The organism is Collinsella sp. AF28-5AC (genome assembly GCF_003457875.1).
Lineage (GTDB): Bacteria > Actinomycetota > Coriobacteriia > Coriobacteriales > Coriobacteriaceae > Collinsella.
Genome location: NZ_QRTA01000008.1, coordinates 1 through 57,671 on the forward strand (window position 1 = coordinate 1; position 57,671 = coordinate 57,671).

The following is a 57,671-nucleotide window of genomic DNA, read 5'->3' on the forward strand; positions in this document are numbered from 1 at the left end:
CAGACGCTCAAGCAGGAATACCTCGATACATACGAGCGAGGTGAATGACATGAAACTATTTGAACAGCTGAAGTCCAATGCGTCGCGCATGGCTGTCTACGCCATCCTCGTGGCAACGGCTTTATGCGGAATCGCGGCACCCGTCTATGCGCTCAACGGGGAGAAAGGCGATGTCGAACCCGCGTACATGGCTTCGACGGTTAAGGACCGGTACAAAGCCTTCTCTGGAGACACGTTTTACGTAGCAGAGTACGACACGACCTACCGTCAGCTTCGCTACAACAAGGGCTACGACTATCTAGGCGCAGAGGCAATCAGCTATACGTCGGGTTGGTACCGCTCCAACTATGGACACATAACCCAGTTCAAGTGTAACTACCGTGTGTACAACTAAAGCAACCGGCCGGGACGAGGGGTGACGCAAAAGCGTCGCCCCTCGTTTTTAACCATGTCAACTGAACCTAGTTCAGTTTGGTTGATTTCCGATCTCAGCCGAACACATTGAGCGGAAAGGCCGTTCCCGCAGTCAGTCGAACGTCCCCGGGGCCCTTCTCAGGCCCCGGGGACGGCATTTTCCCAGTTGAAGGAACGGTGGAGATGTGTTTCGATGGGTCAGATTCGTGTCGTTCCGAAAAGACCGTGAACCTTTTGTGTGACACGCGGCGCCGTGGTACCATAGCCGAGTTTGTTGTCTTGGTCGGAAACCAAGACGCCTTATGCGCTGATCGGTAACCAGCGCCTGACCAATAAGGAGTCCTACCATGAAGCAGGGTATCCATCCCCAGTATGTCGAGTGCACGGTGACGTGCTCCTGCGGCAACACCTTCAAGACGCACGCTACCGTGTCCGAGATGAAGGTCGAGCTTTGCAACGAGTGCCACCCGTTCTACACCGGCCAGCAGAAGTTCGTCGACACCGGTGGACGCGTCCAGCGCTTCGCCGACAAGTTCGGTGGCGCCGCTGCCGCTCAGCTCAAGAAGGCCGAGGAGGCCAAGGCCGCCAAGGCCGCCAAGGCTGCTGAGGCCGAGGCTGCTCGCAAGGCCGCCGCTGAGGCTAAGGCTGCCGAGAAGGCTAAGCGTGCCGCTAAGTTCGCCGAGGAGGCTGCTAAGCAGGCCGCCGAGGCTCCCGCAGAGGCTCCCGTCGAGGAGGCCGCTGCTGAGGCCGAGACCACCGAGGCTGCTGAGTAAATAGCTCGCCGCGGAATTGCTCGCATTCATGGCATAAGGGCCGCGCATCCGTTTGGGTGCGTGGCCCTTTTCTTTTTATTGGTGCAAGCTAACCCGTCCCCATTGCACCGGGTTGGTGCGAAGGGGCAGATTGGTTTGCGCCAAATGGCAAAGAGACAGCGTTTTCCCAGATAAAAGCTGACAAAATAAACCGGTCCCTTTTTGGCAGGCTGTCGTAGTTATTACGTGGTCGAGTGTGTCGACCGCATAGGCGGCGCCTTGTTTGGCTAAAGTACATTTATCTGTGTTTAACTCGTCCAAGGTTTCATGCCGCGGGCGATGGCCAAAAAGGAAAACCACATGGGATTCATGTCAAAGCTGCTGTCCTTTGGATCCGATAAGGACCTGAAGCGCTACTACAAGATCGTCGACAAGATCAACGGTCTTGAGCCCCAGTTTGAGAAGATGACCGAGGAGGAGCTCCGCGCCCAGACCGATAAGTTCCGTGAGCGCTACGCCAACGGTGAGTCGCTCGACGACATGCTCCCCGAGGCCTTTGCCACCGTGCGCGAAGCTTCCAAGCGCACTATGGGCATGCGTCACTTTGATGTACAGCTCATCGGCGCCATGGCGCTGCACGAGGGCCACATTGCCGAGATGAAGACCGGCGAAGGCAAGACCCTCGTCTCCACGCTGGCCGGCTATCTCAACGCTATCGCCGGTAAGGGCGTGCACGTCGTCACCGTCAACGACTACCTGGCCAAGCGTGACTCCGAGTGGATGGGTCGTATCTATAAGTACTTGGGTATGACCGTCGGTCTGCTGCAGAACAACATGCCGCTCGAGCTTAAGCGCCCGGCCTACCAGGCCGATGTCACGTACGGCACCAACTCCGAGTTCGGTTTCGATTACCTGCGCGATAACATGGTCACCCGCCCCGAGCAGCGTGTGCAGCGCGGTCACAACTACGCCATCGTCGACGAGGTTGACTCCATCCTGATCGACGAGGCCAGAACGCCGCTCATCATCTCGGGCGCCGGCACCAAGTCCGCCAGCACCTACAAGGACTTCGCGCGCGCCGTGCGCGGCCTCGAGCGCGGCGAGGACGTCTCGCACGACATGCTCACCGCCACCGAGGACGTGGAGCCCACGGGCGACTATGTCATGGACGAGGCCAAGCACACCATCGCCGCCACCGAACGCGGCCTTAAGAAGATTGAGCGCCGCCTGGGTATCGATGACATCTATGCCGATCTCTCCGGCCAGCTGGTCAACCACCTGCAGCAGGCGCTGAAGGCCCAGTACATGTTCCACCGCGATAAGCAGTACGTGGTCACCAACGGCGAAGTCAAGATCGTCGACGAGTTCACCGGCCGCATCATGGAAGGCCGTCGCTATTCCGAGGGCCTGCACCAGGCCATCGAAGCCAAAGAGGGCGTGCTCGTGCGCGAGGAGAACCAGACGCTGGCAACCATCACCCTGCAGAACTACTTCCGTCTGTATGACAAGCTCTCCGGCATGACCGGTACGGCGCTCACCGAGGACGCCGAGTTCCGCGAGATCTACAAGCTGCCCGTCGAGGTCATTCCCCCCAACAGGCCCGTGCAGCGTGTTGACCACGAAGACCTGGTGTACCGCACCATCCAGGCCAAGTACAACGCCGTCGCCGACGATGTTGAGCAGCGTCACGCCAAGGGCCAGCCGGTCCTGGTGGGCACCGTCTCTATCGAGAGCTCCGAGAAGCTGTCCGCCGCCCTCACTAAGCGCGGTATCGCGCATGAGGTCCTTAACGCCAAGCACCACGAGCGCGAGGCCCATATCGTTGCCCAGGCCGGCCGCTACGGCGCCGTGACCATCGCCACCAACATGGCCGGTCGTGGTACCGACATCTTGCTGGGCGGCAACCCCGACGAGCTGGTGCGCGAGCGCCTGGAGTACGAGGGCCTGACCATGGAGGACGTGACGCCCGAGCAGCTCGAGCAGTTTAACGCCGAGGCCAAGGAGACCTGCAAGGCCGAGCGCGAGCGCGTGCTTGCCGCCGGCGGCTTGACCGTTATCGGCACCGAGCGCCATGAGTCCCGTCGTATCGACAACCAGTTGCGTGGCCGTTCCGGCCGTCAGGGCGATCCGGGCGAGACCCAGTTCTACCTGTCGCTCGAGGACGATCTGATGCGCCTGTTTGGCGGCGACAAGATGGACCGTGTCTCCAAGATGATGGTCACGGCCGATATGGGCGACGACATGCCCATCCAGCACAAGATCATCTCCAAGGCCGTCGAGAGCGCCCAGCACAAGGTCGAGAGCATCAACTTCTCCATGCGTAAGAGCGTCCTTGAGTACGACGACGTCATGAACAAGCAGCGCCAGGTCATTTACGCCGAGCGCAACATGATTCTGGACGGCAAGGACCTGACCGACCACATCACCGAGGTCATGCACGACACTGTGTACCGCTGTGTTCAGGAGTTCTGCACCAAGGACAGCCACGAGGGCGAGCGCGATCTTGAGGGCCTGCGTAAGTGGGTCGTCGAGCTGACCGGGCATATCGATACCCCTCAGTTCCCCGACGAGGACTTTGAGGCCCTGGCCGCCGATGTCCTGGCCTATGTTGAGAAGTGCTACAACATGAAGGCCGAGCGCCTGGGCGAGGACCTGATGCGCGAGCTCAATACCCAGGTTATGCTGCGCGTCATCGATACGCGTTGGATGAACTACCTGCAGGAAATGGACTACCTCAAGACCGGTATCGGCCTGCGCGGCTTTGGCCAGCGCGACCCGCTGGTTGAGTATAAGACCGAGGCCTACGGCGCGTTCCAGATGCTCGTCGATACCATGTACGAGGATTACCTGCGCACTGTTCTGCGCATTGAGCTCAAAGCTGCCCCGCAGGCTGTGGAGCACAAGGAGGACCCCGCCCTTAAGGGTGCGCACTTCTCTGGTCCCGCCGAGGTCGATGGCGACAACAGCGATTCGGTACTGCGCAAGCAGGCTCAGGTGCAGGCCCGCACCGCCGTCCAGGGTGGTCCGGCTGCCGTTAACAACGGTGGCAAGGTGACGACCTACCGCAAGTCCGAGAGCGATGACCCTTATGTCAACGTGGGCCGCAACGACCTGTGCCCTTGCGGTAGCGGTAAGAAGTTCAAGTACTGCCACGGCAGGAATCGTTAATGGCCGAGACTCTAGAGGTAACGCCTGCCGAGTTGGACGCATTTGCGGACCGACTCGGCGAGGTCGAGTCGTACCTCCATTTGGACGAGAAGCGCACCCGCGTAACGGAGCTCGAGGCCAAAAGCGTCGCCCCGGGCTTTTGGGACGATGCCGATGCCGCTCGCGCCACGATGGAGGAGATTGCGCGCGCCAAGGAGGACATCGCCGCCGTGGATACCGCGCGTGGTGAGCTTTCCGATGCTCGCGCCGCGTTGGAGCTTGCCGAGGAAATGGGCGATGACCCCGATGCCGCTGCGCTGCGTGAGGAGGCTGCCGCTACGGCGGAGCGCCTATCCCGCGCTATCGACGAGCTTGAGCTTGCGAGCTGGTTTACCGGGGAGTTCGACCATGGCGACGCGATTGTGACCATCAAACCCGGACAGGGTGGCTTGGAGGCCCAGGACTGGACCTTCATGCTCTTTAAGATGTACATGAAGTACTGCCAGCGCCGCGGTTGGAAGGTCACCATCAACGATTGCCCCGCGGCCGAGGTCATCGGCATCGATCGTGCGACCTTTACCGTCGAAGGCAAGGATGCCTTTGGCATGCTTCGTGCCGAGGCCGGTGTTCACCGCCTGGTGCGCATTAGCCCCACCGACGACAAGAAGCGCCGCCAGACTACGTTTGCCGGCGTCGAGGTCATTCCGGTACTACCCGACGATATCGATATCGAGATTAGTCCCGATGACATTCGCGTCGACGTGTACCATGCAAGCGGCCCGGGCGGTCAGGGCGTCAACACCACCGACTCCGCCGTGCGCGTGACGCATTTCCCCAGCGGTATCGTGGTCACGTGTCAAAACGAGCGCAGCCAGATTCAAAACAAGGCCGCTTGCATGCAGATCCTCAAGGCTCGTCTGTACGAGATTGAGCTCGAAAAGCGCGCTGAGGCCCTGGATGAGATTCGCGGGCCCAAGACCACTATCGGCTTTGGCAACCAGATCCGCAGCTATGTGCTCTACCCGTACCAGATGGTTAAGGACCTGCGCACGGGCGTGGAGACCAGCAACGTCGAGGCCGTTCTTGACGACGGCGATCTGGATCCGTTTGTGATTGGCTATCACCGTTGGGCTACCGGCAACGCTGATGCAGAAGGCTCGGAGGTCTAAAACATCGGGCGGCTTCAAGCCGATGCCAAGCCTAACGGTTGGACGGGTTTGTATCCAGAACAAACCCTGCGCAGGGGTGGTTTTTGTTCGGCGAATCGGTAGAATCGAATACAGCAAGAAGTTCAAAGCGCATCCGTTTGGGTGCGCTTTTTTGAGGGAGGCAGCATGGCATATCGTCTGGACATCAAGCGCATTCTTTCGATGAACTTCTTTCACGACCTGCCCCAGATCATGTTGGGGTGTGCCTTGGCCGCCATCGCGACCGACTTGTTTTTGATTCCCAACGGTCTTGCCGCCGGTGGCGTTACGGGCCTTGCGACTATTATCCAGGCTGTCGGCGCGGCGCGAGGCGTGTCGCTTCCCGTCGGTATCCAGACCATCGTGATGAACGCCTTGCTGTTGTTGGTCGTTATGCGCGAGGGTGGCATGTTCTACGTGGTGCAGACCGCGACGGGCTTTGTGCTGCTGGGCTTCTTTACCGATCTGTTCGCCCCGTTTGTAGCACCTCTGGCGGATGCGGACCTGATGCTCCCTGCCATGTGGGGCGGCATTATTACGGGCATCGGTTACGGCATGGTGTTGCGCGCCGGCGCCAACACCGGCGGCTCGGACACGATTGGCCAAATCATCTCGCGTAACACCTCGCTGCCGGTGGGCTCGACCGTCATGGCGATCGATGTTGCCGTATGCGCGCTGTCGGCTCCGGTCTTTTCAATCGAAAACGCACTATATGCAGGCCTTTCGATGGTCATTAGCGGCTACGTGATCGATGCCGTGGTCGATGGTGGCAACAAACGCCGTATGGTACTCATCATCTCGGACAAGTTCCCTGATATCGCTGCCGATATCATGTATGGCCTGGGTCGTGGTTGTACCAAGTTTAAGGCGACTGGCATGTATTCGGGTGCCGAGAAGCCGGTGATTATGGTCATCGTGAGCCGTCGAGAGCTCAATACCCTCAAGACGATCGTGCGCGAGCGCGATCCTCACGCCATTGTGACGGTCGCTGACGTTACGGAAGCCTTCGGCGAGGGATTCAAGGACATTAGCGCGTAGGGTCGACTGCGTTCCATCCAAAAGACGTTCACATTGATAAACCGTTTCATCAGCGGTTCTGCCTGCTCAATTGTTCAAATAATGATAAATACTCTGGTAAAGCTTCCAGTTTCCAGCATAATGAATGACGTACGTGCATTGCGGCTGTGTTGGGATTACCTTCGGTGCCGTGCGCATCTTGTCTTAAGAGGATGAAAGGAAGGCACAATGAGCGACGAAGAGCTCAAAAAGGTTGCCAACGAGGTAAGGAAGGGCATCGTCACCGGCGTGCACGCTGCCAAGTCCGGCCATCCGGGCGGTTCGCTCGGCGCCGCCGACATCATGACCTATCTGTACTTTGAGGAAATGAACGTCGACCCAGCTAATCCCCGCAAGGCCGATCGCGACCGCTTTGTGCTCTCCAAGGGCCATTGCGCTCCGGGCCTGTACGCCGTGCTCGCCGAGCGTGGGTTCTTCCCCAAGGAGGACCTCGAGACGCTGCGCCATATCGGCAGCCACCTGCAGGGTCACCCCAACATGAACGACACCCCGGGCGTCGACATGTCCACCGGCTCGCTCGGCCAGGGCATCTCCACCGCTGTGGGCATGGCCGTTGCCGCCAAGCACTGGGGCGATACTTACCGCACGTACGCCCTGCTGGGCGATGGCGAGAGCGAGGAGGGCCAGGTCTGGGAGGCCGCCATGTTTGCCGGCAACCAGCAGCTCGACAACCTCTGCGTGATCGTCGACCACAACGGCCTGCAGATCGACGGCCCCGTCGAGGAGGTCAACGACCCCATGCCGCTGGCAGACAAGTTCCGCGCCTTCAAGTTCCATGTGGTGGAGCTCGCCGACGGCAACGACTTTGACCAGATCCGCGCCGCCTTTGCCGAGGCCCGCGCCACCAAGGGTCAGCCTACCGCCATTATCGCCGAGACCACAAAGGGCAAGGGCGTCTCCTTTATGGAGAACCAGGTGGGTTGGCACGGTAAGGCCCCCAACGATGAACAGTTTGAGCAGGCCATGGCAGAGCTCACGGCCGCCGGAGAGGAGCTCTAGGATGGCAGATGTCAAGAAAATCGCCACGCGCGTAAGCTACGGCGAGGCCCTCGTCGAGCTCGCCAACGAGCACGATGACTTTGTGGTCCTCGACGCCGACCTGGCTGCCGCCACGCAGACCGGCAAGTTCAAGGCAGCCTGCCCCGACCGCTTCTTCGATGTGGGCATTGCCGAGAGCAACCTGATGGGCGTCGCCGCCGGTATCGCGACCACCGGCCGCGTTGCCTTCGCGAGCACCTTTGCCATGTTCGCTGCCGGTCGCGCCTTTGAGCAGGTCCGCAACTCCATCGGCTACCCGCACCTCAACGTTAAGATCGGTGCCACGCATGCCGGTATCTCGGTGGGCGAGGATGGCGCCACGCACCAGTGCTGCGAGGATATTGCCCTCATGCGCGTCATCCCCGGCATGACTGTGATCGTTCCTGCCGACGACGTCGAGGCCCGCGCCGTAACGCGCGCCGCCTACGAGTGCGACGGTCCGGTGTACATGCGCTTCGCTCGTTTGGCCTCGCCGGTTATCAACGACCCCGAGACCTACAACTTCGAGTTGGGTAAGGGCATTGTCATGCGCGAGGGCGCCGACGTCACCATCATCGCCTGCGGCCTGATGGTCGGCGAGGCTCTCGAGGCCGCCGAGCAGCTCGCTGCCGAGGGCATCGACGCCGAGGTCATCAACATGCACACCATCAAGCCCATCGATGCCGACCTGATCGTCAAGAGCGCCACCAAGACCGGCCACGTCGTGACCGTCGAGGAGCATTCTGTAATCGGTGGCCTGGGCAGCGCCGTTGCCGACGTCCTGTGCGAGCAGTGCCCGACGCCCCTCAAGAAGATCGGCGTCAACGACACCTTTGGCGAGTCCGGCCCGGGTGCCGAGCTCTTGCACAAGTATGGCCTGGACGCCGCCAACATCGTGGCGACCACCAAGGAGTTCTTGGCATAAGGCAAGACGAGGCAAAGTATCGTCTCAACAACCACATCCAAGCCAGAACAGGGGTATCCCCAAAGAGGGCGCCCCTGTTTTTGTTGAATTTAAATTAGAGTCCTGCCAAGCAAAGGTCCCATGGGGAAACGGGCCCATCCCAACAAAGTGCAATTCAGACCCTTCCAACTTTGTATGCGCAGCATCTCAAGTTGGTGCGTCGGCCCCATAGTAGCCGCAGGCCGGGCGCAGGGTTACCTCCCAAATCTTTCCGCAGCGCATGGCCGGCGTTTGTCCGCAGCTCCGCAGGAGCAGGACAAATGCCGGCCATGCGCGAGGACGATTTGGGAGGTAACCCTGCGCCCGGTCGGTGAGACCCAAACCCCGCCATGCTTCTTATGTGCAGCAAAGCTAATGCTGCTAAAATACAAAGCGCTCATGTAGTTTAAACGCACGACGATAAGGAGCACCAGTGGGTAACCACTTCCGTACCTCCGGTGCGGGCGATGATGCCCCCAAGACGCAGGCAGGCGTCCAGGGCAGTCGTTTCGCCACTCCGGATTCAGAGGGCCAGCCTGTTGCTCAGGCCCCCGCTCAGCCGGCAGATCAGGCACAGCCGGCATCCGATCCCTTTGCCTACAATCCAACCAGCGATGTCGCGCTTTCCGGCACGGCGGGTTTTGAGCCCGTTCAGGCCGTGACCGCTCGCGTGGAGCAGCCTCAGGCTGGTGCCGCCACGCCGCAGCCTACCATGGCCGGCATTCCCGACCCCTTGGCCCCTGCGACGCCGGCTCCTCAGCCTGCGCAGTCCGGTCTCTTTGCCGCTATTCCCGACCCCACGCAGCCTGCTGCCCCGGTGGTCGAGAGCGATCAGGCAGCCGAGGTCGCAAGCCTCGATAACGCGCTCAACAACCCCGATTTTACGTCGGTGTTTGCGCCCATCGATCCGCAGGCCAGCCGCAAGAAGATGGCCAAGCAGGCCGGTGTCGAGCCCGTCATCCTTATGGAGCATGTCACCAAGATCTATCCGGCACAGCCTAACAAGCCTGCACTCGACGACATCAACATCGAGATCTATCCGGGCGAGTTCGTCTTCCTGGTCGGTCACTCCGGCTCGGGTAAGACCACGCTGCTGTCGACGCTCAACCGCGACGTCAAGCCGACGAGCGGCCGCATCCTGGTTGCCGGTCAGGACCTCATGAAGATCAAGAACCGTAAGGTTCCGTTCCTGCGCCGCCAGATTGGCGCCGTGTTCCAGGACTTTAAGCTTCTGCCGCAAAAGACCGCCTACGAAAACGTGGCGTTTGCCCTGCAGTGCATCGGCAAGCCCAAGGGCGTCATTCGCAGCCAGGTGCCCGAGGTGCTGCGTCTGGTCGGTCTGGCCGATCAGATGGACTCGCTGCCCGACCAGCTTTCCGGTGGCGAGCAGCAGCGCGTTGCCGTCGCCCGTGCTATGGTCAACCGTCCGCCGCTGCTGATCTGCGACGAGCCCACGGGCAACCTCGACCCGGCGATCTCGCTGGGCATCATGAAGCTGCTTGAGCGTATTAACCGCACCGGCACCACCGTGATCGTCGCCACGCACGACCGCGAGATGGTCGATAGCATGCACCGTCGCGTGATCGCCCTCGAGGGCGGCCACGTCATCCGCGACCAGGAGAGGGGAGGTTACGGCAACTATGGCACCAACTAACGTGGGCTACTCCTTCAAAGAGGCAATCAGCCACTTCTTCCGTAACTGGACTACCTCGCTCGGCGCCGTCATCACGATCTTCCTTTCGCTGTTTATCATCGGCCTGTTCATCATGGGCTCTGCGATGCTGAACTCCGTGATCGGCACCGTCGAGGATCAGGTTGTCATCAACGCGTTCATTAGTGATGACGCCGATCAGGCCGATGTTCAGGCTTTTGAGGCCGAGCTTAAGACGTGGAATAACGTCAAGTCCGTGACCTATAAGGACAAGGACGACGCGCTGGCCGAGTATACGAGCAAGATGTCGGGCAACGCCGACGCCACCATGAGCGCGCTCGATGGCCAGAACCCGCTGCCGGCTTCCTTCGCTATTGAGATGGACGATCCGTCCAAGGTCGAGAGCACGGCAAAGAAGCTCAAGAAGGATGCCGATTTCCAGAAGATCGCGGATGACGGCGACGTCAACGCGAGCGTGCTGTACGGCCAGGAGGAAGTGAGCCGCCTGTTCCAGGTGACCAACTACATCCGCATCGCCGCCGTGGTGCTCGTTGGTCTTCTGACCTTTATCGCATTCATCTTCATCAACAACACGATTCGCCTGTCCATCACGGCGCGTCGTCGTGAGATTGCGATTATGCGTCTGGTCGGCGCCAGCAACGGCTTCATTCGTGGCCCGTTTATCACCGAGGGCGTGCTGCAGGCCATTTTGGGCTCGCTGCTTTCCATCGGCGTTCTGGAGCTGCTGCGCAATCTGATGATCCCGCGTCTGCAGGAGAGCATCGGCTGGATGTCGTTTGCCCTGCCGATGCAGTACTACCTGGTGACCTATGCTGCGCTGATTCTGGTCGGCGTGATTATCGGTCTCTTTGGTTCTGCCATCGCCATGCGCCGCTACCTGCGCGTGTAGGCATGCTTGGAATTCATCCCTTCCAACGGGTCGTCTCTTATGGGGCGGCCCGTTTTTTGATCCCTAGGGGACGGCAGGAAAGCGAATCATTTGGGTAGACTCTTTGGAGTTCGCAATCGATAGTTAGGAGGCGCCATGGGGCGCAATAACAAGCATAAGCGTGGAGCTCGCAATCAGCGCGGGCCGGTGCGCAGCGAACGCCGTCCGAGCCTGACCGGGCGCGTGCAGCTCCATGAGCATAGCGCCTACGTTGTAACCGAAAACGGCGACTACAAGGTCATGGGCCGCGGTAAGCGCGAGATCATGGATGGCGATACCGTTGCCGTGAGCATTAAGAACAGCCCGCACGGTGAGCGGCGCGCCGTGATCGAAAGCGTGGTTGAGCGTGCAGCCATAAGCGTGGTGGGCACGTACCAGACCGCCGGTCCGCTCGGTGTGATCGAGCCGCTCGATTCGCGTCTGAAGGCCGACTTCTTCATTCTGCCCGAGGATACCTCGGCGGATCGTCTGGGTGTCCACCCGGGTGATGCTGTTGTCGCGCGCATTTTGACCTACCCGACGCGCCTGGAATCGGGTACCGTGACGATCGAACGCCGCATTGGCGGAGATGACGCGCCCGATTTGGGCGTTCAATATGTGATGGCGCGTTACGGCTATACCGATAGCTATCCCGAGGCCGCGCTGGACGAGGCCGAGGGGCTTTCGCTCGATGTGTCCGCGGCGCTTAAGGACCCGCTCCGCCGCGATCTGCGCGACCGCTTTGTCATCACGATCGACCCAGTCGACGCGCGCGACTTTGACGACGCCATTTCGCTGGAGCGAACGCCCGAGGGTGGCTACAAGCTGGGTGTGCATATCGCCGACGTTTCACACTATGTGGCTTGGGACGGGCATATCGATCTTGAGGCTCGCCATCGTACGACATCGGTGTATCTGGCCGATCGCGTGCTTCCCATGCTGCCCGAACGCCTGTCCTGTGACCTGTGCTCGCTTCGCCCTGACGAGGACCGTCTTGCGTTTACCGTTGACATTGAGCTCGATGCACAGGGTCGCGTGCGGCATTACGATCCGTACCCCAGCGTGATTCGCTCGCGTGTGCGTATGGACTATGACGGCGCCGAGGCGCTGCTGGTGCGTGCCGGCGCGGTTGAGTATTCGGTGCTGGAGGGTGCAGCCGAGGATGTTGCGGCTGCCGAGACCTCGCGCGAGGAAGCGCTTGAGCGCGGTCTTGCGTGCGAGGAGGCCGCCCGCGGCTACAACGTCGACCTCGGCGATTTCCTTGTCGCCGCTAACGAACTCGCCGAACTCCGCCGTCGTATCCGTCGCGCCCGCGGCTCGGTCGATTTTGACACGGCCGAGATTCGTGCTCTGTTGGATGAGGACGGAGTGCCCGTGCAGATTGTGGCGCGTGAGCGTTCGTGTGCCACGTCGCTTATCGAGGAAGCTATGCTGCTCGCCAACGAGTGCGTTGCAGAGTGGCTGGCAGACCGTGATATCGAGGCCTGCTATCGCGTGCATGAGGATCCGAGCCCCGATAGCCTGCACGGTGCCGCCGTTGCGCTGGCGCAGCTAGGCATCATCGACGATCGCCGTGCTGCCGGTATTGCCCTGGGGAGCCCCGATGAGCTGCAGGCTGCAGTCGATGCTGCCGCCGGTACGGCCAACGCACCGCTCGTTAACACGCTGCTTCTGCGCAGCATGCAGCGCGCGCTGTACAAGCCGCGCAACGAGGGCCACTTTGCGCTCGCCGCGCCGTGCTACTGTCACTTTACGAGTCCCATCCGTCGCTACCCCGATCTGGTGGTGCACCGCGTGCTCAAACTGCAGTTGGCCTATGAGCGGCTCGGCGGCAAGGACGCCTTGGTCCGTACGCCGCGGCTGATCGGCAAGGGGCGCGAGTCGCTGCCGCGCATTCTGCCGCAGATCTGCCGCGCATGCAGCGATGCCGAGCGCGCGGCAGATGCCGCCAGCCATGCGACGCAAAAGATCAAGATTGCCCAGTACTATGAGGACCGTCTGGGCGAGCGCTATGCCGGAACCGTCTCGTGGGTTAGCAGTATGGGCCTCTTTGTGCGCTTGGACCTGACGCAGGTCGAAGGCTTGGTTTCGATCAAGAGCCTGGGCAACGAGTGGTTTGAGTTCGACGAGGACGCGCTAACGCTCACAGGTGCCGACACGGGCACCCGTTACGAGCTGGGGCAGCGCGTAATTATCGAGGTCTCGCGCGTCAATACCACGCGTGGGCACTTGGACTTTAAGCTTATCCATTAGCCAAATCCCGGCTCATGGTGGGGGAGCGGAGGGCGGCCTTTCGGGACCGCCCTTTGCATTTGAATCGTGGCTACCTTGCCGTCTGCTCGGCCGCCCGCTTACCTGCTATTTGAGAGGTAGAACCTACCAAAATAAACCTGTCCCTTTTTGGCAGGTTTACAAGAAAGCGGGGATGAGATGGCGACGGTGTACGGTTATGCGCGGGTGAGTTCGCGCGATCAGAATCTTAATCGGCAGCTGGATGCGCTGGGCGCCTATGGCGTGGGCTCAGCGAATATTTATGCCGACCATGCGAGCGGCAAGGACTTCGATCGACCGCGTTATCGCGAGCTGCTGCACGTTCTGGGAGACGGGGACGTGCTGGTGGTGCTTTCTATCGACCGACTTGGTCGTAATTACTCCGAGATTCTTGAGGAATGGCGGCGCATTACCAAGGAGCTCGGGGTTGCCATTGTGGTGTTGGACATGCCATTGCTTGACACGCGTGTCAGGGCCAGCGGCGCGCCGGATGTGACCAACACCCTGATTGTCGATATTGTGCTGCAACTGCTGAGCTACGTGGCGCAGGTGGAACGCGAGAATATCCATCGGCGCCAGGCGGAGGGAATTGCAGCGGCGCGGGCGCGAGGGGTCCGTTTCGGTCGACCTCGCAAGCCGTGCCCTCCTCAGTTTGAGCTAGTGCGCGATAGCTATGAGGCAGGCGATATTACCCGCAGCCAGGCAGCAAAGTGCCTGGGCGTGTGCGTGGGGACGTTTGATCGCTGGATGCGCGAGGCGGGGTAGGGGTTTGCGTCGCCTTGTCGCTTCCTGTTGCGATTCAAATTTTGATACGGTGACGATGTCATTTGGGGCTACACTCGCTGATATTCAAAAAAAGGAGGTTGGCCCTTGGCGCGCGTAAAACAAATAATCGGATGGACCGCGATCGTTCTGTTCGCTGCAACGCTGGCGGGCATCTGGGTGCTGACGGAGCAAAATGCGGTGGAGACGTCGTTGCTGAGCGAGTCCACCGCGCGTGTGGTGGAGGGTCAGGCTACGGGCGTTCAGGCCGCCGATGCCACGGGTGAAGCCCAGACGGAGAACGGAATGACCGGGGGCACCGATTCGGCTGCCTCGAATGTCCGGTCTGGCCGACTTGCTTCCATTCGCATGTGGGTGGGCGCAAACGTCCGTCGCGTTGCCCATACCGTAGAGTTTTTCTTCGTCGGATTGTTCGCCTCGGTGATCGTGGCTTGCTTTTCCAGGCGTCCGTGGAGCGTGTGCTCCCGTTGCGTGCCCGTATTGCTCTTTTGCGCCGCCTGCTCCGTTGGCGATCAGGTACATAAGATCTTTGTTCCCGGCAGGCATTTCGACGTTATCGATTTAGGATTCGATGCTGCGGGCTATATCACCGCCATGCTGTTGGTATTGCTGGCAGCGGCGTTGGTGCGCCATGCGACTCGGCCGATCGGCGCCCATGCAAGGCGCTAGCCTTAAGACGAGACATCGCGACTGCCTATGCTTCGACATTGACTACAATAACGGCTGCAATCGCGAGCGGTCGTCGATGTGCAGTTTTCCATACACCTGTTTTCTCTAAGAAAGGAAATCCCATGGCGGTATTGTTTGTTGAATATCCCAAGTGCTCGACCTGTAAGAAGGCCAAGGCATGGCTGGACGAACATGGGGTAGAGTATATCGACCGCGATATCGTTTTGGACAATCCCACGGCTGATGAGCTTGCGACCTGGATTGCTCGTTCGGGGCTGCCGGTGCGGCGCTTCTTTAATTCGTCGGGCATGAAATATCGAGAGCTGGGCCTGAAGGCGCGTCTGGATGCGGGCATGACGGATCGGGAATGCTATGAGCTGCTGGCGACCGACGGCATGCTGGTCAAGCGTCCGCTGCTGGTGGGCGACGACTTTGCGATTCCTGGCTTTAGGGAAGCGGCTTGGGCCGAGGCGTTGCTGTAGCGGCTCCGGAAAATGCGACCCGTTTTGAGTGATCGGGGTGGGATGTGTTTTCCATCGGCGGGCTCGCTCGGCTCAATCCTCGAGCTGTGCCCATTCGTGCGGATCGTAGACCTTTACGTGCTTGTTGGGCTTGCCGCTCCAGTACTCCTCGTCCATAAAGGGCAGATATGCCTGAACGCCGGGACAGATAAAGGGAATCCGCTGCTGTTGCAGTCGCTCGCGCTGGCGCTGCTCCAGGTGCGCCTCGGATATGACGGTCGGCATACCGGACAGCTCGACGAGGCTTGCCTGGATTCGCTTAAGGTCGGGGAGTCCCGCGTGCCATGACACTCGCATGATCAAAAAGGATGCACGGCGGTATTTTGCCTGCATCACCGTGATGGCGGGGCGCAGTGTGGGATGGATTTTGTCCCGTTCGGGCCAAAGGTCAGCAGTGATCTCGAGGCCCAGGGTCTCCCATAGGTAATCAAGCTCTTCGTCCATGGTGCCTCGATATCCGTGCAATGATGACGGTTCGATTGTGCCATCAGCCGTGAGTGCTGCATTGTTGTAATCTACCAGCGGTAGATGTGGGATGTTTTACGGGCTTTGACGCCGTAGGTGTCGCTGGTGCTTCACAGGTCCTTCACGGGTTGGACTAAATTAGGCCAATTTGACTGAATTTCAAAAAAGTCAAAATTGGGGCTTGCGTCACGGCGAGACTTCCCGTATATTTCTTTCTTGCGCAAAGGCACAGCCGAGCGCAGCGATGCAGTCATTGGGATGTCGTCTAATGGCAGGACAGCGGATTCTGGTTCCGTCAATGGGGGTTCGACTCCCTCCATCCCAGCCATTGCATTTGCTACATATGGCCCGTTCGTCTAGCGGTTTAGGACGCCGCCCTCTCAAGGCGGAGATCACCAGTTCGAATCTGGTACGGGCTACCAAAATTGAACGCCCGGGCCTCGTAAGAGACCCGGGTTTTGTGTATTAACCGTATATACGGCGCCTGCCGTGTTTCGCTCAGATCGAGGAGTAGCCATGGATCTGCCCATCAGCTTGCAAGACATCACGTATGCCGAGAACTATCTGGCGCAGGGCGACCTGGCTACGGCGACGCCGCTGCTGGAGCGTCTGGTGGAGCTCGCCGAGGAGTATATCGACGCTGAGTGCAAGACGGAGGAGAAGCGTCAATACTTTAGCTTCGATAGCAAGTTTGAGCGCTTGGCCTATCGCCGCGTGGAGAAGGATCCGCGCGAGCTCGTGCAGGTCGAGGTGCCGTTTGACCGCCTGTACTCTGACATGGCGTTTGCCTACATTCGCCAGCAGGATTATGTGAGTGCTCGCAACGCCTTGATGCAGGCCGTGCGCTGGGACCCCATGAACTGCAACTGCCGCCTGGATCTGGCCGAGCTGTTCCGCGCTCTCGAGGACAAGCAGGAATGGGCATCGCTCTCGTTCTCGGTGCTGGAGCGTGCAAGCGATGGCAAGTGCGCCGCCCGCGCTTACGCCAATCTAGGTCAGTACTTCTTGGAGCCCGAGACCGAGAACGTTTCGGCTGCCGTGGGCTGCGCGCGTCTGGCGCTGCGCCTGGCGCCCAACGATGCGCATACGACGCGCCTGCTCAACAAGATCCATACCACCTATCCGGATGCCGCCGATGAGAGCGACGACCACGTGATGGGTGAACTGGCCCTGCAAGGCGTGCCGACCTCGCCTTCGGCCGAGATTGCCATCTGCCTGATTATGTGCGCGACCGATGCTGCAAGCGACGGCGACAAGCAGGAGGCGACGCGCCTGACGGTACGTGCTCGCGACTTGGTGGGCGAGGAGGCCTGCGCGGCGATTATCAAACTGGTGCGCGAGAGCGATGCCGAGCTCAATGCCGAGCGCAAGGCAAAGCGCGAGGCTGCGGGCTCAAACGCCGATGGCGCCAAGGAGGCCGGCGATGCCCAGTAAGCGCGAGCGCAAACTCATTTCCAAGAATCGCTCGGCACATCACGAGTACTTTATCGATGAGACGTTTGAGTGCGGTATTGAGCTGAGTGGCACCGAGGTCAAGTCGATTCGCGAGCGCGCCTGCCAGATCACCGATACCTTCGCGCTGATCCGCGGCGGGGAGTGCTGGCTCGTCGGCCTGCATATCCACCCTTATAGCCATGGTGGCGTGTGGAATCGCGATCCTGACCGTCGGCGTCGTCTGCTGCTGCACCGCAAGGAGATCGACTTTCTTGACGGCAAACTTCGCAACCGTGGTTATGCGCTGGTTCCGTTGGAGCTCTACTTTAATACCGACGGCCGCGTAAAGCTGCTGCTGGGTCTGGGTCGCGGCAAGAAGCTCTACGACAAGCGCGAGGACATGGCCAAGCGTGATGTCCAACGCGAGATCGACCGCGCCCTTAAGGAACGCAACCGCTAGGCACTCTGTATAAGTTGCGGTGGAATACGGACTGTTTTCCTGTTTGAGGGGCTATTCAGTCCCTATTTCACCGCAACTGCGGGCGTCTCATCTTTCTTACTGTTCTGACACATATGTCTCAAAGGCGGCGTCCGTTATGGGTGCCGCCTTTTTTGTGGGTACATACATTCATGAGGTTCCAACCCGAGCTAGGGGAGTGATCGTTATGGACAAAACTGCGTTCTTTACCATGCCGAGCGGTCTGTACGTGGTGAGCGCTGCGGCAGACGGGCTGCGCGCCGGCTGCGTCATCAATACTGCGGTGCAGGTGACGTCCATGCCGCCGCGTATTTCGGTTGCCGTGAACAAGGACAATGTCACCTCGGGCGTCATCGCATCGGCCAAAGCGTTCGCGCTGACCGTGATCGGTCAGACCGCCGACATGCTCTACATCGGTAACTTTGGGTTCCGCACCAGCAGCGATTATGACAAGTTTGCCAAATACGAGACCCGCGAGACGGCTCTGGGCATGCCCTATGTGCCCGAGCACGCGGCGGCCCTGTTTAGCTGCCGTTTGATCGACACTGTGGATGTGGGAACGCATCTGCTGTTTATTGGCGAGGTCGAGGATGCGGAGCGCCTGAGCGACGAGACGCCGCTGACGTACGACTACTATCACAAGGTGCTAAAGGGCAAGACGCCGCCCAAAGCCTCGTCGTATCAAGGCTAGAAATGTTCTAAAAATACTTGCATTATACTATTGAGAATATATACTAATAAGTAAGTACACCAGCAGTCACGTTCGAGAGGAGAACATCATGGCTGAGGAGAAGAAGACGTATAAGTTTGTGTGCACCGTTTGCGGTTACGAGGTTGAGGTCGACACGCCCGAGCTGCCCGAGGATTACGTGTGCCCGGTGTGCGGCGTCGGCCCCGATGAGTTTGAGCTCGTCGAGGAGTAACTCGTAGACACACGGCGATTAGCCATACAGAGCTCTGTCCAAGGGTCCCGGCTGGATATTCCGGCTGGGACCCTTTTGATTTATCTGACGGTTTAAAACGGCCTTACGTGTTACAGATTGAGACGTTATATCTGGACAGCCACGCTATCCCAATTACATCCCCGTTAGCAGCACGATGTCGAGAATCGTCACGATGACGCCGATCCCTACGAGCAGCGCGTTGAGCGGGCGCGAGTTGGCGTATTTGCCCATAACGCGGGGCGAACTGGTGAGTCGTATGAGCACAAAGACCGTAATCGGCAACTGAAGCGACAACAATGCCTGACTCCAGATGAGACCCTCAAAAGGATTCGGGACGATCAGGCACGCCGCCACTGCGCCGACGAAACAGACCGCCACTCCAATCGATGAGTGCCGGTCGTGGATGTCGTATTCCTCGTCGAACATGCCCGCGGTGATGGTTCCCGCCGCCATGCCCGCTGTCACGCTGCTCGATAGTCCCGCGAACAGCAGCGCTACCGCAAAGATGGTCGAGCTCGCCGGGCCCAAGATGGGGGAGAGCGTGGCCGCTGCGACGGCGAGGTCGTCTACGACAATGCCGTGCGCAAAGAAGGTCGTTGCGGCCAGGATGACCATGGCCGAGTTGATCGCCCAGCCCACGCCCATCGAAAAGAGCGTGTCGAAGAGCTCATAGCGCAGACGCTCTTCGATAACCTGCTCGCCTTGGCCTTCGAAGTGCATGGATTGGATGACCTCGGAGTGCAGGAAGAGGTTGTGGGGCATAACGACCGCGCCTAGGACACTTACGATAATCGCGGCCGAGCCGGTGGGCATACGGGGTGTGATCCAGCTTGTGGCGGCTTGCGGCCAGTCGACGTTGACTAGTGCAAGCTCGGCCAAAAACGAAAGTCCTACCACGCCCACGAAGGCGATGATCCATCGCTCGGCGCGTTTGTAGGAGCTTGTCATGAGCATGGCAATCGATGCCGCCGCGACGATGACGCAGCCGGCGCGTACGGGCAGGCCAAAGAGCATTTGAAGCGCGATCGCACCGCCCAGGACTTCGGCCATGGCGGTGGCGATGGTCGCGAGGTAGGCGCTGGCGAGCACCGTGCGCCCAACGAAGCGGGGGAGAAAGCGGGTCGTGGCCTCGGCAAGGCAGGCGCCCGTGGCGATGCCCAGGTGCGCCGCGTTGTGCTGCAAGACGATCAGCATAATCGTGGACAGCGTGACGATCCACAGCAGCGCGTAGCCAAACTGCGAGCCCGCGGCCATATTGGAGGCCCAGTTGCCCGGGTCGATAAAGCCGACGGTCACGAGCAATCCGGGGCCGATATGCCGTGCGATGTCGAGTCCTCCGTGACCGCCGGTGCGTCGGGAGCCAAAATGATGTTTGAGATGGTTGATCATGGTGCGCTCCTGCGTGCCGTTTGCTTGACGCCGGAAAGGATACCCGTTTTAGGCTCAAAAGTTAATCAAGACTAACAAAATTGCTGTATTTGAATAGGATGGTGAAAGGGAGTTGCCGAAATGTCTTGATCTGTAACAACTAGGGATGGAAATTGGGTCTAGGTGTTACAGATCAAGACAGGAAGAAATGGTCCTATGGAAAATCTCGATCTGCAACAGCTGGCCGCCAAAACCGGCCCTTCGTGTTACAGATTGAGATGTTTGAAACGGCGAGCTTACGGGCCGAACATGGGGTCCTTGTTGTCGCCCTTGAGGTCGGTGGCACCCACTCGTAGGGTGTGCGTTACGCGATTGTTTCGAAACGGGCGGGAAACACAACGGGCCGGCGATGCACCTAGTATGCCTATTCAACTGACTGTCTAAATATCTAGGGGAGGATCGCGATGCAGGCAGATTCCGCTCAGCAGCAGGGCCTTTATCGCCCCGAATTCGACCACGATGCATGTGGCATCGGCGCGCTTGCCGATATCAACGGCGAGCGCCATCACCAGATTCTGGACGATGCGCTGTCCATTCTGGTCAACTTGGAGCACCGCGGCGGTACGGGACTCGAGAAGAATACCGGCGACGGCGCCGGCATCCTGTTTCAGGTCCCGCATCACTTTTTCCGCAAAGAGGCTCAAAAGTGCGGCCAGATTCTGCCGGCAGAGGGCGACTATGGCGTGGCCATGCTGTTCTTCCCGCAGGACGACAAGGGCGTAGAGGATGCCCGTCGCGTGTTTGAGGAGGGCTGCGCCGAGGCCGGCGTGCCGCTGCTCTTTTGGCGCGAGGTGCCCGTCGACCCGCACGACCTGGGCGAGACGGCCCGCGCCTGCATGCCTACTATCCTGCAGGCTTTCCTGGGCCGTCCGGACGACACGCTCGCCGGCGATGCCTTTGAGCGTCGCCTGTACGTGTGCCGCCGCACCATCGAAAAGAAGGCCGACGCTGAGTTCGCCCTGCGCGACAAGATCTTCTATGTGTGCTCCATGAGCTCGCGCACCATCGTGTACAAAGGTATGCTGGTCGCCACGCAGATGCGCCGTTTCTTCATCGACCTCAACGACGCCGCTGTCAAAACGGCCGTGGCGCTCGTCCACTCGCGCTACTCCACCAACACCACGCCCAGCTGGGAGCACGCACATCCCAACCGCTTTATCATCCACAACGGCGAGATCAACACCCTCAAGGGCAACGTCAACTGGATTCGCGCCCGCGAACCCAACCTGTACAGCCCCGTGCTGCAGCACGATCTTGAGCGCGTGATGCCCATCATCAACCGCGAGGGCTCCGACTCCGCGATTCTGGACAATGTGCTTGAGTTTTTGGTCATGAACGGTCGCCCGCTTACACGTGCCGCGTCCATGCTGCTGCCCGAGCCGTGGGACCACAACGACAATCTGAGCGAGGAACGCCGCGCCTACGACGCCTACCAGTCCATGCTCATGGAGCCGTGGGATGGCCCGGCGGCCATCGCCTTTACCGACGGTCGCACGCTGGGTGCCGCCCTCGACCGTAACGGCCTGCGTCCCGCCCGCTACTATGTGACGCGCGACGGTCGCTTTATGCTGGCAAGCGAGGTGGGCACCATCGAGGTGAGCCCCGAGAACATCCTGACGAGCGGCTGTCTGGGGCCGGGCCAGATGCTCGAGGTCGATTTTGCCCGCGGCCGCGTGATCTACAACGACGAGCTGCGCGCCCGCTATGCCAAGGAAAAGCCCTACCGTGATTGGATTGCCGAGGAGACGCTGACCGTTGACGCGCTCGATGAGCCCGTTGCGGCAACACCCGCCGAGGACGACGAGGTGCCCGCCGCCGTGCGCATGGCCAAGCTCGGGTATCACTGGGATGATGTTGACGAAGTCGTGCGTCCCATGGCCCAGCAGGGCAAGGCGCCGCTCGCCTCGATGGGTATCGATGCGCCGCTGGCCTGCCTGTCCAAGAAGACGCGCTCGTTCTTCGACTACTTCTATCAGCTGTTCGCTCAGGTCACGAACCCGCCGATCGACGCTCTTCGCGAGCATATGGTCACCTCGACCACGCTCTACCTGGGCAACCACGGCAACCTGCTCGAGGACTCCCGTACGGCCTGCCAGCTGGTGCGCCTGGAGCGTCCGCTGCTGAGCGAGGAGGAGTTCGACCGCATTTGCGCCATCGACCGCGTGGGCTTTAAGACCCGCCGTTTCCGTGCCGTCTACCGCCGCGATGCCGGCGAGGGTGCGCTGCAGGCTGCGCTCAAGCAGCTTGCAGAGGACGTTGAGGCTGCGGTCTGCGACGGCGTGAACATCGTGGTGTTGAGCGATCGTGCCGCTGCGGGCGAGGTGCCCGTACCGTCGCTGCTCGCCGTGGGCTGCGTGCACAACCACCTGATTCGCGCCGGCGTGCGTACCTTTGCCGACATCGTGGTGGAGTGCGGCGACGCCGTGTCCCCGCACGACTTTGCTGCACTGGTGGGCTACTCCGCGAGCGGCATCTATCCGTACAACGCACATGCGTGCATCCGCGATCTGGCGGCACGCGGCGACCTGGACGTGACGGCCGAGCAGGGCATCGCCAACTACAACAAGGCTGCGACCGCCGGCATCGTTTCCATCATGTCCAAGATGGGCATCTCCACGGTGCAGAGCTACCATTCGGCGCAGATCTTCGAGGCCGTGGGCTTCACTCCGGAGTTCGTCAACGCGTACTTCGCCGGCACGTTGAGCCGTGTGGGCGGTATGGGTGTCGAGGACGTCGAGCGCGAGCAGAATGAGCGCTACGACGCCGCGCTCGCTATCCTTAAGAGCCCGGCTCCCGATCAGCTGCCCACGCTGGGTCTGACCAAGTGGCGCCCGCTCGGCGGCGAGGATCACCTTATCGACCCGCAGACCGTCTACCTGCTGCAGACCGCCTGCCGCGAGGACAGCTACGACACCTTTAAGGAGTACAGCGCCCGCCTGCACCGCACCGGCCGTGCCGTGCGCCTGCGTGACCTGCTGGACTTTAATGCCAACGGTCGCACGCCGGTTTCGCTCGACGAGGTGGAGCCCGCGCTCAACATCGTCCGCCGCTTTAACACCGGCGCCATGTCGTACGGTTCCATCAGCAAAGAGGCACACGAGTGCATGGCCATCGCCATGAACCGCCTGCACGGCCGTTCCAATTCCGGCGAGGGCGGCGAGGATCCGCGTCGCGAGACCCCACTGGCTAACGGTGACTCCAAGAACTCCGCGATCAAGCAGGTAGCAAGTGCGCGATTTGGCGTGACGAGCCGCTACCTGTGCAGCGCCTTCGAGATTCAGATCAAGATGGCCCAGGGCGCCAAGCCCGGCGAGGGCGGTCACCTGCCCGGCAGGAAGGTCTACCCCTGGATTGCCGAGGTCCGTCAGTCCACGCCCGGCATCGGCCTGATCTCGCCTCCGCCGCACCACGACATCTACTCCATCGAGGACCTGGCAGAGCTGATCTTTGACCTTAAGAACGCCAACCCCGGCGCGCGCGTGTCGGTCAAGCTGGTCAGCGAGGCCGGCGTCGGCACCATCGCCACCGGCGTGGCCAAGGGCGCTGCCGACAAGATTTTGATCAGCGGCCACAATGGCGGCTCGGGTGCCGCTGCGCGCGACTCTATCTGGCACGCGGGTCTGCCGCTGGAGCTTGGCCTTGCCGAGGCCCAGCAGACGCTGCTGCAAAACGGTTTGCGCTCACGCGTGGTGCTCGAGGCCGATGGCAAGCTCATGGACGGCACCGACGTCGCCGTCGCCTGCCTGCTGGGTGCCGAGGAGTTTGGCTTTGCGACCATGCCGCTCATCTCGATGGGCTGCCTCATGCAGCGCGACTGCCAGCAGGATACCTGCCCGGCCGGCATCGCTACGCAAAACTGCCGCCTGCGTCGCGGCTTCCGCGGCAAGCCAGAGCACGTCGAGCACTTTATGCTCTTTGTTGCCGAGCAGCTGCGCGAGGTCATGGCGAGCCTGGGCTTCCGCACCGTCGACGAGATGGTCGGCCATCCCAAGTGCCTGCGCCAGATCGAGGTCCCGGGCAACCGCAAGGCCAACCTGCTCGATCTGTCGCCCGTGCTGGCAAGCGCGACCTGTGAGTTTGGTGCCCACATCCCGGGCGCCGACGGCCGTCACTTCCTGCCCCAGATGGCTGCGGACAGCGAGCTCGATAAGACGCTCGACTCCACGTTGTTTGTGCCCTATACGGCCGATGCCCGTGCGCACCTGCGTCCGATTCGCTTTCGCGCCGATATCGCCAACGTCAACCGCTGCGTGGGCACCATCTTGGGCAACGCGGTGACCAAGGCGCATCCCGAGGGCCTGCCCGCCGGCTCCATCACCATCGATTGCGATGGTTCGGCCGGTCAGAGCTTTGGCGCCTTCCTGCCGCGCGGCATTACGCTCAACGTGTGCGGCGACGCCAACGACTACTTTGGCAAGGGCCTTTCGGGCGGCGAGGTGTCGGTGCGCCCCAACCCGCATGCGACCTACAAGTTCGACGAGAACATCATCGTGGGCAACGTTGCGTTCTTTGGCGCTACGAGCGGTCGCGGCTTCATTAACGGCCTGGCCGGCCAGCGCTTTGGCGTACGCAACTCCGGTGCCACCGTGGTGGTCGAGGGCTGCGGCAACCATGGCTGCGAGTACATGACGGGAGGTCTGGCGCTCATCCTGGGCGAGGTCGGGCAGAACTTCGCCGCCGGCATGACGGGCGGCGTGGCTTACGTCTTTGACCAGTACGGCACGCTCGATGCCCGTGTGAACCACGAGAGCGTTGAGCTTAAAGCCCCGACGGCCGGTGAGCTGGCGCAGATTCGCGAGCTCATCCAGGAGCACGTGGACGCGACGCAGAGCCCGCGCGGCATTAAGCTGCTCTACAGCTTTGAGACGATGAGCAAGCACTTTGTGAAGGTCATTCCAACCGAGTACGAGCGCGTGCTGGCGATTGTCGCCGCCGCCGAGGCCGTCGGCAAGACGCATGAGCAGGCCGAGGAGCTGGCGTTTGACATTGTGACCGGTCGCGCCGACGCCGCCGATGTCGCTCGCTTTGATGTGGCGGGTGGTGTCGCTGGCGCTGTGCCCGCCGCCGCCAGCTCTGTTGCTTCGACCAAGAAGGAGGCGTAAGTGCCATGGGTAAGCCCGGTGCTTTTCTTGATATCGATCGCGTGACCCACGAGCTTCGTCCCGTGGAGGAGCGCAGCCATGATTTTGATCCGCTGTACGTGGAGCTCGATGACGATGCACGTCGCGCCCAGGCGAGCCGTTGCATGATGTGCGGCGTGGCGTTTTGCCAGATGGGCGCGAGCTTTGGCAAGGCACGCCCGAGCGGCTGCCCGCTGCACAACCTGATTCCCGAGTGGAATGAGCTGGTGTACCGCGGCCGCTGGGACGAGGCTGCCGAGCGTCTGTCGCTCACCTCGCCCATGCCCGAGTTCACGAGTCGCGTGTGCCCGGCGCTGTGCGAGGCCGCATGCAACTTGGGGTCGGTCGACGGTCAGCCCACGACGATCCATGACAACGAGCGTGCGATCAGCGACCACGAATGGGCAAACGGTGGCCCGCGTCGCTTTGAGCCGGCGGGGGAGGGCGCACCCACGGTCGCCGTGGTGGGCTCCGGTCCTGCTGGTCTGGTGGCAGCATGGGAGCTCGCGCGTCGCGGCGCCCGCGTGACGGTGTTTGAGCGTGACGACCGTCCGGGCGGTTTGCTTATGTATGGCATTCCCAACATGAAGCTCGGGAAGTCCGTGGTCGAGCGTCGCGTGGCGCTCATGCGCGAGCTGGGCATTGTGTTTGAGCTGAGCGCAGATGTGACGGACCCTGCGGTGGCAGCCAAGCTCGATGGCTTTGACGCTGTCGTGGTGGCTGCCGGCGCTCGTGCTCCGCGTGGGCTTTCGGCTGCGAACATTGATGCCCCGGGCGTGGTGTACGCCGTGGACTACCTGACGGCTTCGACCGTCTCGGTGCTCGATGGCGGAGAGCCCGTGGTGAACGCGTGCGGCCTGGACGTCGTGGTCATTGGCGGCGGCGATACCGGTAACGACTGCGTGGGCACCGCGGTACGTCAGGGTGCGCGCAGCGTGCGCCAGTTTGAGTTCTTGCCGGCGGCGCCTGATGCGCGCGCGGCGAGCAACCCCTGGCCGCAGTGGCCAAACGTTAAGAAGACCGACTACGGCCAGCAGGAGGCCATCGCTGCCATGGGCGGCGAGATGCGCGCTTGGGGCGTGGATACGCTCGAGGTGCTGCTGGACAAGAAGGGCGCGGCCGCGGGCCTGCGCGTGGTCGATCTGGATTGGTCGGCTGGCAAGCCCGAGCGCATCGCGGGCTCCGAGCACGAGGTGCCGGCGCAGCTGGTGCTCATCGCCTGCGGCTTTACGGGTCCTGAGCATGGCGTGTTCGATGCGGTAGGCGTGCCTGTTGCCACCGCTGGTCGTCCGCTGCCTGTGATGGCCGTCGAGGACTCGCATCTTGCGGCGCGTGTCGACGGCGTCGCCGCGGATGCCGCGCCGGTGTATGTTGCCGGTGATGCGCGCAACGGCAGCTCGCTCGTTGTGAACGCCATGGCCGACGCCCTGGCCTGCGCTGCCGAGGTCGCCGAGGCGCTGGAGCTGTAAAGTAGTCATTTAAGAACGTCCCCAATGACTGGTCATTTTTGTCTAGTCGTTGGGGACACTCTTTGCGAGCGGTTCGTTCGTTTGTCGACGCGCGAGTGTCCATTCGGCGTCTTCTTGAGCTGTGGTGCTCTGCTGTTTCTGTGGTGGCCGGGGGCGCTTGGCTCAAAAGGGCGGGTTGGCCGCCTATGTTTACCTGCGGTTTTGTTCCAGTGCGCATTTTCGGTCAAGCTTTTCGTCAAGTGTTTGGTCAGCATCTGGTTTGCAGCCGGAGGCCTATTTTGCCCGCGCTGGTCGTGACTGCCCACCCTCCTCGTAAGCTCAAATTGAGGTCCATCAGTTTGAGGAGGATGCCATGACTGATCACGCTTTAGATCGAGCGCAGCTGGCCGAAGCCGTCGGCAACGATATTGCCGACATGGCCCATTTTTGGATGCTGCGGAAGTTCCAGTTTTTGGAGCCGGCGCGTGAACAGTTCGAGATCATTGTCGACCCGTGGCTCAGCTATTGCACCGAGCCTTCGCAAAACGAAATCATGGCCTACAACATGGCATTTACCGATTGGCTGCTCTTCGAGCGCCCCTATCGCCATGGCAAGACGTTGCTCGAGCTGTATGTTGAAGAGCCGCCGACATTGCTTTCGCCTGCCTCGCTCAAGCGGCTCGAGCAGGTACGCGACACACAGTATTTCTCGCGCTTTGGCATTTTGGACAAGGATCCTGCGAACGGCATGGTTGCGCTGAAGGATACGCGCACCGACCGTCGCTTTGATGTCTACGACCCGCATATCGTGCAAAAGGAGCATTGGAGCGACGGCGCGATTGCGGTGCGCCTCGCCTGCGTCGACGATGTCTGGCTGACGGCGGGACAACTCTATCTGTATGACATCGCACGCCTGAGTGACACGGCGGTCGATGGGCCTGGTGCGGTGCATCCGGAGGACCTGCAGGATGGCTTTGACACCTTGTGCATCAGTTTCTTCTTGCGTCTGGTCCGCGACATCATGGGCGCCCAGGGGCGGTACGTAAAGTCGCTCAACATCTACGAGCAGGAGTGGGAGTAGGGGATGTGACTGGCGTCGCCTGCTGCCCCTGACTTTGTCTCAATCTGTAACGTTTAGGGACAAAAAACCGGTCTACCTGTTACAGATCGAGACGAACGCTTGGGCGCCGCTGGTTTGTCTAAATCTGTAACGTTTGGGGGCTGGAGAACGTCTAACTGTTACAGAACGAGACGTTTGGCACCTGGTTGGGGGAATGTCTCAATCTGTAACATCTACAGGCCAAAATTCGACCTACCTGTTACAGATTGAGACAAAGGGTGGACGCGGTACCGAAAGATCTTGGTCTGTAACATCTAGCGGTCAAAAATCGGTCTTTCTGTTACAGATCGAGGCGTTTGCCGACAGTGGCAGCGGTGACAATGGTCCATTTGTCCGATGTGGTGGTGATGGAAGTGTCTAATACCGTTTTTAAACACAAGCATGCAGCACGTAACACCTTGGCGCGGAACAGGATGCTCGCGCGGCTCACGGAGGCGACCGAGCAAGGTGCACTGCTCGCAACGCATGACAATGCCGAGCTCATGTGGCTACGACGCCATGTTGGAACCGACGATATCGCGGAGCCCGAGCCGTACCTGTTCTGTTTTCAGCATGATTGGGATGCATTGACGCCGGCGGAGCGAGCGCTGAGGACTATCAAAGGGCTTGCGGAGTTTCATCCCGATTGGGCGTTTTGGGGCTATGACGCGGCGCTTTTGTGGGGTCTGGAGGTGCCGAATGATCTGCTCGGGCCACGATATCTTGTTAAGACGGGTTGCTCGGTGCCGCTGAGTGCAGGATGTCGGCTGTTGCGTCCGCAGGCGGCGGGTGCACTTGAACAAGCCGACGGCGTGCAGGTGACGTCGTTTTGGCGCACGGTGGAGGATTGCTTACTGCGTGCGCCGTTCTCCTACGGGTTGGCGATTGCCGATTCTGCACCGCGGGCGAAAGGCGTATCACGTTGGGATTTGTGCGAGCGCCTCCGCGCCGATTGCGAGGGCAGGCGAGGGTATCGCAGGGCACAGGTGATTGCGTCGTATGCGGACGGGCTGTCCGAAAACGGCGGCGAGTCTCGGTTCCGAGCGTTCTTTATTGCGTACGGCTTTCCAGTTCCGGAGCTGCAGGTGGAGTTTCGCGACCCGCTCGATCCGAGCCAGGCGTTTCGCGTCGACTATTTTTGGCGGCTCATGGACGGGACGTGTGTCATCGGCGAGCTCGACGGAAAGGGGAAGTACACCTTGCAGAACGGCGAGGGTCGGGAGTCGGTCGGCCCATTCGTGGCAGAACGTCAGCGAGAGTCCCATCTGACGATGCTCGGGCACAAGGTGCTTCGGTTTACGTTTGATGAACTCAAGAACCCGGGGAAGCTGGCTGAAAAGATGAGGTTGGCGGGTATTCCGCGACGGCCCGATTTGGCTGAGGAGTGGAGACGTCAGTGGTATGGGCGCTGAGAGGTTTTGTCTCGATCTGTAACGTTTAGAAGTTGTTTGAGTTCGTAATTGTTACAGATCGAGACAAACCGGTGAAACGTCGACCGAATGTCTCGATCTGTAACATCAGGGGGCCCAATAACCCTGTACCTGTTACAGATCGAGACATTCCCCTGATGTTGCTGGGGTGGGGCTGCAACGTATTCCGTCCCCCACATCCCCTCTTCCCTCCGTTAACCGATATGCTCGACTTTAGGTCGCTGCATTAGGTGATAATGGACAAATGTTCAAGTTAATCGTGAGGGAGGAGCTCGATATGGCGTCTGCCGATCGTCCCACGTTGTTTATCAATGCGACCGTCTTGGATGGCTCGGAGCATATGGAGCCGCAGCCCGATATGGCCGTGGCCGTCGAGCGTGGCATCATCACCTGGATTGGTCCGAGCGCCGTGGCGCAGGCGCCGGCGGGCGCCGAGGTCATCGACCTGGCAGGGGCGTATCTCATGCCGGGCCTCATCAATATGCATGTGCATCTGTGCGGTTCGGGCAAACCGGTTTCGGCGGGCGATGCGGGCGCGCTGATGAAGAAGCTCGATAATCCCGTGGGGCGCGCCATCGTGCGCCATATCTTCAAGGGCAGCGCTCAGCAGCAGCTGGCAAGCGGCGTGACCACGGTGCGCGGCGCGGGCGACCCGCTGTTTGCCGATCTGGCCGTGCGCGATGCTATCGATGCCGGCAAGTATCAAGGTCCTCGCCTGGTGGCGCCGGGAACGGGCGTCACGGTGCCGGGCGGCCATGGTGCGGGCCTGTTCGCCCAGGTGGCCAACAGTCCCGCCGAGGCAGCCGAACAGGTGCGCGACCTGTATGTGCGCGGTGCCGACGTCATTAAGCTGTTCGTAACGGGCGGCGTATTCGATGCGACCGAGGTGGGCGAGCCGGGCGTGCTGCGTATGCCGGTGGAGGTTGCCACGGCGGCATGCAAGGCGGCGCACGATATGGGCCTTCCGGTTATGGCCCATGTCGAGAGTACCGAGGGCGTGAAGGCCGCGCTTGAGGCCGGCGTTGACACGATTGAGCACGGCGCTCCGTTGACACCCGAGATCTTGGAGCTGTACCGTGGCGCCGCGGGCACGCAGCTCGAGGGGCGTGCTCCGAGTGTGACCTGCACTATCAGCCCGGCGCTGCCGTTTGTATTGCTCGACCCGGAAAAGACCCATTCGACTGACACGCAAAAGAAGAACGGCGATATCGTGTGCTCGGGTATTATCGAGAGCGCTCGTGCCGCACTGGAAGCTGGCGTTAAGGTGGGCCTTGGCACGGACTCGAGCTGCCCGTTCGTGACGCAGTACGACATGTGGCGTGAGGTGGCCTATTTTGCCAAGTATGTCGGCGTGAGCAACGCCTTCGCGCTGCATACAGCTACGCAAGTCAATGCTGAGCTGCTGGGGCTGGGCGGCGAGACCGGCACAATTGAGTGCGGCAAGGCTGCCGATATCTTGGTGACGCGCGAGAACCCGCTCGATGACCTGTGCGCTCTGCGTGAGCCGATGCACGTGATGTGTCGCGGCGATCTGGTGCGCAAGCTCAAGGTGAAGCGCATCCTCGAGGTGGACGCCGAGCTCGACGCGATTATGGCCATGCCTGCCGAGGCGTTGGCCGAGGAGCTTGCCCGCGATGGCGTGGCGTAAGCGCGCGATATGGTGATGCGACAAAGGGACAATCCTTTTGTCATAATCAGAAAAAGCCGAGGTCCCAGTGCGAGGCCTCGGCTTTTATTTGTCCCATGGTATGGCGGCTATGAGCGCGTCTCCATCTTGGCATGGCACTTGGGGCAGGTGACGCGGATCTTGCCTTTGCCCTTGGGAACGGAGAGCATCTGGCCGCAGTTGGGGCACTTAAGATAGGCCGTGGTCTTGCGGCCCTTCCACATCTTCTTGGCTGTGCGCTTGGCACGTTCAAAGTCTTCCTTGCTAGTACCGGCTGCGCGCGAGGCGTTGGCCGCTGCAGCTCCGCCGCCCAAGCTAGCTACAAACTTGCCCAAGCCGGGTACGTTTGCAGTCGCGGCGACAAAGGCCTCGTTCTCCTTGTGACGTGCGTCGATATTTTTGGACAGGCCGCGCAGCACGCCAATCACGATTACGGCGATGGCAATCCAGCTGAGCCACTGGATGCGGGCTATCGATCCGATCATCGCGATGACGATGCCGGCAAAACCCATCACGATGGTGAGTTCATCGGCACCATTGCGACCCTTCATAAAGTCATTCATGCAAATTGCCTTTCGTTCGATATGCTGCACGCCTTTATACCCGATTTAGAGCAAGGGGGACAGGTTAATCTGCACCAATGTGGTGCAAACATACCTGTCCCCGGAATACCAAGACGGTGCAAACGTACCTGTCCCCAATGCCCCAATTACTTGGAGAGTTTGTCGACGACGCGTTCGATTTCGGCGAGTTTGGCGGCTTTGAGGTCTTCGTCGCCCGATTCGATTGCCGAAGTCACGCAGCCCTCGATATGCGCCTTGAGCACGTCGGCGTTAATGCGCGCGAGGAGCGCCTGTGTGGCCATGAGCTGTGTGGAGATATCGACGCAGTAGCGGTCCTCCTCGACCATCCGCAGGATGCCGTCGATCTGACCGCGTGCCGTCTTGAGCATGCGGGTCACCGATTTATGGTCTGCCATCATGGCGGGTCCTCGTTTCTGGTCGGGGGTACGTGCGGGTCGTTATGCGGCGGTCACCGAAAGGGCGTGGAACTTCTCGCCGGCGCCCTCGACGGCGGCAGCGAGCTGCTCAGCGGTCACGGTGTCGGCGCACTCCACCTGTACGGTCTGAGTCTCGTGATCGGCGTCGGCGTCGGTCACGCCGGCCACGTTGAGCAACGCCGTCTCGACGGTGGCGTCGCAGTGGCCGCACATAAGGCCGGAAGTCTTAATTGTGAAACGCATGGGTATTCCTCTCTGTTGTGTCGGCTTTCCCAGGCACCCGACCTTGACCTTCAAGCCGTCGCTCGCGTACCAAAGTACGCGTCGCTCCTCTTTCAGGTCAATCTCGGGCACCTGGAAAACCCGTTCTAAATGGACTTAATGGCGATCCTATTTTGCCACTTTGGGCTTAAAGGATTTTAGGCGCAGAGCGTTGCTTACGACACATACGCTCGACAGGCTCATGGCCGCAGCGCCAAACATCGGCGAGAGCTGCCATCCGGTGAGCGGGAAGAACACGCCCGCCGCCAGCGGAATGCCGATGCCGTTGTAGAACAGCGCCCAGAACAGGTCCTGCTTGATGTTGCGGATCGTGGCGCGCGAAAGCTCGATGGCCCGCGCAACATCCATGAGGTCACTGCGCATGAGCACCACATCAGCCCCTTCTTTGGCGATGTCGGCGCCGGTGCCGATAGCAAGGCCCACGTCGGCGCGCGCCAGGGCGGGGGAGTCATTGATGCCGTCGCCCACCATGGCGACCTTGCCGCCCGCATCCTGCAGTTCGCGCACGTGGCGTTCCTTGTCGGCGGGGAGAACGTCGGCGATGACCTGTTCGCTGCTCAGCCCCACGCGGCGGGCGATCGCTTCGGCGGTGACGCGGTTGTCGCCGGTGAGCATGCGCACGTCGACGCCAAGCGAGCGCAGTGCGGCGATGGCCCCGGCGCTCGTCTCCTTGACCTCGTCAGCCACGGCAACGGTGCCGGCAAGCTCGCCGTTCTTGGCAAAGAACAGCGGCGTCTTGCCCTCGGCGGCAAATTGCTCGGCAAGACCCGCGGGCACGGTAACGCCCAACTCGTTCATCAGGCGTACGTTGCCGGCTGCAATGGCGTTTTGCCCCTCGCGCGCCGTAACGCCGCGACCGGGCACGGCGGTAAAGTCCTCGACCATGCGTGCGACGATCTCGCGTGTCTCGCACTCGGCCATAATCGCCTCGGCCAGCGGGTGCTCGCTCGAGCGCTCCAACGCGGCGGCCAGCTTGAGCAGCGCCTTTTCGCTCATGGCGGGCGAGCCGTCGGCGCGCGTGGCTGCCACGATATCGGTCACGGCAGGCTTACCGCGGGTGACGGTGCCCGTCTTGTCGAGCACCACGGTGCCCACGCTGCGCAGGTTCTCCAGTGCCTCGGCGCTCTTAAACAGAATGCCCATCTCGGCGCCCTTGCCGGTGCCGACCATAATGGCGACGGGCGTGGCCAGGCCCAGCGCGCACGGGCAGCTGATCACCAGCACAGCGACGGCGGAGGTGAGCGCTTCGTTGACGCTTCCGGTCAGTGCCATCCACACCACGAAGGTCACGGCCGAGATCACGAACACCACGGGCACAAACACGCCGGCGACCTTGTCGGCCAGGCGGGCGATGGGCGCCTTGGTGGCGTTGGCATCCTCGACGAGCTGGATAATCTTGGCGAGCGACGTGTCGGCGCCCACACGCGTGGCGCGGAAGGTAAACGAGCCCGTGCGGTTGACCGTGGCCGCATTGACAGTGTCGCCGGCGGTCTTCTCCACGGGGATGGACTCGCCGGTGAGCGCGCTCTCGTCCACGGCCGAGCTGCCCTCGAGCACCACGCCATCGACGGGGATGGACTCGCCGGGGCGCACGCGCAGGACCTGGCCGGGAAGGATGGCGTCGACATCGACGGTGGTTTCGGTGCCGTCCTCTGCTACGACGGTCGCGGTCTTGGGCGCCAAGTCGATGAGCGCCTCGATGGCGCCGCCGGTCTTGGATTTGCTGCGTGTCTCGAGATATTTGCCCACGGTGACGAGCGACAGGATTGTGCCGGCGCTCTCAAAATACAGGTTATCCATGCCCGTCATCATGGCCTCGTGGACCTGACCCGCGGCTAGCTGGTCGGCCATGATGAACATGGCGTAGAGCGACCAGGCGATGGAAGCAGTGGCGCCCACGGCAATAAGGGCGTCCATGGTAGGCGCGCCGTGCGCAAGCGATTTAAACCCGTTGATAAAGTATGCGTCGTTGACGTAGACGATGGGAATGAGCAGGACGAGCTCGGTGAGCGCGAGCGTCATGCTGTGGGTGTGGTCGGTGAAGACGCCGGGCAGTGGCCAACCGAGCATGTGCCCCATGCCTATGTAGAACAGTGGGATGAGGAATACGATCGAGACGATGAGGCGGGTGCGCATGGCAGAGGCGGCGGCCTCCAACTTTTTGGTCGGCGACTCCATATGGGCGGCGCCGGACCTGGCTTGCGCACTTCCGCTTTGGACAGCGTCGGTGCCCGCGCTGACGGGCGAGGCCGAGTAGCCCGCGCGGTCGACAGCGGTGCAGATGTCGTCGGGGGAGACCTGCGCAGGGTCGTAGTCCACCAGCATAGAGCCGGCGAGCAGATTGACCGCGACGCTTTGGACGCCGTCGAGCTTGCTCACGGCACGGTCCACGTGCGCCTGGCAGGCGGCGCACGTCATGCCGCCCACATCGAACTTATCTTGAGCCATGGCTTCTCCTTTCTGTGACGTAGTGTCGGAAATGTTAACCATCCGATACTATACACCCATACCCCCTGGGGGTGTCCAGTACAGAAATAATATATGAGATTTCGTTACAGATGAGGATGGATGGTTGGCCGATGGACCGTCCCAACCAAGCATCTCAATCTGTAACATCTAGCAGGGAAAATGACCTCTAACTGTTACAGATCGAGACATTGCGTCGAGCCACAACTTAACGTCTCAATCTGTAATATCTGGGGACCGTTTTGCCTGCTAGATGTTACAGATCGAGACAAACCATTCGGGGGTAACCCGAACATCTCGATCTGTAACAGTAAGACCGATGTTTGGGTCTTAGTTGTTACAGATCGAGACAATCTCGGAGCAGATGCCCCGGGCATACAACGTAAAACGCCGGGGAGCCCGCGTGATGGGCGCCCCGGCGCATGTTGGGCAGGGTTTGCGAAGCGGTGGGAGGGAGGAGAAGCCGTCCTCCCGAAATCCTTACTCCTGACGACGCTTCTTGTCAGTCAGGAAGACGCCGGCGGCTACGAGCACGACACCTCCGATGACAAACGTCTCACCGGCGAGCGCAGCATTGTCGCCCGTGGTGGGAAGCGCCGAGTTGTCGGCCGTCTTGGCGTTGCCGGCAGACGGCTTTCCAGCAACCGGCTTAGCGGCGGCCTGCGTGATCTTGGCCTGCTCGGCCTTCGCCGCCTCCTGCTCCTGACGAGCGATCTCGTCCTTCAGGGCCTGCTCGGCGGCAACGCGTTTTGCCTTTGCCTCGTTGTAGGCGTTGAGAGCCTCGGTGTAGGCGGGCGTCGCAGCATCAAGGTCTGCCTGAGCGGCATCAAGTGCGGCCTTTGCGTTATGTTCTGCCTGCTTGGCGGCGACGCACTTGGCAAAGAGGGCATTGAGCGTATCGTTCGCGTTTGCGTCAGAGCCAGTAGCAATGCCGTTTTCGACGTTGATGGACTTGAGCTTTCCGAGAGTAGCGGCAGCGGCGTCCGATGCGGCCTGAGAATTCTCGACCGCCTGTTCGGCGTTTGCGATGGCGTCGTTTGCCGCACCAAGGGCGACTCCGGCCTCAGTCACTGCTGTGTCGGCGTCCTTCTTGGCCGCCTCGGCGGTGGCAAGATTATCGGCTGCATTGCTCAGGGCGTCGGCACGGGCCTTCTTTGAAGCAAAGTCGTTTTCCGCCGTGGCCAGATTGCTTGTGGCGTGCTCCGCGGTCGCCGCCTTGGCCTCGGCGTTGTCCTTCGCGGTGTCGAGGGCCTGCTTCTTGGCAGCCCCGTCGAGCTTCGCCTTTTCGAGAGCGCTCTGGGCAGACGTCTGGGCTGCCGTGGCTTCATCAAGCGCCTGATGGGCCTCATCGGCTTTCTCCTGAGCCGCAGCAACATCGGCTGAATACTTGGCAAGTTCCTTCTTTGCATCTTGCAGAGCCTGCTGCTTTACGAGAGTCTCTGCCTTGGCGTCATCAACCTTCTTCTGACTCTGAGCGGCTTGCTCTTGCGATGCCTTAAGCTCGGCGCGCTTCTGGTTGACGACCTGCTCTGCGGTCGCCACGTTGCTTTGGGCGGCTTTGACCTGGTTTTCGGCTTCGGCAACTTTTCCGTTTGCCTTGGCGAGATTCTGCTTTGCTAGGGCAACAGCGGCGGCGGCACTTGCTACGCTGTCGTTCTTGGCGGCAAGGTCGCTATTCGCGGCAACAATGCCTTCCTGCTTTTGAGCGACGAGGGTCTCAGCTGCCTTTACGGCATCGGCTTTCGATGCCGCCGTGCTGCGCTTTTGCTCAAGGTTCGTCTTTGCGGCGGCAAGGTTATCGCTGGCTTTGGAGAGGCTCAGCTGATACTGATCAAAGAGATTCTCGAGTTCATCGATCGAGTATTCTTTTTCGTACGAACCGTAATTGTTGTCGATCTCCAAGACGAACACATACGGCCAAAGGGTTCCGCGCGAGTTGATGCCGTATCCCATGGTTTTGGCGTTAGGTTGTACGATATTCAAATAATGGCCGACGGTGCCAAAGTCTGCCCCTTGCTTTTCGAATTCGGTTTTGTGGCTCCAGAAAGTATCCCAAGCATCTTTGGGGGCAACGTTGCCAAGGCCGGCTTTCGCCGCAGCCTCGTCAAATATCTCCTTTTCAGCATCGACCCATTGGTGCGCGATGTTTTCTTTAGTACTGAAGTTCCAGGCGGCATTTTCACAATTGGCGTAATCTGAGTGACCTAGCGTTTTGTCAGAGTAATTGGAGTCGGATTGAGCGATTGCCATTTGCTCGGCCGTCACCCTAAGCTCACTCAATCCAACGCTTGCACGGTATTCGTTAATCTCGCGCAGCTTGTTAAACGATAGCTTGGCGTTGTCGAGTGACGTGCCGTCTTTTTTATCGCCAATGGTCGTCGGGTTTTTATCGCTCTGCCTATAGATGATGTTTGCAGCGTCGTTGGCGCCGATGAACTGGTAGAAGCCGATGACGCTCTGCGCCTCCGCCGTCGTTGCCTTATCGGTTGCTGCCTTGCATGTATCGTATGCTTTCTGTGCATCGATAACGGCTTGATCGGCGGCCTCCTGGTTTGCCTTGGCAGTTTCGAGCGCCTTGTCTGCCTGCTCCTTCTCGGCTTTTGCCTGGTCGACTTGTTTCTGAGCGGCCATTGCCTTCTCCAGTTCGGCAGCATGTGCCTGCTTCGCCGAGGTCAACTCCGATTGCGCCGCATCGGCTTTCGTCTGGGCTGCCGTTACATCATGTTCGGCTGCTGCGACTGTCTGCTTCTTGGCTTCGAGCTCGCTTTCGGCGCCGGTGAGGGCGTCCCGCTTGGATGCAACGTCGCTATTTGCCTGAGAAAGGCCTGCTTCGGCAGTCGCCTGCTGCTGTTTCGCCTGGTCGAGTGCGCTTTGGGCAGCATCGACCTTTGCCTGGGCGGCGTCATACTCCGGGCCCTCGGCGCCTGCCTTTGCGGCCGCCAAATCGGCTTGTGCGCTGTCGTACGCTGTCTGTGCCGCGACTACCTTACCATCCGCGGCGTTCTTTTCCTGCTGAGCGGAAGCCAGCGTGCCTGCCGCTTCGTCGTAAGCGCTCTGCGCGGCGCTCTGAGCCTGCTGAGCGTCAGCGAGCGCGGAATCGGCAGTGGCCTTCGCAGCCTTTGCTTGATCCAGAGCGGCCTGCGCATCTGCGGCAGCCTGCTCGGCGACCTTGATTTCCTCCGGCGTTGCGTTGGCGGCTGCCTTTTGGGCTGCCTCGAGCTTGGCCTGCGCATCAGCTGCCGCCTGTTTTGCGGCGTCAAGGACCTTCGACTTGTCCTCGGCGTCGGTCTTGGCTGCATCGAGCTTTCCCTGGGCATCCTTCAGCGTGGCACTGGCGCTGTCGGCCGCCTTGACGCTTTCATCGAGCTGGCGAGCATATTCGGCGCGCGCGGCGGCCTCTGCCTGCGAATTATCGGAGACGGAGACGTCATAGGTGCTTTGTGCGTTGTCGCGTGCCGCCTGCTTTTCGGTATAGGGGGCAGCCACCGTGTCGTAGTCGGATTTGGCGTCTGCCTCGGCAGCCTTTGCGGCGTCGATCGCAGCCTGCAAGTCGGCAATCTTCTGGGCGTCTGCCTTTACTGCGGAGCCTGCCGCCTCGCCGGCGTGGACAGCAAGCGGGGACATGATCGCGTCCTGTGCCGTGGTATCACTCACATCGTTGGCAAATGCCGAGAACGGCGCGAGCAGCGACGAGCCGGTCATAGCGATGGTGGTTGCCGCGGTGACGGCGAGTCGTGTTGCCTTGTGGCCCGAGAATGTGGGGCGAGGCTTGGCGCCGCCTGAGACTTCCGAGTGTTTAGGTGCGTACTTTGTCATTTCTTCTCCCAATCGTTGAAGGGGTACCTACGACAATTCGTACGTTACGACCGCCGAAAGGGCTCCTGTTGCGCAACATTGGCAAGGAAACATCGACGCACTTGAGTCACATTTATGAGGCGAAGTTCTCGGCAAGCTAATGTCTCAATCTGTAACATCTAGCAGTGAAAATGACCTCTAACTGTTACAGATCGAGACGGACCATCCGCGGTCAACTCAAATGTCTCGTTCTGTAACATCTAGAGAGGTTTTTGACCCCTTACTGTTACAGATTGAGATGTTGTCTCGCGGGGTTGGGTTTTGTCTCGTTCTGTAACATCTAGATCTGTATCTGCCGAGCTAGTGTTACAGAACGAGACAATTGCCGGGGAGGGGTCCCGTCACGGCAAGACGCCCGCTCCCTAGATGCAGAACCCGGGGATCACGCAGGTTCGCTTGCTTGGCTTTTCCGCAGGCGTTGCGTACGTAAAGACGTCGCCGTCGTGCCCCACGCGGTTCATATAGAGCGTGCCTTCGCTCTCCGATGTGTCGGGGCTCACCGTGCGCTCCCACCAACAAGTGTCCTTGCCCTTCCACTGGCGGACCATCGTCTCGTTCGTGGAATACGGGCTCACCTTGAGCTCGCGGAAGAGTTGGTACTCCTTGCCCTCGCCGTTGTAGATGTCTGCCAGGTAGTGATAGTCCTCGGCAAACGAATCGGGCGGTTGCGTACCGCACAGCTCGACCATGGCGGGCAGCCAAAGGGTTGCGGGCAACTCGCTCAGACACGATGCACTGTTGGCGGCGCCAACGTTATTTGAGATCTTTTTGACGGATTTGATGAGTGCGCGCAACTCGTTGGGCAGCAGCTTAAGGCCGTCGCCGTTGAGCCATTCCCGCAGCTCGCAATCTGCCCAGCCGGCGCTCGGCGGTTCAGCCGCAGCGTTGCGCTCGGCAATACCCGCATCGAACATAAACGTCAGTCCGGCCTTGCCTGTACCGTCCAGAAGTTCGTCGTGGCGGATGCCCACAAGCTGAGCGCCGACCTCCAGCCCGTTGGCGAGCTTCACACGCTTAGTGCACGGATAGGGGATATGCCCATCAGCGTCGAGCAGGTGGTAGCGCTTGGCAATCTCGCGTGCCTCGCTACGGGTCTCGGCGGCCTTAATCTTGAGCGAAATCTCCTGCAGCTGGTCCCAAGTGTAGTCGTCAAGCGAACCGCGGATGCCGTCCAGGTAGTCGGGGATGCCAAAGCCATGGGTTGCCGCGCCAACGACGCCGAGCCCCGCAACGACCGCAACGACGCCGCCGATAATAAAGCGACGGCGGGTCATGGCGTCGTGCCGGGCCTGCTCCAGGATCTCTCGCGCGCGCTCGCCGGCGACGTCGACCTTAAGGTGCGTGCCAGAATCGATATCAATTGCGGCCTCGTCTCCTGCACCCTCGCGGTCCTCAGATTCTGCAGCGGGGAGGTATGTCGAGAGCACCTCGAGCATCTGCTGCTCGGTAGGGCGATCGCCCTGTTCGACCGAAATGCCTTTCATGATGATCTGGACAAGCGCTTTGTCGCCCTCGCAGCGCGGCTCGAGCGGCGCCGGCTTGGTCTTGGTCTTTATGAGGTAGAACGAGCCGGTCGCCGCGGCACCCGTCGACTCAACATCGAACGGCTTGCGACCGCTGTAGAGCTGGTACAGAATGCTCGAAAGCGCATAGACGTCGATCGCGGGCGAGCGGCGAAGGGCCGCGATGCCTTCGATATCCTGCGTGAGCATTTCGGGCGCGGCGTATGCGGGCGTGGCAAAGCGCCAGATGTCGGCGCGCCGGGTGATCGTGTCGTCGCCGAGGGCCATGGTCGCGGAGCCCATGTCGATGAGGCAGGGGTCAAAGGAGCAATCGGCAATCTGCTGCTCGAGCGTTCGGCTGGTGGTGCGGAACATGATATTGGCAGGCGACAGGTCGCGATGGATGACCGGATTCACGAGGCCTTGGGTCATCAAGAGCGCGCGAAGTACGGCGTTTCCGACGGCGGCGACCATCTGGGTGGTCAGCCCGCCCGAGGCGTCGTGCGGAAGCAAGGGCAGCGCCTGCTTGAGCGAGGTGCCCTCGACCCACTCCATGAGGATGAGCGGGTCGTTCTCGCACGATCCGTAGCCATAGACGCGCGGAAATCCGCGCAGGTGCGAGACGGTACACAGATGACGGTACTCCTCGAACAGCGCGGCGGTGCTGGCCAGGTGCGCAGCCGCTTGCTCGGCAGAGCGATCGGGCGTCTGGTCGGAAAGGATGGCGTTGTCCTTGAGCAGCTTGACGGCAAAGACCTCGCCGCTCGTGTTGGTCGCGCGCAGCACGTGCCCGATATTGCCGCCGTCACGGTATGCCGTCTGAAGAATAAGCGTCATAAACCGGCGCTTGGCGTCGTCCTCGGCACTGGGGTCGACTGCCACGGCGGTATCGAACGTGTCGAGACGGATGAGTTTGTCGCCATAGGCGCTATCGGTAGTATCCATGGCGTTCCTTTGTCTGGCATGGGTTGCCGCGCGTATACGTGAGCAGTGCGGATATCGGTAAAGTACCATGATAACCGCACTGCCCACGTATACCGCTGAGTATTGTCGTTTACGACGCAGAAGGTAGAAGACAAAAGACGGACGGCGGCCGTCTTTCGATCGCCGTCCGCGCTAGTCCACAATGACAAGGAATGTCGTATAGAGACCCAGATGGAGCCTGTCGCTGTTTTCGATTTCCACCGGGGGATAGATCTTGCCGGGCTCGCGTTGGTCGCGCGGCGGCTCAATCACAATATCGCCGTCGCCTGCACCCGATTCGAGCACTGTGCCGTTGGTCGACCCAAGGCCCTGGGCGTACCAGCGTCCGCCTTCGAGCCAAATGCGGAGATGCTCGCGCGATGCGTCGGCGCCTACATCGGTGATGCTGGGCGAGGTTTTGGGCAAGGACCCAATTACCGTGCCGCGCGGGTCACGCGTAAGGGGGTGGATCTGCATGTCAACGCAGTTGTCGGCATGTGTCCTGAGCAGACCGAGGTTGGGGGCGACGGTGCGCGGCTGCTCCAGGCTGCCAGTAAAGCCACGTCCGACGGTAGTTTCGGTGGTGCCAAAGTGCCCGCCTGTCTTGCTGTCGCAAAAGCGCTCGACGGTAGCCACGCCTTGGATGGGGTCGGCGAGCGCCCCCGTTGCCACAAAGAGCATAAGGTAAAGCGTGCTTTTCTCACGCACGGCATTGCCGTCAAAGTTGTCGATGCGATTGAGGGCATTTGCATATAGGCGGCTGTCCAGCTTGTAGCTGGCGAGAGCCGACATCATTTCGTTGGCGGCCGGACCGCGATAGTGCTCGGCGATTGCCCGATAGGCGGACTCGCCGCCGCCGAGCTTGCTGCAGATTGCCGCGGAAAGGTGGAGCGTGGTGACGGTAAAGTCGCTGTAGATGGCGGGCGCGCACTGGTCAGGCTTGCGATGGACGATGTAACGGGTGAGATACGAGCGGTTGGAAGAGCATTTCTCGAGCAGGGTACTGCCGAGATAAGAGTTTCCATTGATGAGCATTCGGGCGATCTCGAGATGTTTAAGACCGCCGAACGAGCGAATATCGTTATAGAGGACCGAGCAAGGCGTCTCTGCTGCCACGGATACCTCCTTTGATTGCTTCCTAGCCAATATGGCGATAGGAATTAATGGCTCCCGGTGGGCGACGTATTAAATGGCTGCGCAATATACAGCGTAACCAAAGCAACATTATAGGCCACATGTTCGAAATTGCAGGAAGACTGAGAGATTTGGTTTGGACTGGACGGAAATCCCCCTCTGTCTTGTTCTGTAACATTTGGACCCGGTTTTGCCCTGCATCTGTTACAGATTGAGACAATCGGCCAGGCCCGCCCCGTCCGCCTCGTCATCTGTGGTTTACGTGGGGGCATACGGAGTGCGGGTATACTAACCGGCGGCGAATCTGCTCCATCGCTTAGAGCTGCTGCGTCTGGACGGCGCGTGATAGGGCTGCCAAAGCGATCGCCAGCGTGCTGAGCAACGTCCTCTCTGTGCGCACCTGTTTTTGTATGTATTAGCGCACTACCAAGCACGCCCGCGCGGCCGCATGCCGTGCCCATTGCGCGTGCAGATAAGGAACAACAACATATGCGTAATTCTGTATCCGACGTCACGGACGCCGAGATTCTGGACGAGGCCCGCGAGGCCATGACCCAGGCTGCCTTCGATGCCGCCGATGAGGCCAATGCTGCCCAGACCGTCGAGTCCGCTACCGAGAGCCTGCCCGCCTTTGACGAGCTGGGCCTTTCGGACGAGATGCTTCGTGCTATCGAGAACCTAGGCTACACGGCGCCCACGCCTGTCCAGGCTGGCTCGATCCCCGTGGTGCTCGAGGGCCGCGACCTGCTTGCCGCTGCTCAGACCGGCACCGGCAAGACGGCCGCCTTCTTGCTGCCGACCATGAACAACCTGGAGCACATCGCTCCGCCCAAGCCCGTGCGCGAGCGTGGCGGTCGCAACCGCCGTCGCGGCGCCAAGAAGCCCGAGGGCAACGGTCGCGGTCCCTTGATGCTCGTCATCACCCCCACGCGCGAGCTTGCCCAGCAGATCGACGAGGTCGCGAGCAAGATTGCCGACGTCACTGGCCATGTCGCCGTGACCGTCGTGGGCGGCGTGAGCTACAAGCCGCAGACCGCGGCGCTCAAGTACGGCTGTGACATCCTGGTCGCTACGCCGGGCCGTCTGGTTGACCTGATCGAGCAGGGCGCCTGCCACCTGGACGAGGTCAAGGTGCTGGTGCTGGACGAGGCCGACCGCATGCTCGACATGGGCTTTTTGCCCGCCGTCCGCCGCATTGTGCGCGAGACGCCGGCCGAGCGTCAGACGCTGCTGTTCTCGGCCACGCTCGACGAGGAGGCCGTGGGCGAGATCACCGACCTGGTGAGCGACCCGGCACGCGTGGAGATCGCGCCCGCCACGTCGACCGCCGACACCGTCGACCAGTTTGTATTCCCGGTGTCCATCGAGGCCAAGAACAATCTGCTGCCCGAGTTCCTCAAGAAGGAGGGCCCGGAGCGCACCATCGTCTTTATGCGCACCAAGCACCGCGCCGACAGCTGCTGCCGTCGTCTGGAGCGCAAGGGCATCAAGGCCGCCGCGATTCACGGCAACCGCAGCCAGGCTCAGCGCGAGCGTGCCCTTTCGGCCTTCCGCGACGGTACCGTCGACGTGTTGGTGGCAACCGACGTGCTCGCCCGCGGCATCGACATCAGCGACGTGCGCTACGTCGTGAACTTTGACGTGCCGGCCGAGCCGACCGACTACATCCACCGTATTGGCCGTACGGGCCGCGCCGGCGAGCTGGGCTGGGCCATCACGTTTGTGACCGAGCAGGATGTCGATGAGTTCTACGAGATCGAGAAGCTCATGGACAAGACCGCCGACATCTACGAGGCCGGCGACCTGCATGTGGGCCCCAATCCGCCCGCGGTTGACCCCGAGCGCGATCCTGCGGCCTTTAAGGTGAAGAAGAAAACCAAGCGCGGCAAGTCCAAGAGCAAGAAGAAGCTTGAGCAGGCGCGTCGCGACGGCAAACGCAACGGCGACGATTACGGTGATGTGGCCGGTCGTTCCAACCGCGGTCGAGACGAGCGTCGCGGCGACGGTGAGCGTCCGAGCCGTCCCAAGCGCGGCGGCAAGACCCGCGTGCGCGAGGGCGTTCAGGCTCGCGTGGACGAGGCTGTGGAGAGCGTGGCCCGCGAGGTGGCTGCCGAGGAGCGCGGCGGTGCTGGTGTCGTTGAGCAGGCCCCGCGCGGCAACCGTGCCGAGCGCCGTGCCAAGCAGTTCCAGGGCGAGGCGCATCGCCGTCGCCGCGAGGACGAGGACCGCGGCGGTCGTCGCCGTGTTGAGCGCGAGGACGAGGGCCGTGGCTCGCGTGGCGGCAAGCGTGGTTCGGGCGATCGTCGTCGTTCCGGTCGCGATGGCGAGCGCGGCGGCCGTGATGAGCGCCGTGGCGGCGAGGGCCGCGGTTCGCGTGGCGAGCGTGGTACTCGCGGCGGCGAGTCCCGTGGCGGCAAGCGCTTTGATGAGCGCGGTGGCCGTGGCGGCGAGCATCGCGAGGGCACTCGTGGCAATGGCAGCCGCAGCGGTGCTGGCCGCTCTAACGAGTCGCGCGATCGCCGCGATCCGCGTGCCAGCCGCGATCGTCGCGATGACTGGCGCAACTACGACGATACCCGCGAGGAGCGTCGTGGCGGCTATCGTGGCGGGCGTGGCGGCAACCAGGCCGGCTCCCGCGGCGGCCGTGCCGGCGGTCGCGATAATCGTGGTAGCTATGGCAATAGTCGTGGCGGCAAGCGCGGCGGCAGCTCCCGTCGCCCCGGTGACGGCGGCGGCAAGCGCAAGTAACATACGCATCGCCCGCTAGAGCGAGGTGAACCAAGGGCCCCGAGCAACTACGCTCGGGGCCCTTTTTGTTTGCCGTATCCGATCGCTAGTTCAAATGTGATTTCCTCGGGAATGCATCTAGAGGATGCCGTGGGCCTGTTTCCTACCATGCGGCAATGGGTCCCATGGGGTGCGCCGTGCATTTTTTGGAGTATTCTGCAGTTCGAGTTGTCTGCATATGATTTGACGTCGCCAACGGTGGCTTTCGGATATCCCTAGCGAGCGTTCTGAGTCAGATTTCGTCGTTTTCCGGAGCAGGGGCGCGTCATTCTCGCCATGTCGGAACCCAAAATGACGCAGCGCCCTAAAGGTTTGCCCGCTCGGGGTATTGCTGGCGCGGTCACGTTGCAGAATACTCCGTTTTTTGCACGGGCCAGGATGGGGTACCTCGGGAGAACACGGCGGTATCCCGTAAATATATACAATCTGTACCGTAATTTATACAAAACGAAGAGGCAGACAGCGTAGGGTTGGTGCATTGGGGTGCTTGATGCACCAAAATGGGGATCCCACGTGCCGTATACTCTGGCTGGATGTGAAAACGGCTTGACGCGTTGCCAGACGTAGGGGGAGGGTGTCTCGATGAGCGTATTCGAAATTGTGTTTAGTCCGACGGGTGGAACGCAGAAGGTGTCTGGCCTTGTGGCCGGGGCACTGGACAAGAATACCGTTACCGTCGATCTGACCGATAGCGGGCTAGATTTCAGCGCTGTCTCGATGACTGAGGACGACGTGGCCGTAATCTCTGTGCCGGCGTATGCCGGTAGAATCCCGGCTGTGGTGGCTGACCGGTTGGGCATGGTTCACGGCAACGGAGCGCGGGCCGTTCTGGTGTGCGTCTACGGAAACCGCGCGTTTGAGGACACGCTCGTAGAGCTGGAGGACGTTGCGAAGCATGCGGGATTCCGGGTGATCGCGGCAGTTGCGGCCATTGCAGAACATTCCATTGCGCGACAGTTTGCTGCCGGTCGTCCGGATGCGCAGGATGCGGCGCAGCTTGCTGAGTTTGCTCAGCAAATTCAGCAAAAGCTGTTGGCTGAGGATGCGTCCGAGCCCTCTATCCCCGGCAATCGTCCTTATAAACAAGCTGGAGGTCACCGCATGGCGCCCGAGGCAACAGAGGATTGCGTCTCCTGCGGTGCATGCGCCGCGGCGTGCCCCGTTTGTGCTATCGACAAGGGTGACTCCAAACGAGCAGCTGGCGAGGCGTGCATCTCCTGCATGCGCTGCATCGCCGTATGTCCGCGAGGTGCTCGCAAGCTTGATTCCAGCAAACTATCCGCTGTTTCCCAGATGCTGAGCAAGGTTTGCGTCGTGCGGAAGGAATGCGAGCTCTTCATCTAGCGCATACGAAATTGGCGCAATGGGGCCAGGTTAATCTGCACCGACCTGGTGCAAACAAACCTGTCCCCAATGCACCAGAGCAAGGAGTGTCCCCGGGTGCCGGCAGAAAAGGAACGTCCCTAAGTACCGCATAAATACCGTTTATCGGAGAAAAAATACCGTTCGCCGGTCATAATGATTGTTCCGGCTTTGGGCTTGTCTATAATAACCCCCGTAAAAGAAATGCGGAAGGTTACCGAGTCCCCTCGGACGTGGGCCTAACCAAAGTCTTAGAACGGGTGTGTCTCAATGGGTGCATTCGATTGATTTTGGTTGGGCTATATTTATGAAGGGACATGTCACCATGGGTTTCTTTTCTCGCCTAATGGGTGGTTCGGATAAGCAGACGACTGCGGCTTCCGAGTTCGAAATCCTCGCTCCCGTTTCCGGCGAGCTTGTTAATCTAGAAAAAACCAATGACCCCGCTTTTAGCAGCCGTGCAGTGGGCGATGGCGTTGCCGTGGTTCCCCAAGAGGGAACGGTGTGCGCTCCTGTTTCCGGTACCGTCGCCGCTCTGTTTCCGACTGAGCACGCGCTGGGCATCATGTCCGATAACAGCTCTGCTCAGGTGATGCTGCATATCGGAATCGACACTGTTAAACTTGAGGGCAAGGGCTTCCATGCGCTTGTTGCCCAGGGTGATCACGTTGACGCGGGCCAGCCCCTCGTCGAGGTCGATTTCGACGTGGTTCGCGCTGCCGGCTTTGATCCCACGGTCTTCGTTATCGTGTGCGAGCGTTCGGAGAACTCGACTCTTCGTGAGCATGCTTCCGGCCCTGTTGCTGTTAAAGAGCCTGTCGTCTGGCTTTCCGAGTAAATTCTTGTGGTGGGTACCGTGGTTATCAAGCGAGTTTTTAACAACAACGTCGCAATGGTCACTTCGGACGATGGCTCCGAGCTCATCGTCATCGGTCGAGGCCTCTGCTTTGGCCGTCATGCCGGCGATGCCATCGACGAGGCGTCGATCGAAAAGACCTACGCGTTGCAGGAGGGAACTTCTCAGGACTCGCGTACGATTGACCGCTTGGCACATCTTTTGGAGTCCATCCCCACCGTCAACCTCGTGATTTCCGAGGAAATCGTTCAGATGCTTCGTCGAGAGCTCAATGCCGACATCAACGATAAGATTCTCATTGCTCTCGCAGACCATATCAGCCTTGCTTTGGAGCGCGAGCGCAAGGGCGTCCCCTGTGAGAATCCGTTGCTACTCGAGATCCAGCAGTTCTATCGCAAGGAGTACGCGCTTGCGGGCCGTGCGCTGCAGATTATCAAGGAGTATATGGGCATCCAGATGAGCGAAGAAGAGCAGGGTTTCATTACGCTGCATATCGTCAACGCCACCATGCCGCAACGCTCCGATCGTCTGATTGTTTCGGTCCAGCTTGTTCGCGACGTGCTCGCGATTGTTTCTGAGCGCTATGCTACGACCCTCGATGACACCTCGCTGCCTTACGAACGTTTCGTTCGTCACCTGCAGTTTTTCGCACAGCGAGCGCTCGATCCTACGGCCGGGCAAATCAACGGAGACGCGCTGTTCCGAATCGATGAAACGGCGTATCCGTGTGCATTCTCGTGCGCGGACGCCATAGCCGCTCACTTGTCGTCTATCTATAACGTTGTCGTTACCGATGCCGAAAAGAGTTATCTCGCATATCACATTGTTAACCTGCTTGGAGAACCTGGTCTCTAGGCATAACGTGCCCACACATCGATTGATATAAGGCAAGGCTCACGGTCTTGTCTAGGGCACATCTGTCTTAATTTGCGGAAAAGGAAGGGGAGTACCGCTATGACCGCAAAAAAGAAGTTCAATTTCAAAGCGCCGTTGGAGGTGTTCGCGAAGTCGATCGTCCAGCCGATGATGTATCTCTCGGTTGCCGGCATCCTGCTCATCGTGGGCATTATTCTGACCAACAAGACCATCTGCGCTTTGGTCCCCGTACTGGGCTCCGGTCCGTTCCAACTTGTGGGCGCCGTTGTCTATCAGTCGCTGATGTTTATCATCAACAACCTCTCGATTCTGTTCTGCGTGGGCATCGCCGGCGCCATGGCAAAGAAGAACAAGGGTCATGCTTCGCTGATCGCCCTGATGTCGTTCTTCCTGTTCCTGCAGGCTAACAACATCGTGCTCAACGCCACCGGCTCTCTTGCCGATGCGAGCGGCATGCTCGGTCTTACCGGAACCGGCCAGGCCACCGTTATGGGCATCCAGGTACTCGATACTGGCGTGTTTGGCGGCATCATTCTCGGTTGCATCACCGGTGCCGTGTTCAACAAGTACTCGAACAAGCAGTTCCCCATTGCCCTTTCGATGTTCTCGGGCGTTCGCTTCCCGTTCCTGATTATGATCATCATCTCCTGGATCATGGGCGCTGGCTTCTGCATCGTTTGGCCTCCGGTTCAGGGCGCCATCTCCTCCGTTGCCGGCATCATTAAGGAGTCGGGCAACATCGGTCTGTTTATCTACGGCATGCTCAACAAGCTGCTCGTTCCCACCGGTCTGCACCACCTCATCTACACCCCGTTCCAGTTCTCCGATGTGGGTGGCACCCTGACACTGGGCGATCAGGTTATCGCCGGCGCCTACCCCATCCGTGTCGCCGAGATGGCAATGACGGGCCAGCCCTTCTCCGATAGCACCTACTTCAACAGCTACACCTTCAACAACCTGTGGCCCTACATCGGTATCGGTCTCGCCTTTATCGTCACCGCTTACAAGGGGAACAAGGATAAGACCAAGGCCGTTATCATCCCGCTGATCATCACCGCCGTGCTCTCCTGTGTCACCGAGCCCATGGACTTCCTCTTTGTCTTTGCCGCTCCCGTGCTCTTTGTCGTTCACTCGGTTCTTTCCGGCATCTTCCTGGTCCTGCTCAAGGTCCTCTCCGTGCCCGCTTCGACTGCAGGCGGCATCATCAACATCGTGGTTTCCAACCTGGTCCTCGGTGTCGACAAGACCAACTGGCCGGTTATGCTGGTGCTTGGAGTCGTCAACGCCGCTCTGTACTTCTTCCTCTTCACCTTCCTTATTAAGAAGCTCAACCTCCACACGCCTGGTCGCGAGGAGGAGTCCGAGCTCGCCGAGTCCGTTGCCGAGGGCGAGGCCGCCGCGTCTGTCGCGGTGAAGCAGGGCGCTGTTGCCGCGGCTCCCGCAGAGGGCGTCGATGCAGGTATTGCCGACCTGGTCGCAGGTCTTGGTGGCAAGGACAACATCGAGGAGCTCGAGAACTGCTTTACGCGTCTCCGCGTGAACGTTAAGAACCCGGACCTCATCAATGAGGACCTCATCAACCACGTGCCCAACAGCGGCATCAACCGCAACGGCAATAATATCCAGATCATCTTTGGCATGAAGGTCGCCGAGATGCGCGACAAGGTCGAAAACGCAATTGAGAAGGAGCAGTAAACAATGATCATTACTCTGTGTGGTGGCGGATCCACCTTTACCCCCGGCATCGTCAAGTCCATCGCCCTGCGCAAGGACGAGCTCGACGTTGACGAGATTCGTCTGTACGACATCAACGAGGAGCGCCAGCGCAAGATCGGCGTGCTCGTGGACTGGATTTTGCACGAGGACCTCGGCCTGGACATCAAGCTCACGGTGACCACCGACAAAAAGACGGCTTTTACCGACGCGAGCTTCGTGTTTGCCCAGATGCGCGTGGGCGGCTACGCCATGCGCGAGCAGGACGAGAAGATTCCGCTGCGTCACGGCTGCGTGGGTCAGGAGACTTGCGGTTGCGGCGGCCTTGCCTACGGCATGCGCACCATCTTCCCCATGGTCGAGCTGATCGATGACGTTGAGAAGTACGCCAAGAAGGACTACTGGATTCTCAACTACTCCAACCCTGCCGCCATCGTCTCCGAGGGCTGCCGCGTGCTGCGTCCCAACGCTCGTATCATCAACATCTGCGACATGCCGATCGCGATCATCGACGTGGTTTGCGCCGCGCTCGATATCGACAAGAAGGATGTCGAGTACGATTACTTTGGCCTCAACCACTTTGGTTGGTTCACCTCGATCCGCCACAAGGGCGAGGAGGTGCTCCCGCAGCTGCGCGAGTACATCAAGGAGCATGAGATTCTGCTGCCCGACTCTTACCTCAAGGGCATGGGCTCGCTCATGGCAAAGAAGCCCGAGGAGGCCGTCGACGAGCACCCCGAGCAGAACCGCCACACCAAGGGCAGCTGGTACTACGTCTGGAAGGGCGAGTACGAGATCATGGAGTGCTTCCCGGAGTACCTGCCCAACACGTATCTGAACTACTACCTGCAGCAGAAGGAGTTCGTCGAGCACTCCAACCCCGAGCGCACCCGTGCTAACGAGGTTGAGGAGACGCGTGAGAAGAACCTCTTTGATGGTATCGACCATTACGAGAAGACGGGCGAGATCGACGAGAGCACGTTCTATGCGGGTAGCCACGGCGACTGGATTGCCGATCTGGCTATCGCTCTGAAGAACGACACCAAGCAGCGCTTCCTGGTCATTTGCGAGAACAAGGGCGCCATCCCCAACATGCCCTACGACGCTATGGTCGAGCTGCCTGCCTACATTGGCAAGAACGGCCCCGAGGTCATCAGCCGCGACAACATTCCGCTGTTCCAGCAGGGCCTCATGATGCAGCAGCTGAACTCCGAGAAGCTCATTGTCGAGGCTACGATCGAGGGTTCGTACGAGAAGGCGCTTAAGGCCTTTACGCTCAACAAGACCGTGCCGTCGATGAAGGTCGCCAAGGAGGTTCTCGACGACATGATCGAGGCCAACAAGGGTTACTGGCCCGAGCTTAAGTAAAAGCAACAGGGTCGCTGGCCGCATGCCTGAAGCAATGCCCCGCCCACGTGATTGCGTGGGCGGGGCATTGTCGTTTGGTAACGCGTTTTATCAAATATGGCATTTATCTGCGATAATGTTCATTTTCACCGCTGATGGTGACATTTCATACCGCCTGCCGAACTGCGTGGAGACCTAACAACTTTTTAGGTCAGTGTTGTGCGTGTAGCAATTTCGCCCGGCCTCGCCTCCGGGCTGCCATGTGAGAGGGGATCTTATGGCTCGACTGCACGTAATGGAACGCAGCCACGCTCAGGCCGTCATGGACGACCTGCACGATGCACTCGGACGTCGTCTGGCGGTGAGTTCACTCGCCCCGTGCCCCGTCGAGTTTACGGCGGCGCTCGTCAACCTGTGCTCCACCCAGAGCTGCGGCAAGTGCACGCCCTGCCGCGTGGGCCTGAGCGCGCTGAGCGACCTGCTCGCCGATGTGCTCGAGGGCCGCGCCGACGAGTCCACGCTCAACTTGATTGAGCGCACGGCCCGCACCATCTACCTTTCGAGCGACTGCGCCATCGGCTACGAAGCTGGCGCCATGGCACTCACGGCCATTCGCGGCTTCCGCGACGATTTTGAGCACCACATCCGCGAGCACTCCTGCGGCTTTGACCGCGAGGCTCGCGTCCCGTGTGTCTCGGGCTGCCCGGCGCACGTCGACATTCCTGGTTACATCTCGCTCGTCGAGGCAGGCCGTTATGCCGACGCCGTCAAGGTCATCCGCAAGAACAACCCACTGCCGCTCGTCTGCGGCTTGGTGTGCGAGCATCCCTGCGAGATGCACTGCCGCCGTGGCATGGTCGATGATCCCATGAACATTCTCGCCCTCAAGCGTTTTGCCGTTGAGCACAGTGACCTCAACGACCACAAGCCGCATGTAGTGGACAACACCGGCAAGCGCATCGCCGTGATCGGCGGCGGCCCGGCCGGCCTTTCCTGTGCCTACTACCTGGCCGTGATGGGCCACAAGGTGACCATTTTTGAGCAGCGCCACCACTTGGGCGGCATGCTGCGCTACGGCATCCCCAGCTATCGTCTGCCGCGCGAGCGCCTGCAGGCCGAGATCGATTGGATCTTGAGCGCCGGCATCGACGTTGAGCTCGATCACTCCGTCAACGGCGAGGAGCTTGTCCGCCTGCGCGACGAGTTCGATGCCGTCTATCTGGCCATCGGTGCCCATAGCGACAAGAAGCTCGGCCTTCCGGGCGAAGAGGCGCCCGGCGTGGAGTCGGCCGTCAAGATGCTGCGTGCCATTGGAGACGACGAACTGCCCGACCTGAGCGGCCAGCGCGTGTGCGTCATCGGCGGCGGCAACGTGGCCATGGACGTGGCGCGCTCTGCCGTGCGCTGCGGCGCCGAAAAGGTAAGCATCGTCTACCGCCGTCGCATCTGCGATATGACGGCTCAGGACGCCGAAATCGCCGGCGCCCAGGCCGAGGGTTGCGAGGTTCTGGAGCTTACGGCCCCGCTCGCTATCGAGACGGGCGAAGATGGTCGCGTGAGCGGCCTGCGCGTGCAACCGCAGATTATCGGCGAGCCCCGCCGCGGTCGTCCGGCTCCGCGTGCCGCCGCTACGCCCGAGCGCGTCATCCCCTGCGAGCGCGTGTTTGTCGCCATTGGCCAGGACATCGATTCCAAGCCGTTTGAGGACATGGGCATCGCCTGCAAGTGGGGTTGCGTGGTCACCGACTCGGACGGTGCCGTGCCCAACTTCGATGGCCTCTTTAGCGGCGGCGACTGCCAGACCGGCCCCGCCACCGTCATCCGTGCCATCAACGCCGGCCGCGTGGCTTCGGCAAACATCGACCGCTATCTGGGCTTCGACCACAAGATCAAGCTCGACGTGGAGCTGCCGACCGTTCAGTTTAAGGGCAAGCACGAGTGCGGCCGCTGCGAGCTGGGTGAGCGCGAGGCCGGCGAGCGTATTCACGATTGGAATCTGGTCGAGCAGGGCCTTACCGAGGAGGAGGCGCGCCAGGAGGCAAGCCGCTGCCTGCGTTGCGACCACTTTGGTTTTGGCGCGTTCCGCGGAGGGAGGAACCTGGAATGGTAGAGCTCAACAACCCCACTGTCAGCGATAACACCGAAAGCGGAGCACTCAATATGGTCAAGCTCACTATCGATAATTGCGAGGTCGTGGTGCCCGAGCACACCACGATCCTGGACGCGGCCAAGTCCGTCGGCATCCAGATTCCCACCCTGTGCTACCTGCGCGATCTGAACGAGATCGGCGGCTGCCGCGTGTGCGTGGTCGAGGTTGAGGGCTGCGACCAGCTGGTTGCCGCCTGCAACAACTACGTGCTCGATGGCATGGTGGTCCACACCAACAGCCCCAAGGCCCGCGAGGCGCGCCGCACCAACGTGCAGCTGCTGCTTTCGCAGCACGATTCACGCTGCACGAGCTGTGTGCGCAGCGGTAACTGCAACCTGCAGACCATTGCCAACGACCTGGGCATTTTCTATCTGCCGTATCAAAGGCATTTGGCGGGCGAGGGCTGGGATTTCGATTTCCCCATCATCCGCGAAAACGACAAGTGCATTAAATGCATGCGCTGCATCAAGGTGTGCGAGAGCGTACAGGGCCTAGGGATTTGGGACCTGACCAACCGCGCCACGCATACCGCCGTGGGCACCCGCGGGCGCGTGCCGATCGGCAAGACCGATTGCGTCGCGTGCGGCCAGTGCATCACGCATTGCCCGACGGGCGCGCTGCGCGAGCGCGACGACACCGAGACCGTGTTTGACGCGCTCGCTAATCCCGACAAGATCGTGCTGGTGCAGATCGCGCCGGCCGTGCGTAGTGCTTGGGGCGAGGAGCTCGGCATTCCGCGCGAGGAGGCAACCGTCGAGCGTCTGGCTTGCGCGCTGCGCCGCGTAGGCTTTGAGTATGTGTTCGATACCGATTTCTCGGCCGACCTCACCATTATGGAGGAGGGCTCCGAGCTGCTCGAGCGCCTGGGCGCCGCCGCTAAGGGTGAGGGCGACAGCCGCGGCTGGCCCATGTTTACGAGCTGCTGCCCGGGCTGGGTGCGCTTTGTGAAGGCACGTTACCCCGAGTTTGTCGACAGCCTGTCCACGTCAAAGTCGCCGCAGCAGATGTTCGGCGCTATCGCCAAGACCTACTACGCCAAGGTGCTGGGCGTGGAGCCCGAGCGTCTGTTCGTGGTGTCCGTTATGCCATGCACGGCCAAGAAGGCCGAGTGTGCGCTGCCGAGCATGATGGGCGAGGGCGGCGCGCCCGACGTGGACGTTGCGCTGACGGTGCGCGAGATGGTGCGCATGATCCGCGCGAGCCACGTGAGCGTTGACACGCTGGTCGAGGAGCCGCTCGATACGCCGTTGGGCTTTGGCACGGGCGCGGGTGTGATCTTTGGCGCCACGGGCGGCGTGATGGAGGCCGCCGTGCGCTCGGCATATTACCTGGTGACGGGCAAGAACCCGGATGCCGACTTCTTCACTGACGTGCGCGGACTCGAGGGCTGGAAGGAGGCCGTGGCCGATATCGACGGTACCAAGGTGCGCGTCGCCGTGGCGCACGGGCTGGGCAACGCCGCCCGTCTGCTCGACGCGATTCGCGACGGCCGTGTGAGATATGACTTTGTTGAGGTCATGGCGTGCCCGGGCGGCTGCGTCGGTGGCGGCGGTCAGCCCATCCACGACGGCTGCGAGCTGGCGGCTGAGCGTGGCTAGGTGCTGTGGAGCCTGGATGCGAAGGCGGACATTCGTTTCTCGCACGAGAATCCCGATGTCCAGGCGTGCTACCGCGAGTTCTTAGGCGAGCCGCTCTCGCCACTGGCCGAGGAGCTGCTGCATACCGACCATCACGCATGGACGATGCCTAACGAGGGGACATGCTAGCGATGCGCGCGTTTGATTTTGAGATGTCGCGCCGGGGGTTTGCCTCGGCGCTCGCCGCGGGCGCCCTGTCACTTGCGCTCGCGGGCTGTGGCGGCGGGGCTGCCGGTGCCGGGTCCGCCGCGGGCTCGGTTGCCACGGACGGCGCCGGTGCTGCCGCAGAGCCGGTCGAGGTGCACGTCGCCTCGCTCAAGGGTCCGACGTCGATCGGTCTGGTGCAGTTTATGGACCAGGCAGCCGATGGCGAGACGGACAATGAGTTCGACTTTGCGATCAACACTGCCGCCGACGAGATTGTGCCCAAGGTCATTCAGGGCGATATCGATATCGCCCTGGTGCCCGCCAACGTGGCGAGCGTGCTCTACAACAAGACCGAGGGCGCGGTGCAGGTCATCGACATCAACACGCTGGGCGTGCTGAACGTGGTGACGGGCGACGCGAGTGTGGCCTCGTTTGGCGATCTGGCGGGCCATACCGTCTATATGACGGGCAAGGGCACCACGCCGGAGTACGTCATGAACTACCTGCTGGAGCGCGCGGGCTTGGCCGGTCAGGTGGCGCTCGAGTTTAAGAGCGAGCCTACCGAGGTGCTCTCGGCTCTGCTTGCCGACCCGACTGCCGTGGGCGTGCTACCCGAGCCGTTCAAGACGGCGGCCATCGCCAAGAGCGAGGGCAAGCTGTCGGCACCGGTGAGCCTGACCGATGTGTGGGACGAGCTGGCAGGAGACACGGGCTCGCGCTTGCTGACGGGTGTGACCGTGGTGCGCCGTGCCTTTGCCGAGGAGCATCCCGAGGCCGTGGCGGAATTCCTGAGCTGCCATGTTGCGAGCGTTGAGGCCGTGAACGCGGCGCCGGCGGACTGGGCGCAGGCCGTGGTCGATGCGGGCATCGTGGATAACGCCACGATTGCCGAAAAGGCGATTCCCGGGTGCATGCTTGTCTGCCAGACAGGGAAGGATATGAAGGCCGCGCTCGGTGGGTACCTGAAGGTGCTGGCCGATGCGGACGCGAGCGCCGTGGGCAGCAAGCTCCCGGCTGATGATTTCTACTACATGGAGTAACCCGTGCGTGCGTTTGCTCGACAAATGATAGAGCGTATGAAGGCGGTGGCGGCAGCAGGTGCCGTTGCCGCCTTTTGGCTTGCCGTGTGGGTCTTCGTGGCGGCGCTGGTGGCACAGCCGCTGATTTTGCCGGGTCCGGGTGCTGTTGTGGTGGCGTTGCTGCGGCTGGTATGCGATGCCGGCACGTGGGCGATTCTGGCGGGCTCGGGTGCGCGGATTCTAGGCGGTTTGGCGCTTGCCGCGGTGTGCGGTGGTTTGCTGGCCGGAATTTCGTCGCGCTCGCGGGCGTTTGCCCGCTTGGTGGCTCCGGCGCTTTCGTTTGTTAAGGCGACGCCGGTTGCCTGCGTGGTGGTCCTGCTGCTCATTTGGCTGGGGTCGGCGCGCGTAAGCATTGCGGCGGTCTTTTTGATGGCGCTGCCGGGAGTGTATTTTTCGCTGGTCGAGGGTTTGGCACAGGTTGATCAGCCGCTGGAGCAGATGTTTCGTCTGCATGGCGTGCAGGGTTGGCGTCTGTTTTGCGCCCATACCTGGCGCGAGGTCCTGCCGTTTGTGCTTTCGTGTGCGCGTGCCGTGATCGGCATGAGCTGGAAGGCCGGCGTGGCGGCGGAGCTCATCGGCATGGCGACGGGCACCGTGGGCGAACGCATCTATCAGGCGAAGCTTTTGATCGAGACGGCGGACCTGCTGGCGTGGACCGTGCTGGTCGTGGCGGCATCGTGGGCATGCGAGCGCGTGCTGGTGTGGTTGCTGCGGGCTTCGGGGCCCGTGGCGTGGCGTACTGCCGTGCGGGCGCATGGGCGCGGTGGCCGCGGGCGTGCGTGCGGCTCTGCTGGCGGCGGGGCTGCTGCGGAGCTTGCGCTCGCCGTGGGCGACCGGGCGCCCTGGTCGCCGGCGCTCGACGGACTGGTGCTTCATGTGCCCGCCGGTGGACGCACCTGTGTGATGGGCGCTTCGGGCGTGGGCAAGTCGACGTTGCTTGCGCTGGTGGCGGGGGAGTGCGCACCGTGCTCCATGGTGTTTCAGGATGTGCGCCTGGTCGAGGACGCCTCTGCTTTGGATAACGTGCTGGTGTGCGCCGATGCACGCGTGAATACCTCGAGTGCCGCTGCCTTGTTGCGCCTGCTGGTACCGGGGATCGATGTGCATGCCCGCGTGGCCGAGCTCTCGGGCGGGCAGCGCCGTCGTGTCGAGATTGCCCGAGCCCTGCTGTGTCCGGGCGGCGCAGTGATTCTGGACGAGCCCTTTACCGGTCTAGACATCGCTGCGCGCGACGCATGCACCGAGGTCGTGCTCGACTTGCTCGACGGCCGTATGCTGTTGCTTGCCACGCACGATTCCGCTGACGCTCGGGCCCTCAATATCTCGGACATCATCACGCTCTAAAGACTTACTCAGCAACAAATTGATCCGTTTTTTCTCCGTCCCCATGGGGTCGGGTATGGTATTCTATCTACGGGGTAATACTTAGGAATACCAAGTAATACCAACGCCGTAGAACAAACTCAAGATGCGGGCCAATCGGGTTGCCTTCACAGCCCGTCGCCCAGCCGCGTGGCCCGCATCCATCCGCACCACCGTCGTTTCAAAAAGGAAGCGCCATGGCAGAACACATGACCCCGGTTGTCGCGAAGGTCTTGCCCGAGGAAAAGGCGGCCTTCGCGGCGGCAACCCAGCTCGTGGGCA

43 protein-coding genes and 2 tRNA genes (1 of these 45 running past the window's edge) are annotated in these 57,671 nt (G+C 61.0%); 36 read left to right on the forward strand and 9 right to left on the reverse strand.

From position 1 onward, the window contains the following. Positions 1–49: 49 nt before the first annotated feature. The 13 genes from DWZ01_RS06550 (at position 50) to DWZ01_RS06610 (ending at position 15,321) form a co-directional block, all read left to right on the forward strand. Positions 50–394, forward strand: coding sequence for a hypothetical protein (locus tag DWZ01_RS06550; RefSeq protein ID WP_006235302.1), 345 nt, complete (start codon positions 50–52; stop codon positions 392–394). A gap of 367 nt (positions 395–761) precedes the next feature. Next, positions 762–1,187 carry a 50S ribosomal protein L31 gene (rpmE, locus tag DWZ01_RS06555; RefSeq protein WP_006235303.1) on the forward strand — a complete coding sequence of 142 codons (426 nt, stop codon included), beginning with the start codon at positions 762–764 and terminating at the stop codon, positions 1,185–1,187. 339 nt (positions 1,188–1,526) lie between these two features. Further along, positions 1,527–4,334, forward strand: coding sequence for a preprotein translocase subunit SecA (gene secA / locus DWZ01_RS06560; protein WP_117848429.1), 2,808 nt, complete (start codon positions 1,527–1,529; stop codon positions 4,332–4,334). Continuing rightward, positions 4,334–5,482: a peptide chain release factor 2 gene (prfB, locus tag DWZ01_RS06565; RefSeq protein ID WP_117769456.1), complete on the forward strand. Its 1,149-nt coding sequence runs from the start codon at positions 4,334–4,336 to the stop codon at positions 5,480–5,482. The genes secA and prfB overlap by 1 nt, the downstream gene beginning before the upstream one ends. A gap of 165 nt (positions 5,483–5,647) precedes the next feature. Further along, positions 5,648–6,538 (forward strand): YitT family protein, encoded by an 891-nt coding sequence (locus DWZ01_RS06570; protein WP_006235307.1) that lies wholly within the window; start codon positions 5,648–5,650, stop codon positions 6,536–6,538. Positions 6,539–6,745: 207 nt separating this feature from the next. Beyond that, positions 6,746–7,576: a transketolase gene (locus tag DWZ01_RS06575; protein WP_117769458.1), complete on the forward strand. Its 831-nt coding sequence runs from the start codon at positions 6,746–6,748 to the stop codon at positions 7,574–7,576. Position 7,577: 1 nt separating this feature from the next. Next, entirely contained in the window at positions 7,578–8,519 is a 942-nt protein-coding gene (locus DWZ01_RS06580; RefSeq protein ID WP_117769460.1) for a transketolase family protein, read from the forward strand. 451 nt (positions 8,520–8,970) lie between these two features. Further along, the gene (gene ftsE / locus DWZ01_RS06585) at positions 8,971–10,191 is read left to right on the forward strand and encodes a cell division ATP-binding protein FtsE (RefSeq protein ID WP_022094244.1); all 1,221 of its coding nucleotides are present in this window, start codon (positions 8,971–8,973) and stop codon (positions 10,189–10,191) included. Beyond that, positions 10,178–11,098, forward strand: coding sequence for a permease-like cell division protein FtsX (ftsX, locus tag DWZ01_RS06590; RefSeq protein ID WP_117769462.1), 921 nt, complete (start codon positions 10,178–10,180; stop codon positions 11,096–11,098). Before ftsE ends, ftsX begins: the two co-directional genes overlap by 14 nt. A 135-nt stretch (positions 11,099–11,233) precedes the next feature. Further along, a complete protein-coding gene (locus DWZ01_RS06595; RefSeq protein WP_117769464.1) occupies positions 11,234–13,369 on the forward strand; it encodes a ribonuclease R family protein in 2,136 nt (711 codons plus the stop codon). 177 nt (positions 13,370–13,546) lie between these two features. Then, complete coding sequence (locus DWZ01_RS06600) at positions 13,547–14,152, forward strand: recombinase family protein (RefSeq protein ID WP_055251867.1); 606 nt, start codon at positions 13,547–13,549, stop codon at positions 14,150–14,152. A 105-nt stretch (positions 14,153–14,257) separates the two neighbouring features. After that, positions 14,258–14,839, forward strand: a complete 582-nt coding sequence (locus DWZ01_RS06605; RefSeq protein ID WP_055251869.1) for a VanZ family protein — start codon at positions 14,258–14,260, stop codon at positions 14,837–14,839. Between the two features lie 122 nt (positions 14,840–14,961). Continuing rightward, on the forward strand, positions 14,962–15,321 hold the full coding sequence (locus DWZ01_RS06610; protein WP_055251871.1) for an arsenate reductase family protein: 360 nt from the start codon (positions 14,962–14,964) through the stop codon (positions 15,319–15,321). A 72-nt stretch (positions 15,322–15,393) separates the two neighbouring features. On the opposite strand, the gene DWZ01_RS06615 is transcribed toward DWZ01_RS06610, so the two are convergent. Further along, positions 15,394–15,804: a hypothetical protein gene (locus tag DWZ01_RS06615; RefSeq protein WP_117769465.1), complete on the reverse strand. Its 411-nt coding sequence runs from the start codon at positions 15,802–15,804 to the stop codon at positions 15,394–15,396. A gap of 275 nt (positions 15,805–16,079) precedes the next feature. Between DWZ01_RS06615 and DWZ01_RS06620 the strand changes: the two genes are divergently transcribed. From DWZ01_RS06620 to DWZ01_RS06645, 6 genes are all read left to right on the forward strand, one after another. Next, positions 16,080–16,153: transfer RNA gene (locus DWZ01_RS06620), tRNA-Gln, on the forward strand. 17 nt (positions 16,154–16,170) lie between these two features. After that, a tRNA-Glu gene (locus DWZ01_RS06625) sits at positions 16,171–16,247 on the forward strand. Positions 16,248–16,341: 94 nt separating this feature from the next. Then, on the forward strand, positions 16,342–17,259 hold the full coding sequence (locus DWZ01_RS06630; protein WP_117769467.1) for a hypothetical protein: 918 nt from the start codon (positions 16,342–16,344) through the stop codon (positions 17,257–17,259). Beyond that, positions 17,249–17,719 (forward strand): SsrA-binding protein SmpB, encoded by a 471-nt coding sequence (gene smpB / locus DWZ01_RS06635; protein ID WP_006235325.1) that lies wholly within the window; start codon positions 17,249–17,251, stop codon positions 17,717–17,719. The genes DWZ01_RS06630 and smpB overlap by 11 nt, the downstream gene beginning before the upstream one ends. A 205-nt stretch (positions 17,720–17,924) precedes the next feature. Then, positions 17,925–18,428, forward strand: a complete 504-nt coding sequence (locus DWZ01_RS06640) for a flavin reductase family protein (protein ID WP_117769469.1) — start codon at positions 17,925–17,927, stop codon at positions 18,426–18,428. 88 nt (positions 18,429–18,516) lie between these two features. Next, complete coding sequence (locus DWZ01_RS06645; RefSeq protein WP_006235327.1) at positions 18,517–18,660, forward strand: rubredoxin-like domain-containing protein; 144 nt, start codon at positions 18,517–18,519, stop codon at positions 18,658–18,660. A 153-nt stretch (positions 18,661–18,813) separates the two neighbouring features. Here DWZ01_RS06645 and DWZ01_RS06650 read toward each other — a convergent pair whose 3' ends face one another. Then, entirely contained in the window at positions 18,814–20,070 is a 1,257-nt protein-coding gene (locus DWZ01_RS06650) for an Nramp family divalent metal transporter (RefSeq protein WP_117769471.1), read from the reverse strand. A gap of 443 nt (positions 20,071–20,513) precedes the next feature. Between DWZ01_RS06650 and gltB the strand changes: the two genes are divergently transcribed. From gltB to DWZ01_RS06675, 5 genes are all read left to right on the forward strand, one after another. Continuing rightward, the gene (gene gltB, locus DWZ01_RS06655) at positions 20,514–25,211 is read left to right on the forward strand and encodes a glutamate synthase large subunit (protein ID WP_117848430.1); all 4,698 of its coding nucleotides are present in this window, start codon (positions 20,514–20,516) and stop codon (positions 25,209–25,211) included. 5 nt (positions 25,212–25,216) lie between these two features. Next, positions 25,217–26,698, forward strand: coding sequence for a glutamate synthase subunit beta (locus tag DWZ01_RS06660; RefSeq protein WP_117769475.1), 1,482 nt, complete (start codon positions 25,217–25,219; stop codon positions 26,696–26,698). Between the two features lie 352 nt (positions 26,699–27,050). After that, positions 27,051–27,758, forward strand: a complete 708-nt coding sequence (locus DWZ01_RS06665; protein WP_117769477.1) for a hypothetical protein — start codon at positions 27,051–27,053, stop codon at positions 27,756–27,758. A gap of 368 nt (positions 27,759–28,126) precedes the next feature. Beyond that, positions 28,127–29,188 (forward strand): hypothetical protein, encoded by a 1,062-nt coding sequence (locus DWZ01_RS06670; RefSeq protein ID WP_147333346.1) that lies wholly within the window; start codon positions 28,127–28,129, stop codon positions 29,186–29,188. Positions 29,189–29,483: 295 nt separating this feature from the next. Then, the gene (locus DWZ01_RS06675; protein ID WP_233504575.1) at positions 29,484–30,854 is read left to right on the forward strand and encodes an amidohydrolase family protein; all 1,371 of its coding nucleotides are present in this window, start codon (positions 29,484–29,486) and stop codon (positions 30,852–30,854) included. A gap of 107 nt (positions 30,855–30,961) precedes the next feature. Here DWZ01_RS06675 and DWZ01_RS06680 read toward each other — a convergent pair whose 3' ends face one another. From DWZ01_RS06680 to DWZ01_RS06710, 7 genes are all read right to left on the reverse strand, one after another. Beyond that, positions 30,962–31,435, reverse strand: coding sequence for a hypothetical protein (locus tag DWZ01_RS06680; RefSeq protein WP_055310332.1), 474 nt, complete (start codon positions 31,433–31,435; stop codon positions 30,962–30,964). A gap of 146 nt (positions 31,436–31,581) precedes the next feature. Continuing rightward, the gene (locus tag DWZ01_RS06685) at positions 31,582–31,854 is read right to left on the reverse strand and encodes a metal-sensing transcriptional repressor (RefSeq protein WP_022094020.1); all 273 of its coding nucleotides are present in this window, start codon (positions 31,852–31,854) and stop codon (positions 31,582–31,584) included. Between the two features lie 39 nt (positions 31,855–31,893). Continuing rightward, on the reverse strand, positions 31,894–32,115 hold the full coding sequence (locus tag DWZ01_RS06690; RefSeq protein WP_055251893.1) for a heavy-metal-associated domain-containing protein: 222 nt from the start codon (positions 32,113–32,115) through the stop codon (positions 31,894–31,896). 147 nt (positions 32,116–32,262) lie between these two features. After that, positions 32,263–34,602 carry a cation-translocating P-type ATPase gene (locus DWZ01_RS06695; protein WP_117769485.1) on the reverse strand — a complete coding sequence of 780 codons (2,340 nt, stop codon included), beginning with the start codon at positions 34,600–34,602 and terminating at the stop codon, positions 32,263–32,265. Between the two features lie 498 nt (positions 34,603–35,100). Continuing rightward, on the reverse strand, positions 35,101–38,436 hold the full coding sequence (locus DWZ01_RS06700) for a CAP domain-containing protein (protein ID WP_117769487.1): 3,336 nt from the start codon (positions 38,434–38,436) through the stop codon (positions 35,101–35,103). Positions 38,437–38,837: 401 nt separating this feature from the next. Continuing rightward, positions 38,838–40,922, reverse strand: coding sequence for a DUF6273 domain-containing protein (locus DWZ01_RS06705; RefSeq protein ID WP_158557006.1), 2,085 nt, complete (start codon positions 40,920–40,922; stop codon positions 38,838–38,840). Positions 40,923–41,093: 171 nt separating this feature from the next. Beyond that, on the reverse strand, positions 41,094–42,056 hold the full coding sequence (locus DWZ01_RS06710) for an FHA domain-containing protein (RefSeq protein WP_117848433.1): 963 nt from the start codon (positions 42,054–42,056) through the stop codon (positions 41,094–41,096). A 507-nt stretch (positions 42,057–42,563) separates the two neighbouring features. Between DWZ01_RS06710 and DWZ01_RS06715 the strand changes: the two genes are divergently transcribed. The 12 genes from DWZ01_RS06715 to DWZ01_RS06765 form a co-directional block, all read left to right on the forward strand. Then, positions 42,564–44,822: a DEAD/DEAH box helicase gene (locus DWZ01_RS06715; protein WP_195234716.1), complete on the forward strand. Its 2,259-nt coding sequence runs from the start codon at positions 42,564–42,566 to the stop codon at positions 44,820–44,822. 621 nt (positions 44,823–45,443) lie between these two features. Beyond that, the gene (locus DWZ01_RS06720; RefSeq protein WP_117769493.1) at positions 45,444–46,205 is read left to right on the forward strand and encodes a 4Fe-4S dicluster domain-containing protein; all 762 of its coding nucleotides are present in this window, start codon (positions 45,444–45,446) and stop codon (positions 46,203–46,205) included. Positions 46,206–46,548: 343 nt separating this feature from the next. Beyond that, on the forward strand, positions 46,549–47,061 hold the full coding sequence (locus tag DWZ01_RS06725; RefSeq protein WP_158556878.1) for a PTS glucose transporter subunit IIA: 513 nt from the start codon (positions 46,549–46,551) through the stop codon (positions 47,059–47,061). An 18-nt stretch (positions 47,062–47,079) separates the two neighbouring features. Then, positions 47,080–47,934 carry a PRD domain-containing protein gene (locus tag DWZ01_RS06730; RefSeq protein WP_117848435.1) on the forward strand — a complete coding sequence of 285 codons (855 nt, stop codon included), beginning with the start codon at positions 47,080–47,082 and terminating at the stop codon, positions 47,932–47,934. A gap of 99 nt (positions 47,935–48,033) precedes the next feature. Further along, entirely contained in the window at positions 48,034–49,650 is a 1,617-nt protein-coding gene (locus DWZ01_RS06735) for a PTS transporter subunit EIIC (RefSeq protein WP_117769497.1), read from the forward strand. Between the two features lie 3 nt (positions 49,651–49,653). Continuing rightward, positions 49,654–51,036 (forward strand): 6-phospho-alpha-glucosidase, encoded by a 1,383-nt coding sequence (locus DWZ01_RS06740; RefSeq protein ID WP_117769499.1) that lies wholly within the window; start codon positions 49,654–49,656, stop codon positions 51,034–51,036. Positions 51,037–51,292: 256 nt separating this feature from the next. Then, a complete protein-coding gene (locus DWZ01_RS06745) occupies positions 51,293–53,125 on the forward strand; it encodes an NAD(P)-binding protein (RefSeq protein WP_117769501.1) in 1,833 nt (610 codons plus the stop codon). Continuing rightward, a complete protein-coding gene (locus DWZ01_RS06750; protein ID WP_233504577.1) occupies positions 53,119–54,762 on the forward strand; it encodes a [FeFe] hydrogenase, group A in 1,644 nt (547 codons plus the stop codon). Before DWZ01_RS06745 ends, DWZ01_RS06750 begins: the two co-directional genes overlap by 7 nt. Next, entirely contained in the window at positions 54,763–54,930 is a 168-nt protein-coding gene (locus tag DWZ01_RS10940; protein WP_233504578.1) for an iron hydrogenase small subunit, read from the forward strand. After that, the gene (locus tag DWZ01_RS06755) at positions 54,924–55,988 is read left to right on the forward strand and encodes an ABC transporter substrate-binding protein (RefSeq protein ID WP_233506189.1); all 1,065 of its coding nucleotides are present in this window, start codon (positions 54,924–54,926) and stop codon (positions 55,986–55,988) included. The genes DWZ01_RS10940 and DWZ01_RS06755 overlap by 7 nt, the downstream gene beginning before the upstream one ends. Before the next feature lie 24 nt (positions 55,989–56,012). Beyond that, positions 56,013–57,371 carry an ATP-binding cassette domain-containing protein gene (locus tag DWZ01_RS06760; protein ID WP_117769503.1) on the forward strand — a complete coding sequence of 453 codons (1,359 nt, stop codon included), beginning with the start codon at positions 56,013–56,015 and terminating at the stop codon, positions 57,369–57,371. A 215-nt stretch (positions 57,372–57,586) separates the two neighbouring features. Then, positions 57,587–57,671, forward strand: the start of a protein-coding gene (locus DWZ01_RS06765; protein WP_022093947.1) for a hypothetical protein. 137 nt of this gene lie beyond the right edge of the window; only the first 85 of its 222 coding nucleotides appear in the window; the start codon lies at positions 57,587–57,589; its stop codon lies beyond the right edge, outside the window.

What these genes read in the sequence shown, in the direction of transcription:
- DWZ01_RS06550 (WP_006235302.1), top strand. Translation starts at nt 50, where the DNA reads ATGAAACTATTTGAACAGCTGAAGTCCAATGCGTCGCGCATGGCTGTC.
- rpmE (WP_006235303.1), top strand. Translation starts at nt 762, where the DNA reads ATGAAGCAGGGTATCCATCCCCAGTATGTCGAGTGCACGGTGACGTGC.
- secA (WP_117848429.1), top strand. Translation starts at nt 1,527, where the DNA reads ATGGGATTCATGTCAAAGCTGCTGTCCTTTGGATCCGATAAGGACCTG.
- prfB (WP_117769456.1), top strand. Translation starts at nt 4,334, where the DNA reads ATGGCCGAGACTCTAGAGGTAACGCCTGCCGAGTTGGACGCATTTGCG.
- DWZ01_RS06570 (WP_006235307.1), top strand. Translation starts at nt 5,648, where the DNA reads ATGGCATATCGTCTGGACATCAAGCGCATTCTTTCGATGAACTTCTTT.
- DWZ01_RS06575 (WP_117769458.1), top strand. Translation starts at nt 6,746, where the DNA reads ATGAGCGACGAAGAGCTCAAAAAGGTTGCCAACGAGGTAAGGAAGGGC.
- DWZ01_RS06580 (WP_117769460.1), top strand. Translation starts at nt 7,578, where the DNA reads ATGGCAGATGTCAAGAAAATCGCCACGCGCGTAAGCTACGGCGAGGCC.
- ftsX (WP_117769462.1), top strand. Translation starts at nt 10,178, where the DNA reads ATGGCACCAACTAACGTGGGCTACTCCTTCAAAGAGGCAATCAGCCAC.
- DWZ01_RS06595 (WP_117769464.1), top strand. Translation starts at nt 11,234, where the DNA reads ATGGGGCGCAATAACAAGCATAAGCGTGGAGCTCGCAATCAGCGCGGG.
- DWZ01_RS06600 (WP_055251867.1), top strand. Translation starts at nt 13,547, where the DNA reads ATGGCGACGGTGTACGGTTATGCGCGGGTGAGTTCGCGCGATCAGAAT.
- DWZ01_RS06610 (WP_055251871.1), top strand. Translation starts at nt 14,962, where the DNA reads ATGGCGGTATTGTTTGTTGAATATCCCAAGTGCTCGACCTGTAAGAAG.
- DWZ01_RS06615 (WP_117769465.1), bottom strand. Translation starts at nt 15,804, where the DNA reads ATGGACGAAGAGCTTGATTACCTATGGGAGACCCTGGGCCTCGAGATC.
- DWZ01_RS06630 (WP_117769467.1), top strand. Translation starts at nt 16,342, where the DNA reads ATGGATCTGCCCATCAGCTTGCAAGACATCACGTATGCCGAGAACTAT.
- smpB (WP_006235325.1), top strand. Translation starts at nt 17,249, where the DNA reads ATGCCCAGTAAGCGCGAGCGCAAACTCATTTCCAAGAATCGCTCGGCA.
- DWZ01_RS06640 (WP_117769469.1), top strand. Translation starts at nt 17,925, where the DNA reads ATGGACAAAACTGCGTTCTTTACCATGCCGAGCGGTCTGTACGTGGTG.
- DWZ01_RS06645 (WP_006235327.1), top strand. Translation starts at nt 18,517, where the DNA reads ATGGCTGAGGAGAAGAAGACGTATAAGTTTGTGTGCACCGTTTGCGGT.
- DWZ01_RS06650 (WP_117769471.1), bottom strand. Translation starts at nt 20,070, where the DNA reads ATGATCAACCATCTCAAACATCATTTTGGCTCCCGACGCACCGGCGGT.
- gltB (WP_117848430.1), top strand. Translation starts at nt 20,514, where the DNA reads ATGCAGGCAGATTCCGCTCAGCAGCAGGGCCTTTATCGCCCCGAATTC.
- DWZ01_RS06660 (WP_117769475.1), top strand. Translation starts at nt 25,217, where the DNA reads ATGGGTAAGCCCGGTGCTTTTCTTGATATCGATCGCGTGACCCACGAG.
- DWZ01_RS06665 (WP_117769477.1), top strand. Translation starts at nt 27,051, where the DNA reads ATGACTGATCACGCTTTAGATCGAGCGCAGCTGGCCGAAGCCGTCGGC.
- DWZ01_RS06675 (WP_233504575.1), top strand. Translation starts at nt 29,484, where the DNA reads ATGGCGTCTGCCGATCGTCCCACGTTGTTTATCAATGCGACCGTCTTG.
- DWZ01_RS06680 (WP_055310332.1), bottom strand. Translation starts at nt 31,435, where the DNA reads ATGAATGACTTTATGAAGGGTCGCAATGGTGCCGATGAACTCACCATC.
- DWZ01_RS06685 (WP_022094020.1), bottom strand. Translation starts at nt 31,854, where the DNA reads ATGATGGCAGACCATAAATCGGTGACCCGCATGCTCAAGACGGCACGC.
- DWZ01_RS06690 (WP_055251893.1), bottom strand. Translation starts at nt 32,115, where the DNA reads ATGCGTTTCACAATTAAGACTTCCGGCCTTATGTGCGGCCACTGCGAC.
- DWZ01_RS06695 (WP_117769485.1), bottom strand. Translation starts at nt 34,602, where the DNA reads ATGGCTCAAGATAAGTTCGATGTGGGCGGCATGACGTGCGCCGCCTGC.
- DWZ01_RS06700 (WP_117769487.1), bottom strand. Translation starts at nt 38,436, where the DNA reads ATGACAAAGTACGCACCTAAACACTCGGAAGTCTCAGGCGGCGCCAAG.
- DWZ01_RS06705 (WP_158557006.1), bottom strand. Translation starts at nt 40,922, where the DNA reads ATGGATACTACCGATAGCGCCTATGGCGACAAACTCATCCGTCTCGAC.
- DWZ01_RS06715 (WP_195234716.1), top strand. Translation starts at nt 42,564, where the DNA reads ATGCGTAATTCTGTATCCGACGTCACGGACGCCGAGATTCTGGACGAG.
- DWZ01_RS06720 (WP_117769493.1), top strand. Translation starts at nt 45,444, where the DNA reads ATGAGCGTATTCGAAATTGTGTTTAGTCCGACGGGTGGAACGCAGAAG.
- DWZ01_RS06725 (WP_158556878.1), top strand. Translation starts at nt 46,549, where the DNA reads ATGGGTTTCTTTTCTCGCCTAATGGGTGGTTCGGATAAGCAGACGACT.
- DWZ01_RS06735 (WP_117769497.1), top strand. Translation starts at nt 48,034, where the DNA reads ATGACCGCAAAAAAGAAGTTCAATTTCAAAGCGCCGTTGGAGGTGTTC.
- DWZ01_RS06740 (WP_117769499.1), top strand. Translation starts at nt 49,654, where the DNA reads ATGATCATTACTCTGTGTGGTGGCGGATCCACCTTTACCCCCGGCATC.
- DWZ01_RS06745 (WP_117769501.1), top strand. Translation starts at nt 51,293, where the DNA reads ATGGCTCGACTGCACGTAATGGAACGCAGCCACGCTCAGGCCGTCATG.
- DWZ01_RS06750 (WP_233504577.1), top strand. Translation starts at nt 53,119, where the DNA reads ATGGTAGAGCTCAACAACCCCACTGTCAGCGATAACACCGAAAGCGGA.
- DWZ01_RS06755 (WP_233506189.1), top strand. Translation starts at nt 54,924, where the DNA reads ATGCTAGCGATGCGCGCGTTTGATTTTGAGATGTCGCGCCGGGGGTTT.
- DWZ01_RS06760 (WP_117769503.1), top strand. Translation starts at nt 56,013, where the DNA reads ATGATAGAGCGTATGAAGGCGGTGGCGGCAGCAGGTGCCGTTGCCGCC.